This window comes from Ensifer adhaerens (assembly GCF_001270265.1).
Classification (GTDB): domain Bacteria; phylum Pseudomonadota; class Alphaproteobacteria; order Rhizobiales; family Rhizobiaceae; genus Ensifer; species Ensifer adhaerens_B.
Genome location: NZ_LGAP01000023.1, coordinates 57,672 through 109,897, shown reverse-complemented (window position 1 = coordinate 109,897; position 52,226 = coordinate 57,672). Strand labels below are relative to the sequence as shown.

The window sequence follows — 52,226 nt, the reverse complement described above, 5'->3', positions numbered from 1 at the left end:
GCGATATCCGCTCCCACTGCTCGTCCCGAAGGATCAGACGATCCAAAACACCCATGACTGCCTCCAAAAGACAGTCTTGAATCTGATTTGCTCACCCTTGGAAATCCCAAGAGTCCACACGACCTAGGGCGGAAACGGTCACGTCTTCCATGCCGCGCTCAATACGCCCAACATAAGAACGGTCGATGCTCGCCTCCAAAGTAAGCCTTTCCTGCGAAAGCCCTTTGCTGACGCGAAGCCTGCGCAGGTTCCATCCAATGGTTTGCCTGATAGGTCTTTGCCGATAAAGCTCGCGCATCTTTGCCGCCTGCAACAGGCCATAACGTGTCTAGGGCACAAGTTACCTGCCGAATTTCGAGCGATGAGTGTGGTGTTTTGAACCGGTCAACGTCGATGATCATGACCCCAAAATCCACCCCATCACAATCCGCCATAGTCTTTGCGGCTGCGTTACGCCCAGCCCCGCGCTGACGGCAGCAGGGGGAGAGTAAGCGGATTCGCGCGGCCCATTGTAATCAGCTCTGCCAGGAGGAACGCGGTCGTCGGGCCCAATGTGAAGCCCTGATGGCCGTGGCCAAAATGGAACCACAGGCCCTTATGCCGGGTCGGGCCGACGACAGGCAGCATGTCGGGCATGCAGGGGCGGGTACCCGACCATGGCGTAGCTTCGATGGGCTCGCGCAGCGCAAAAAGCTCGCGCGCAGCGTTGGTCGCGTGCCGAATTTGTCGCAATGCCGGCGCTGCTCCCGGCGGCGCCATATGCGCCCCGGTCAAAACCCGCCATCCTGCGTTCATCGGCGCAACCAGCGTGGAATTGTCGACATCCAGCATTGAGACGCGGGGCCCGTCTTGGCCTGAAAAATGCCTGTGATATCCGCGCTTGAACACCATGGGTATGCGATAGCCGAACGTTTTCGCGAGCGTCGGCGACCATGGCCCCAAGGCAACCACCGCGTTTTCAGCGCTGACGACGCCATCCTCAGACAACACGCGCCAACCGGCACCATTCTGCTGCAAGGTCATGGCGTCGCCGCGGGCCAGCGTACCACCGCGCGCCACGAAGAGAGCGGCGTAGCGCGCAACCAGCTCGCCTGGGTCACGGCAGGTCCAGGGTGAGGTCCAATGGACGGCACCCGCGAGCCGACGTTGCAGCGCGGGTTCGCTTGCCGCAAGTTCGTCCGCGTCAAGCACATCTGACGGCACGCCGTAGACACGCTTCAGCCGCTCCGCAGCCGCGGCAGCCGCTTCGAAATTCGCGGGCGTACGATAGACAGCGCGCCACCCCCGCCGGACGATCAGTTCGCCAGCGCCGGCGGGTTCGATGAAGCGCGCGTGATCGTCGCTCGCACGCAGCGCGAGCTGTGAATAGTTCGCAATGGTTCTCGCGTAAGGCGCAGCCGCCGATTGCGTGAAATAGCGCCAGAGCGGCCCCGCCAGGCGTGGCAGATCGAAAAGCCGCCAATCGACGTCGTTGCCGCGCTTTAGCACCACTCTAGCGATCTCGCTCACGGTGCGGGGGAAGGCATAGGGTTCGACGGCCTCAGTCTGGATGATGCCGGCGTTGCCATAGCTTGTTTCCCGCCCCGGTGCTTCGCGATCCAGCAGCACCACCTGGTGCCCGTTCTCCTGCAATGCAAGCGCGGTTGAGACGCCGACCATGCCGGCGCCGAGGACAATGGAGGTAGTCATTGTTGGGTTCCGTTGTGGAGTTGGTCAGAAAGTCAGGCGTGAACTGTAGCCGACCACGAATTGGATGAAGCGCGAGACGTCGACCATGTCGTCGCCCTTGTAGCGGATCGTGTAACCGTCGGTGCGCTCGACGCCCTTGAGATAGGAGAGATACTCGGCCGGCAGGCGATTTCGGAACACGATCTCCAGCGTCGGATTTTCCAACTTGAACGGTTTGGCTGCGCCGGCTCTCGCCAGCGCCGCCTTGACGCCCTCACGAATCCGACGATGCGCGACCGCCGGCGTCAGCGAGATCGCCGATTGTGTGTTGTAAACCTGCTTGACCGGCACCGTCACGATATCGCCGATGCGCGCCCTGATCTCGTCCAAGGCGATGTTGTCGCCCGAGGCGAGCAGTACCGGGACGTCGAAATGCCCGGCAATGGCGGCGTTGATGCCGGCCTCCGGCATGACGACACCGTTGATTCGCACCTCGGCGAAGGCCGTGCCGCCGATCGTGTGCGATAGCACGCCACCCGAATGGCTTGCTCCGGCGTGGTAGCCGAGAAGCATCGCACCAACGAAGGAACCGAGCTCGACACCCTGCATCATCATTAGCGGCCGCGGCCAGCTGCGCACGACCTGCACATAGTCGGGCAGACGGTCAATCAGGATGCTCTCGCCATTTCCGTGGGAATCGCTGAGGATAACCTCCTCCACACCTTCCTCGTGTGCAGCCTCGCACGCGTGAACCACGGTGTCTGTCATCCAGCGGCGCGCGTTTTCGTATTCGAAACCTTCCGGCATCAGCTGGTCGCGGCTTACGACCCCAACGATTCCCTCGATATCCGCGGAAATGTAGATGCGCATTCCTGCCTCCCTGGTCAGCCGCACGATGGCGCGAATGATGCATTTGACTTTCCGACGATAAACATAGTTTTATGATTAGAAAATATCTTTCTTGGTTGATGAGAGGCAAAAATGAAACTGTTTATTGCGGGGCTGGACACCGAAACCAACACCTTTTCGCCGATGCAGACGGGCCTTGAGGCCTTCCGGGAAAACCTGATCGCCTATGGCGATGCCACCAGCAGGTCGCTCAACTGCTGCTCGTCGCAGATGTCTGTCTGGCGCAATGCCGCTGAAGAAGAAGCCTGGGACGTGGTGGAGAGCCTCTGCGCCGTGGCTGAGCCCGGCGGCAAGACCACGCGGGCGGTCTATGAGAGCTTCCGCGCCACCATCCTCGGCGACCTCAAGGCGGCCATGCCGGTCGACGCCGTCATGCTTGCCCTGCACGGCGCATGCGTCGCCGAGGGCTATGACGATGTCGAGGGGGATCTGCTCGAGCTTGTGCGCGGAATGGTCGGGCCGAATGTCCCGGTTGCTGCCGAGCTCGATCTGCATTGCCACATCACCGATCGCATGCTCTCCAACGCCACCATGATCGCCACCTACAAGGAGTATCCGCACACCGACATCGAAGAGGTTGCCAGCCAATTGTTCCGGTTGATGAAGCGGACGCTGGCGGGCGAAGTGCGGCCGGTGATGGGCGTCTATGACTGCCGGATGATCAACACCTTCCACCCGCATCGCGCTCCGTTGCGCGGCATTGTCGACCGCATGAAAGCGATCGAGGGGCAGGAGGGCATTCTCTCGGTCTCTTTCGGTCACGGTTTCCCCTGGGGAGACGTCGAAGATGTCGGCGCCAAGATGCTCGTCGTTACCGACAACGATACAGGGAAGGCGGCACGCACCGCGGAGGCCTTTGGCAGAGAGATATTTGATGCGCGTGAGGAAATGCGCGGCACCTATCTCAGTATCGATGCCGCACTGGATCGGGCCGTCAAGGCGAAGGGCGGACCGATTGTGCTGGCCGATGTCTCCGACAATGCCGGCGGTGGGGCGCCTGGAGACTCGACCTTCATCCTGCGCCGCATCATCGAGCGCGGCATCGAAGACGTGGCGACATGCCTCTACTGGGATCCGATTGCGGTGCGCTTGTGCCGCGAGGCGGGAGAAGGGGCGACGCTGGCGCTCAGGATCGGCGGCAAGGTCGGGCCGGCCTCCGGCGACCCTCTGGACCTGACCGTGAAGATCAGACGCATTGCCTCCGGCATTACCCAGCGCTTCGGGCCGACGCCGCTCGGTATTGGCGACGCGGTATGGGTTACGGCAGGCGGCGTCGACATTGTGCTGAACACCGTGCGCACACAAACTTTCCACCCGGAATGTATGACGGCGCTGGGCTTGAACCCGACGCAGAGGAAGATTGTCGTGGTAAAATCGAGCAACCACTTCCGCGCCGGCTTCGAACCCATCGCCAGCGAAATCCTCTATGTCGGCGGCCCCGGCGCCTTGCAACCCAGCTTCGAGGATCTGCCCTTCACCAAACTGAAGCTTCCCTATTGGCCGAAGGTCGCCGACCCGTTCGCGCAGTAGGACGGATGCCATTTGGCTCGGCTCAACGCGGCGAAGATTCGGCAGCCATTCGCTGCCGTCGTTGCCAGCAAGGATGATCGGGGGCGTGCCGATGCAGGCAAGGGCGTCGCTCGGCGAGTATGGGATTGCTTTTCGAGCGATGTTGATTTCGGCCACGTATTATAGGAAATGGTTTTCCTATCATACCAATCGGATTCTGCCGCGTCGCGGGCTGAGCCGAGAGCGGCAGGCGGTCGTGACGGCTGCAGGCAAATTGGAGACGCCAACGATGACCGATGCGAAATCCAGCCTCGGCGATATCCTGAAGGAGATTCGCAACCGCAATCGCTGGACGTTGGCAGAGGTGAGTTCCATGACGGGGCTTGCGGTCTCGACCCTTTCCAAGGTCGAAAACAACCAGATGCAGCTCACCTACGACCGGTTGATCCAGCTGGCCCAAGGCCTCAAGGTCGACATCGTCGAGCTTTTCGGGACCACGGCGGGTGCTGAGGACGCCCCCAGTATGCTGGGGCGCCGCACTTACACCAGATCTGGCGAGGGGCGAGAGATCATCACGCAAAACTACGACTATCTCTATGTTTGTACGGAGATTTCGAAGAAGTCGATGGTTCCAATCGTGGCGGTGGCGCGCGCTCGCACACTCGAGGAGTTTGGGCCGCTTATCCGGCACAAGGGCGAGGAGTTCTTCTACGTTGTCGAAGGGGAACTCGAACTTCATACCGAGATCTATGCGCCCTTGCGGCTCAAAAAGGGCGATTCCTGCTACTTCGATGCCATGATGGGGCACGCCTATCTCAGCGTGAGCGAAGAACCTGCGCAAATCCTTTGCGTTTGCTCGACCCCGGAAACCGAATTGATCTCCACCTTGTCGACCGCACAGACGACCAAGCTCAAAAGCTGACAAAACTATAAAATAAGTACGATAAGAAAAAAATATTGCACTTAGGAAAATCGTTTCCTACTCTAGTGCTGCGGTTGGTGCCGGGAGGGCATCGTGCGCCGCAGTTCTGGGGAGGACTACGAGATGAACGCTTCCAAGTGGAAATCGATTGGCGTCGCCTTGCTTCTGGCATCAACGCCTCTTTCCGGCGCCATCGCTGCGCAGGACGTGCTGGTGCTGGCGCGAGCGGAAGATCCGCCAACCGCCGATCCTGGAGTTGAAATTAGCAACAGCGGCTACACACTGATTTACGCTGCCTATGAAAGGCTCGTTGCCTACAAGGGCGGCTCAACGGAGGTCGGGCCCGAACTGGCTGAAAGCTGGACCGCCGACGACGCCGGCCTCGTGTGGACCTTCAAGCTCGCCAGCGGCCACAAGTTCGATGACGGCGCACCGGTCGACGCCGCTGCCGTCAAATTCAGCTTCGATCGATTGATGAAGCTGAAGGCGGGTCCCTCGGACGCGTTTCCGGTGCTCAAGGAGGTCGAGGTCGTCGATCCGCAGACGGTGAGGTTCCATCTGACGGCGCCATTTGCGCGCTTCATCTCGACACTCGCCGTCTCCGGTGCGGCCATCATCAATCCCAAGGTGATGGAGCACGAGAAGGACGGCGACATGGCGAAGGCCTGGCTTGCGGAGCACTCCGCAGGTAGCGGTCCCTACCGTATCGCCTCCTGGGAGCGCAACCAGAGCATCGTACTCGACCGCAACGAGCACTACGCGGGCACAATGCCGGCGCTGAAACAAATCGTCATCCGCATCGTCGGCGACGTCTCGGCCCGCCGTCTTCAACTGACCAATGGTGATGCCGACATCATCGAACAGATCCCGCTCGATCAGGCGGAGGCGCTGCAGAAGGACGCCTCCGTCGTGGTCGAAAGCAATCCCAGCATGTATGTGAACTACATCTACATGAACAACCGCCAGCCGCCGCTGGATGACGCCAAGGTTCGCCAGGCGATTTCCTATGCAGTCGACTATCAAGGCATCATCGACGGTATCATGCTCGGCCAGGCCAAACAGATGCGCGGCGCGGTGCCTAGCGGTATGTGGGGGCACGACCTGCAGGGTTTCCAGTACACATACGATGTCGAGAAGGCCAAGGCCCTGCTCGCCGACTCCGGCAAGAGCGACATCCGCCTGACCTACACCTTCTCCCAGGCCGATCCCGCCTGGGAGCCGGTCGGGCTTGCGCTGCAGGCGTCTCTTGCGGAAATCGGCATCAAGCTCGATCTGCAGGCGGTCGCCGACACGACCAAACGCGAACTGGTGGCCAACGGCAAGTTCGATATGGCTCCCGGTGCCTGGACGCCTGATTTTGCCGACCCCTACATGTTCATGAACTATTGGTTCGACGCCGACAAAATGGGTGGTCCGGGCAACCGCTCCTTCTACGGCAACACCAAGGTGACCGCGCTCGTGAAAGAGGCGGGATCCATCGTTGACGAGGAGAAGCGCAAGGAACTCTATGTCGAAGCGCAGAAGCTCTCGACGCAGGACGCGCCCTATCTCTACATCATGGAAAAGAACGACATCTTCGCCCGCCGCGCCGTCGTGCAAGGCTATGTCTACAATCCCATGCTGATCCAGGTCTACAACTTCGGAACGATGTCGAAAACGGAATGAGAGAGCCGGATCAGACCGATCCTGTGGCCTTAATGGGCCTCATTCCACGGAACACCTGCCGCCGGCCTCAACGGCTGTGGCGGCAGGGTTTCATCGTTTCCCAAGCAAGGTCAGGGTTCTCCTGCCGGAAGGGCTGACGTCCATGGCAATCACCCGCATCATCATCCCGCGTCTGGTTCTTTTGCTTTTCGTGGTGTTAGGCGTCGCTGTCATCACTTTCTCGATCTCTCATCTCATACCGGGAGATCCAGCGCGCATGATCGCGGGCGACCGGGCGAGCGCCGAAACGCTTGAAAACGTCAGGCGCAGTCTGGGTCTTGATCGACCGGTCGTCGAACAGTTCACCATCTATATCGGCAATCTGCTGCAGGGCGATCTGGGGACATCTCTGCGTACCAATCGCCCGGTCGCCGGCGATATCCGCACCTTCCTGCCGGCAACGCTGGAGCTTGGAGCAGTCGCGCTCTTCATCGCGATCTGTCTGGGTGTGCCGCTTGGCGTGCTGTCGGCGGTCTATAAGGACGGTCCGATCGACCAGATTGCGCGCACGGTCTCTGTGTGCGGCATCTCGATGCCGGTGTTCTGGTTCGGTCTTATCCTGATCTATTTCTTCTACGCCAAGTTCCAGATACTGCCCGGCAGCGGGCGTCTGGCCATGGGCATCGTTGCGCCTGAACGCATCACCGGGTTCCTGTTGATCGACTCTCTGCTGCAAGGCCGCTTCGATGCCTTCCGCAGCGCCGTCTACCACATCATCCTGCCGGGCTTTGTGCTGGCCTTCGCCAATATGGGCGTGATCACGCGCCAGATTCGCGCCTCGATGCTGGATGTCCTGCAGGAAGATTACATTCGCACCGCGCGCGCCAGTGGCCTGCGCAAGGGCATGATCATCTTCAACTATGCGCTCAGAAACGCGTTGATCCCTTCTATCACCCTGTTGGGACTGGCACTTGGCGATCTCCTCTATGGCGCGGTACTGACCGAGACGATCTTCGCCTGGCCCGGCATGGGCACCTACGTCGTTACGTCCATTCAGACGCTCGATTTTCCCGCCATCATGGGTTTCACGATCGTCGCTTCCATTGGGTATGTGCTGATCAATCTTCTGGTCGATCTCGCCTACATGCTCGCCGACCCGCAGATCAGGGAGGTCTGACCATGTCCGCCGTCGTGCCGAGTGAACCTGCCGCGGCGAGCCCCGCGATGCGCAGGGCCAAGTCAATATCAGAGCGGCTGCGTTACCTCTGGTACCTCAGCCGCCGAAGCCCGCTGACCTTGGTCGGCGCTGCCGTCATTCTGCTCGTTCTCATCATGATCATCGCCGCACCGGTGATCGCGCCATACAACCCCGACAAGGTCTCCCTGACGGCGCGCCTGTTACCACCCAGCGCCGCCCATTGGTTCGGTACCGACGAGGTTGGCCGCGACCTGTTCTCGCGCGTGATCTATGGGGCAAGGGCGTCCTGCGGCGCCGCCTTCATGATTGTCCTGATTTCGATGTCGGTTGGGGTGCTGATCGGTTGTTTTTCCGGCGTGGTCGGCGGACGGGTCGACACCGCCATCATGCGGCTCATGGACGTCGTCCTTGCTTTGCCGGCGCTCGTGTTGGCCATGGCGCTGGCCGCCGCCCTTGGACCGAGCCTGTTCAACTCCATGCTGGCCGTGGCGATCGTGCGTATTCCCGCCTATGTGCGCCTGGCACGAGGTCAAACGCTTTCCTTGCGCGAGCAGGTTTTCGTGAAGGCGTCGCGCACCTTCGGCGCCTCGCCGTTCTATATTCTCCGCTGGCATATCCTGCCAAACGCCATGTCGCCGATCATCGTGCAGGCGACGCTCGATCTTGGCGGCGTTGTGTTGATCGCAGCCGCCCTCAGCTTCATCGGCCTCGGTGCTCAGCCGCCCACCTCCGAATGGGGCGCGCTCGTCAGCAGCGGCCGCAGCTACATGCTCGATCAGTGGTGGTATGCGACTTTCCCAGGTCTCGCCATTCTGATCACGGCCATGGGATGCAATCTCGTTGGCGACGGCATTCGCGATATGCTCGACCCGCGCTTGAGGGACAGATGATGACTGGTACGGCAGAGTTACGCGGCCAGGCGCTGGCCATTCACAATCTGTCACTGGAGTTTCCCACCTTCAGCGGCGCGGTCAAGGCGCTCGACAACGTGTCGATCAATGTCGGAAAGGCCGAGATCGTCGGGATCGTCGGCGAGTCCGGCTGCGGCAAATCGGTGACGACCATGGCCGCGACTGGGCTGCTGCCCAGGGGGCGCTACAGGATCACCGGCGGCTCGGTTAGGCTCTTTAACCATAACACCCTCGCCATGGACGAGAGTCAGCTGCAGGATGTGCGCGGCAAGATGGTCTCGACCATCTTTCAGGAACCGATGAACGCGCTCAACCCGACGATCCGCATTGGCAAGCAACTGACTGACGTCATCATGCGTCACGAGGAGGCAAGCTTGCCGGATGCCAGGCGCATTGCTCGGGATATTCTTGCCGACATGCTGATCGGCGAGCCGGAGCGAGTCATGAAGCTCTACCCTTTCGAACTCTCCGGCGGCATGCGACAGCGGGTTTTGATCGCGATGGCATTCTCCTGCAATCCCGGCCTCATCATCGCCGACGAGCCGACGACTGCCCTCGATGTCACGGTCCAGGCCGTGATACTGCGGCTTATTCAGAACCGCGCCCGCCGGACCGGGACGTCGGTGGTCTTCATTTCGCACAACGTCGCCGTCGTGTCGCAGCTCTGCGATCGACTTTACGTGATGTATGCCGGAAGGATCGTGGAGCATGGCGCAACCCGAACAGTTCTCGATGCGCCGCTGCATCCCTATACCCAGGCGCTGCTGCGCTGCCTGCCGGAACGGGTGGCGCCGAAGCAGGAGCTCGAAGCGATCACCGGCGCGGTACCGACCCTAATGCACCCGCCTGCCGGCTGCTATTTCCAGCCACGATGCAAGGAACCGGTTGATCTCTGTCGATCCCGGTCTCCGCAGCTGGCGGGGTCCGATGGCCGAGAGGTAGCGTGCTGGCGGCGTGGTGTCGCACCCGAAACATCAGAGCAGGGGAGCCGGCAATGACCGAAGGCGTTGACACGATAGCCCGGCCTGTTCTGGAGGTTTCCGATCTCAATGTCCGCTTCCCGGCATCCCGCGACTGGCTCGGTCGCCCCACCTCGCATGTCCACGCCGTCAACGGCGTCACCCTTCAGGTTCGCGGCGGTGGAAGCCTCGGCATTGTCGGCGAGTCCGGTTGCGGCAAGAGCACGCTCGCCCAGGCGATCATCGGGCTTGCGCCCTACGAGAAGGGCAGGGTGGCGATCGACGGCGAGGATTTGCAGGCAGCACAGGGAAGGCAGAAACGCGAACTGCGGCAGAAGATGCAGATCGTTTTCCAGGATCCGCAATCCTCGCTCGATCGCCGCCTGCCGGTCTGGCGGCTGATCAGCGAACCGCTGCACATTCGCGGCGGGCACAGCAATGCCGAACTGCATGCGAAGGCGGGGCAACTGGCCGTTGCCGTCGGGTTGAGGCCGGAACATCTGGATCGTCTGCCCCACGAATTTTCAGGCGGCCAGCGCCAGCGCATCGCAATCGCCCGCGCCATCAGCACGGATCCCGATCTCATGGTGTTGGACGAGCCGACATCGGCGCTCGATGTGTCGGTGCAGGCGCAGATCGTCAACCTGCTTTTGAAGTTGCAGCGGGAGCGGGGGCTAACGTACCTCTTGATTTCGCACGATGTCGCGCTGGTGCGCCATTTCTGCGACGATGTCGCTGTGATGTATCTCGGCCAGATCGTTGAATCAGGTCCGGCCGACGAGGTTCTTGGCAATCCTCGGCACCCATACACCCAAACGCTTCTGGCCTCAGCTCCGAGTTTCGCAAGTCCCTTGCCGACCATTGCCGAGGTGCGGATGGGGGAGCTTCCAAACAACCGCAAACTGCCCGCCGGTTGCTTCTACAAGGAACGGTGCGGCAAGGCCGCTGCTGGCTGTGAGGCACCGCAGGTTCTCCAGCGCCTCAGCGATGGCGCGCGCCACGCGAGATGTCATCTGGCGCAGGGTTAAGGCGCAGACGAGCGCTATAGGTGCGCTCCGCCTTCCGTCGGCATGATATTTCCGACTGTGCAAATTTGGAGCTGTTCGCTGCGCTCGGGCGAAGCGCGACCCACCGCTTGCCGATAGCCTTCGGTGGTAGCGGCCGCAGTCAAAAAGGGTGGGCTCGACGCGTGACTGCACCGCTGCCGCACCAACCGGCTCGGTTCCGCAGAGGGCGGATGTGCCGCCCTCTGCCCCTTTTGACGTGTCAACGTTTGTGATGGACGCTTTGCAGGCCATAGACCGGTGAATGAATACCTTCCATGCGTGCCTTCAGTTGCAGCGACAGATACTGCGAATAATGGCGCGACTGGTGCAGGTTGCCGCCGTGGAACCACAGTGCCTCCTGTTGCGTCGGCTTCCACATGTTGCGCTGTTCGCCTTCCCAGGGGCCGGGATCCTTCGGCGTATCGGAGCCGAGGCCCCAGACTTTGCCGACCCTGTCGGCGGTGTCCTGGTCGATGAGATCTGCGACCCAGCCGTTCATCGAACCGTAGCCCGTCGCATAGACGATGACGTCGGCCAGGATTTCCTTGCCGTCAGACAGTTTTACGGAGGTTTCGGTGATTTCCTCCACCTGTCCCGCGGCAAGCTTCACCTTGCCATCGATGATCAGCTGCGAAGCGCCGATATCGATGTAGTACCCGGATCCGCGGCGCAGGTACTTCATGAACAGACCTGAACCATCCGCCCCCCAATCCAGCTGGAAGCCGACTTTCTCCAGCGCCGCGTAGAAGTTGGCGTCGCGTTCGCGCATCTTGTCGTAAAGCGGGATCTGGAACTCGTGCATGATCCGATAGGGGAGCGAGGCGAAGATGAGGTCCGCCTTGCCCGTCGTCACGCCATTCGCCAGCGCCTGTTCGGAATAGAGCCCGCCGAGGCCGATATCCATCAGCGTGTCGGACTTGACGATATGGGTCGTCGAGCGCTGGATCATCGTGACGTCGACGCCCGCCTCGAAAAGCGCGGCGCAGATGTCATGGGCCGAATTGTTCGAACCGATCACGACAACCTTCTTGCCCTTGTAGCCATCCGGCCCCGGGTGCTGCGAGGAATGATGCTGCTCACCCTTGAAGCGCTCGCGGCCCTTGAAATCCGGAATGTTCGGCTTGCCGGACATGCCTGTTGCAAAGACGAGTTGCTTCGGCCGCAGCAGCACTTCCTCACCGTTGCGGTCGACCACGATCGCCCATTCCTTCGTGGCTTCGTCCCATTTTGCCGATTTGGCGGTGGAGCGTGTCCAGTAGTTCAGCTCCATCACCTTCGTATAGAATTCCAGCCAATCACCGATCTTGTCCTTCGGCGTGAAGACCGGCCAGTTCTTCGGGAAATCGATGTAGGGCAGGTGATCGTACCAGACGGGGTCGTGCAGACAGAGCGACTTATAGCGCTTGCGCCAGCTGTCGCCTGGCCGATCGTTCTTTTCGAGGATGATGGTGGGCACGCCCAACTGGCGAAGCCGAGCGCCAAGCGCAATGCCGCCCTGTCCGCCGCCGATGATCACCACATAGGGCTGCGTTTCATAGCCTAGGGTGCGCTCCTCATGCTCGCGCTCCTCTTTCCAGGTTTTCGCACCGACATTCTGACCGTGCTTGGCGCCGAGCGGGCGGGTAAAGCCGGACTTCTCCTCGTGGCCCTTAAGTTCGGCCAACGCCGTCAGCAGAGTCCAGATAAGGCCGTTCTTGATGCGCACAAGGCCATAGCCGCGCCCTGTCGCTGTCTCGAAAGAGATCCAGCTTTCGAGCACGCCATCCGCCTCGATCGCTTCCTCGCCGGCGGCGACGCGCCAATTGGAGGGCTTTGCGGAGGCGAGCTGTGCATGAAGCATGTCGCGCACCTGATCCCGGCCCTCGACCGTCTTGATGTTCCAGGTGAAGGCGACGAGGTCGCGCCAGTAGCATTCCTCGGCGAAGAGGTTGACCGCATCATCGATACGGCCGGTTTCGAGTGCGCCGCCGAGGGCATCAAGCAGCGCATGGACGCGGGTGGTGGGGGTCTTCTCGAGCATCGTTTCTCCTCCTGCTCTTTGATGGAAAACGGGACGGCTCCTCAACCGTCCCGCAACGCGGACCGGCCTAACGCTTGAGGTCGATCAGAATTTTCAAATGGGTGCCGGCGGGATCGAGTAGCTTGTCGAACCCTGCCGAGACCGCCTCGTCGAGCGAGACATATTTGGTGACGATCCGCCGAGCCGGAATCTGGCCGCTGGCGATCAAGCGCGCCACACGCGGCCAGTAATGGGTCGGGTAGGCCCAGGAGCCGCGAATATCGATGTCCTTGAAGGTCACGTCGAACCAGTTCAGCGGGTTTTCACCGGGATGAAGGCCGGTCTGTACGACGACACCCTGCTTGCGCACGGCGCCTGCGCAACTCTTGAGCGCATGTTCGTTGCCGACGCATTCGATAGCGACGTCGCAGCCGACGCCGCCTTCGGTCTCGGCTTGCACAACGTCGCTGACCTTCTCCATCTTTGGATTGATCGTGCGGGCTTCGCCTAGTGCCTCTTTCGCCAGCGACAGCCGCGTTTCGTTGAGATCGGAGAGGAAGATCTTCGACGCGCCTGCGGCTCGCGCGGCCATGGCGACGAGGATGCCGATCGGTCCCGCGCCGGTGACCAGCACACTGTTGCCGGCGGTGACGCCGCCGCGGTCGCAGGCGTAAACGGCGACTGCGGTCGGTTCTATCAGCGCGGCTTCCTCGTCGGACAGCGCATCTGGAATGGGTTGGACATTGTAGTCGTTGAGAAGGGCGGCCTCCGCCATCCCCCCGGAATGCCAGGAGAGGCCTGCAAGTGCGAGGTTGGCGCTCAGGTGAAACAGACCGCGATCGGCATAATAGTCGCCGCGGCGCGGCATGATCAGCGGCTGGATCGAGACCCGGTCGCCCTGCTTCACATGGCGGACCCCTTGGCCGACCGCCTTCACGACGCCGCCGAATTCATGACCGAGGATCTGTGGTCCATGGGCGCCCGTGAAGGGATGCGGCTCCTTCGGAATGAAGATCGGGCCATAGGCGTATTCATGCAGATCGGTTCCGCAGATGCCGCAGAAGCGATTTTCCACCAGCACCTCGCCCGGTCCGGGCGCAGGCGGGGCCTCGACATCGTCAATGCGCAGATCCTTGGCGGCGTGAAAGCGCAGAGCTTTCATTGTGTTTCCTCCTGTTGTTCTTGCGCAGGAGGTTCAGCAAACGGCATGCCAGATCGCGATGTTGCCTATTTGTGGCGTAATATCAATGATTTAAAATAAACGCAGCCGTAAGCCTCGGGGAATGCAACAGTTGCTCCGCAACAGGTGTTGCAGGCGTTGCGTCAGTTGAGCCGCTTCAGGCGACGGTGGATGGTCGAGCGGTTGACGCCGAGCTTCCTCGCAAGTGCCGAGACGTTGTCGCCGCAGTCTCGCAGCGCCTGACGCAGTGCATCATCCTCGCCAGGCAGCGAACGGACGGCGGCGGAGAAGAGATGTTCCGGCAGGCACTCGGTATCGATGAGGCCCCCTTCGGAAAGCGCGGCGGCCACCCGCAAGACGTTGGAAAGCTCGCGCAGATTTCCCGGCCATTGATGCGCCAGCAATACCGCCCGCGCAGCCTTGTCGATGCGGTAGGACTCGTTGTTCTCCTTCTCGATGCGAGCGAGCAACTGGTCGATCAGCCAGCCGAGATCCTGACGCTCACGCAATGCGGGGAGGCAGAGCGTCGCGGCGTTCAGACGGTAATAAAGGTCTTGTCGGAAACGGCCCTCCTTCACCAGTTCCGCCAGATCGCGGTGGGAGGCAGAGACCACGCGCAGGCGGATCGGGCGGGCCTTCAGTGCGCCAACGGCCTGCACCTCATTTTCCGAAAGCACGCGCAGCAAGCGGCTTTGCAGCGTGAGCGGCATGTCGCCAATCTCGTCGAGGAAAAGGGTGCCGCCGTCCGCCTCCTCGATCAAGCCGCGCTTGCCTTTTTGGCTTGCGCCGGTGAAGGCACCGGGCGCGTAACCGAAGAGTTCGGATTCAATGAGATGCTCCGGGATCGCCGCGCAATTGACGGCGACGAATTTGCCGTTGTCGCCGCAGCTGTCATGGATCGCCCGAGCAAGGTATTCCTTGCCGCTGCCCGTTTCGCCCTGGATTAAGATCGGAATGCGATGGGTGGCAAGCTTGGCAGCGCGCGCCTGCATCCCTTCCATTGCAGCGTCGCCGCAGCTCAGATCGCGTAAGGCTCGCGGCAGTCGCAGTTCCGCTTCGGCAGGCGTGCGGATGCTGACGACTGGCGCGATCGCACTTGCAAAGAGGACCAGGCCGCTCTTGGCCCGGAGCAGACGTTCGCCGTTCGGCCGGCCGCGCATGAAGTTGGGCAGATCGTCTACGCCGATATCAAATACCTCGGAGATAGACAGGCTAAGGAAATCACGTGTCCGCAGGCCTTGCATATTCATTGAACGGGCGAGCGCTCCGAAACCGCCATGGGTCATGCCGGTGATGCGCCCGCTGCCGTCCAGAGCGATGGCGGCGTCCGGGTCGACATCTAGGAATTCCGGGGACCTGGCGAGTCGCAGTACCCAATCATTGCGGGTACGGGTCATGAGGTTGGCGAGCTCGATCCGACGCGCGGTGGCGGACACGAGATGCAGCGCCAGTTGCTGGCTCGCCTTGGCCGATGGCGATCGGAGCTGGGATATGTCGAGCACGGCGGTGAGGTCACCGAGCGTGTCGAAGACGGGAGCTGCCGTACAGGTCAGCCCGATATGGCTGGTGTCGAAATGATCGTCCTGATGAATGATGACCGGCTCCCCGGAGACGATGCATGCCCCTACAGCGCAGGTGCCTGCGCGGCTCTCTGACCATTCCGAGCCGAGATAGAGCCCGGCCTTGCGCAACTGGTTGTCGAAGGTCGGGTCCCCCATGAAATCTACCGTGACGCCGCGCGCATCTGACAACAGCAAAACATAGTTCTGCTCGGCGACTTGGTTGAACAGCCCCTCGAGGCCGGAGCGGCCGATGCGGATCAGTTCTTCGGCTTGCTCGCGATGCTCGCGCAACTTCTGTCCCGGAACAATATAGGCTTCCTGCGCGATCGCGGGATCCAGCTTGTAGTCGTTGAGGCAGCGAAGCCAGGACCGGACGACGGGTTCATCTCGCGGGCTCGCTCCCCCCGAGGCAACACGCTCTATCTCACGTATATGCGATAGCGGCGTCGACATTGATCGTCCTCCCAAACGGGAGGCTGACACACTCTCGTTGGCAACGTCAAGTTAACGAGGGCGTGACTTGATGCCGGCAACCGGTAATGAGGACTGGCCGTGGGATTTTCGTTCCGAGCAACATTTCGAACTCGGCGATGAAAGCCTGCGCCTTACCCTGACGGTGGAGAACCGCTCCGAGCGGCCGATGCCTGCCGGCATGGGCTGGCATCCCTATTTCACCTCGCGCGATGCCATCGTTTCCGATGCGCGTCACCTCTGGTCGCATCGTCCGGACTATCTGCCGGACGGTACCCGTGACGAGGATCCGACTGCCGTTTTTCGGCGCGCTTGCCATGTGGCGCCAAGGGTATGGCTCGGCCATCGTTTTTCCTCCTGCCTTGCTGCAGCTTGCAAGTGTCGCCTCGCCACCGAAAACGGTCAACTCTCACTTTGCACAACCCATCGTCTATCGATTGACTGTCCGAGCAGGTTGGACACCCCGAATTGGGGCGTACCATCGCTCCTCGGCTGGCATTTCGTGGCGTGGGTCCGCCGTGCTCGGCACATCAAATGCAACAGCAGCAAGCCTTTCCACCAAAGCTGTTGGCGCTTGTGAAGTGGCTGCCGCATTACTTCTTTCCCTGGAACTCGATCTTCGCCGCTTCGGCCGTGGCCTATTGGGCCTGGGTGATCCCGCCGATGGAGACAATGCAGGCGCTGGGCATCCGTTGGATCGCCTGGCTCTATACGATCAACGCTGTTTGTGTTCTCGTCTTCTACGGCGCCTTCGAGCTGCATCTCTATGTGCTGAAGCGGCAGCAAAACCGCTTCAAGTATAACGGCAAGTTCCCCGCCGACCAGAAAAGCAAGGCCTTCTGGTTCGAAAGCCAGAACGTCGACAACATCCTGCGCACGTTTCTGTCAGGAGTGACAATCTGGACCGCGATCGAGGTCCTGATGCTGTGGGCCTACGCCAACGGCTATGCCCCTTGGCTGACCCTCGCGGAAAACCCCTGGACGCTGGCGCTGGTCGCACTCGCCGTCCCGGTCATCCACGAATTTCACTTCTTCTGTGTTCATCGGCTGATCCACACGCCGCTCCTCTACAAATGGGTGCATTCCGTCCATCACAATTCGGTCAATCCCTCGCCCTGGTCGTCGCTTTCGATGCACCCTGTCGAGCACCTGCTCTACTTCGCGACGGCGTTCTACCACCTCGTCCTGCCATCCAACCCGATCATCATGCTCTACCAGCTCCACTATGCCGGTTTTGGTGCGATCCCTGGCCATGTGGGCTTCGACAAGGTCGAGGTCGGCGAAGACAGGCTGGTCGATAGCCACGCTTACGCGCACTACCTGCACCACAAGTATTTCGAGGTGAACTATGGCGATGCCCTGATCCCGCTCGATCGCTGGTTCGGCACCTGGCACGACGGTTCTCCCGAGGGCGAATCCAGGATGCAGGAGCGGTATCGCAAGCGAAAGGAAAAACTCGCAGCCCGCAAGGCACGCAACGCAATCGGGGAGGCCGCCGAATGAGCAACCTTATGACCTGGGTTTCAGCCTGCAAAATCGATGACATCGAACAGGAAGGGGCGCTGCGCTTCGACCATGCTGGCCGCACCTACGCGATTTATCGCGGCCCGGATGACAGCGTCTACTGCACGGCCGGCCTCTGCACGCATGAGGCGATCCATCTTGCCGAAGGCCTGGTCATGGACTTCGAGGTGGAATGTCCCAAGCATTCCGGCGCCTTCGACTATCGCACCGGCGAGGCCCTGCGGCTTCCCGCCTGCGAGAACCTGAGAACCTATCCGGCCGAAGTGATCGACGGAGAAGTGCGCGTGGCCCTCGGCTAGAGGAACCCGCTACCGAACAGGCCCGTGGGGCCTCCGGAATGCGATCGGGTGATCCGGCACCCATTGGGAGGATGAGATGAAATCCATGTGCCTGGCAGCCGTTCTGGCCGCCTTGATGGGAAGTGCTGCGTCGGCGGAGACGATCGGCGTCTCGATGCAGAGCTTCGATAACAACTTCCAGACCTTGCTGCGCCAGGGGCTTGACGCGAGAGCTTCTGAGGTCAGCGGCGTCAGTCTTCAGATCGAAGATGCGCAGACCGACATTTCCAAGCAGCGCAGTCAGGTGGACAATTTCATCGCGTCGGGTGTGGACGCGATCATCATGACGCTGGCCGATACGTCGGCTGCTCCGGGCATCAGCGAGGCGGCGCAAAAAGCCGGCATTCCGCTCGTCTATCTCAATCTCCAGCCCGACAATGTCGACAGGCTACCGGAAAAGCAGGCCTATGTCGGCTCGAAGGAGACCGACTCCGGCAGATTGGGTGCCGAGGCCGCCTGTGAGCTCCTGAAGGCAAAAGGAAAGGCGAGCGATGCCCAGGTCTACATCCTAATGGGGGATCTGGCGCATCAGGCTTCGCGAGATCGCACGTCGTCGGTGAAGGAGACGCTGGCGGCGGGCGATTGCAAGGGCGTGACGATCGCAGATGAACAATCCGCCGCCTGGACACGCACCAATGCGATGGATCTGACCACGAACTGGATCACCGCCGGCCGCCCCATCGACGTTATCTTCGCCAACAATGACGAGATGGCAATCGGCGCAATACAGGCGTTGAAAGCGGCCGGCATATCGATGGACGACGTGATCGTCGTCGGTATCGACGCGACCCAGGACGGCCTGGCGGCCATGGCTGCGGGCGACCTCGATGTGACGGTATTCCAGAACGCCAAGGGCCAGTCGGCGAGCGCCGTGGACGCCGCCGCGGCGCTGGCTCAGGGCAAGAGCATCGAGAAGGCAGTCTGGGTACCCTTCGAGCTCGTTACGCCCAAGAACATGGCCGAATACGCCCATCAGAACTGATCCTTCCGCGACCGGCGCATCGGTTTTACGTGGCGCCGGTCCATTTTCAGACGGAGACTAGGCATGGGCGGTATCGTCATTATCGGGGCCGGAGAATGCGGCACCCGCGCGGCCTTTGCGTTGCGCAAAGCGGGCATTTCCGACGCCATTACGCTGGTTGGGTCGGAGCCTTATCTGCCCTATGAGCGCCCGCCCTTGTCGAAGCCGGTGGACGGTGCTGTGCAGTTGAAGCCGATCTGCGGGGCGCAAGCGCTTGAGGCTTCTGCCATCGACTACCTTCAGGGCGTGTCGGCATCGCGGCTCGAGACGGAGAGTCGGACCGTGACCCTAACCGACGGGCGGGTGCTCACCTATGAAAAACTGCTTCTGGCGGCGGGCGCGCGCACGAGACGGCTGACCTGCCGCGGTGCAGAACACGCGCTTGCCTTCCGCACCTATGCGGATGCGGCTGCAATCTTCTCACACGCGGAAGCCGGCAAAAGCGTTGCGATTGTGGGCGGCGGTCTGATCGGGATGGAACTCGCGGCCGTCCTCCGCAGCAAGCGCGTTGCCGTAAACATCATTGAAGCGGCGCCGACGCCGCTCGGCCGCGCTGTTCCGCCACGTTTTGCCGCAAGGCTCCATGCCAGACACGTGGACGAGGGCGTGCAGTTTTATCTTGGCCGAGGCATTGCCGAAATTACCGATGACGCCGTTTATCTTGCAGACAGCGGTCTGGTCCTTGCCGACTTGGTCGTCGCAGCGATCGGTGTCCAACCGGACATGGCACTCGCCGAAGCGGCAGGTCTTGCCACGGGCAATGGGGTCCTGGTGGACCATTTTCTTCGCACCAGCAATCCGGACATATTCGCAGCCGGAGACTGCGCGGCGATTTCCCTGTCGTGCGGCGGTCATATCCGTTTCGAAAGTTGGCGGAATGCGCGCAGCCAGGCCGAAACTGCGGCCCGCAATATGGCAGGCGGCAACGACGCGTTTGTGGCTCTTCCCTGGTTCTGGTCCGATCAGTACGATTTGGGCCTGCAGGTTGCAGGGTTGCCGCAGCCGGCTCATCAGTCCGTGGTGCGCTGCCTGGCAGATGGCGAGCTCGAATTCTATCTCGACGGCGGCCGGCTCGTCGCTGCGGCAGGACTGGGCGTCGGCAACGCGATTGCCAAGGATATCAAGCTCGCCGAGATGTTGATCGCCGCCGGCGTCGACGTCGATGCGGCGGCGTTGGGCGACCCCGATGTCAATCTGAAGACGCTTTTGAAAAGCGCGCGAGCCGCCTGACCAAGCCGGGATCGCGTTTCAGAATTTGGGGAGGGGCAATGCAATCACTTTTGGTGTTTCAATCTCTTTGGGCGATGGAACTGCGCAGCAGCAGGCGCCCGGAATTCACCATCGAGGAGAATGTGGAGCGGATCGCTCGAGCAGGTTTCGATGGGGTCAGCGCACATTGGCATGATCGAGCCTATGTGCAACGGCTCCACGCCTTGCTTGGCCAATCCGGCCTTCAGGCCGAAGGCCAATGTTTTCCGAAGACGATCGACGATCTGAAACCCGTTCTCGAGAATGCCGCCGAGTTCGGCGTTCATCACATCTGCCTGCAACCGGACGTTCGTCCCCGTCGAATTGAAGACTGCCTGCCGCTGCTCGAAGGCTGGCGACGGTTGGGAGAGGACGCGAAGATACCGGTCTTGATCGAGACGCATCGCGATCGGATGACCGCCGACCTTTTCTTCACCCTGGATCTCCTTGATCGGCTCCCGGATCTGAGGCTTTTGGGAGATCTGTCCCATTTCCTCGTCGGGCGCGAATTTGCCTGGCCTATCTCCGATGAAGATCACCGGCTGATCGAAAGAATTCTCGATTGCTCCTGGGCGTTCCACGGAAGAGTAGCGTCGCGAGAGCAGGTTCAAATAGAGATCGCCTATCCGCACCACCGGCCCTGGGTCGATCTTTTCCTCGGTTGGTGGGAGTTTGGTTTTCGCAGTTGGCAAAGGCGGGCGGGGGCGAATGACAACCTCGCCTTCGTTTGCGAACTCGGCCCCAAGCCCTACGCGATAACCGACCGCTTCGGGGAAGACACCACCGACCGTTGGGCAGAATCGCTGGCGCTGAAGCAATATGCGCGCGACTTGTGGTCCAAGCTGTCTACAGAACATCGTCCCACTTAAATATCGGAGAATTTTCCATGGATGTACGCGCCGCCGTCGCCGTTCAGGCCGGCAAGCCGCTGGAAGTGATGACCGTTCAGCTCGAAGGCCCGCGGGCCGGCGAGGTGCTGATCGAGGTCAAGGCCACCGGCATCTGCCACACCGACGATTTCACGCTGTCCGGCGCCGACCCGGAAGGTCTGTTCCCGGCGATCCTCGGCCATGAGGGCGCCGGCGTCGTCGTTGATGTCGGCCCGGGCGTCACCTCGGTGAAGAAGGGCGACCACGTCATTCCGCTCTATACGCCCGAATGCCGCTCCTGCCCGTCGTGCCTGTCGCGCAAGACCAACCTGTGCACGGCGATCCGCGCGACCCAGGGCCAGGGGCTGATGCCGGACGGCACCTCGCGCTTTTCGATCGGCAAGGACAAGATCCATCACTACATGGGCTGCTCGACCTTCGCCAATTACACCGTGCTGCCGGAGATTGCCGTCGCCAAGGTCAATCCGGACGCGCCGTTCGACAAGATCTGCTATATCGGCTGCGGCGTCACTACCGGCATCGGCGCGGTGATCAACACCGCCAAGGTCGAGATCGGCGCCACCGCGATCGTCTTCGGCCTCGGCGGCATCGGCCTCAACGTCATCCAGGGGCTCAGGCTGGCCGGTGCCGACATGATCATCGGCGTCGACCTCAACAACGACAAGAAGGCCTGGGGCGAACGCTTCGGCATGACCCACTTCGTCAATCCGAAGGAAGTGGGCGACGACATCGTCGCCTATCTCGTCAACATGACGAAACGTGGTGCCGACCAGATCGGCGGCGCCGACTACACCTTCGACTGCACCGGCAACACCAAGGTGATGCGCCAGGCGCTCGAAGCCTCGCATCGCGGCTGGGGCAAGTCGGTGGTTATCGGCGTTGCCGGCGCCGGCCAGGAGATCGCCACCCGGCCGTTCCAGCTCGTCACCGGCCGCAGTTGGATGGGCACCGCCTTTGGCGGCGCCCGCGGCCGCACCGACGTGCCGAAGATCGTCGACTGGTACCTGGAGGGCAAGATCGAGATCGATCCGATGATCACCCACACCATGGCGCTCGAAGACATCAACACGGGCTTCGAGCTGATGCATTCCGGCGAGAGCATTCGTTCGGTCGTGATCTACTGACGAGATGACGTCTCAGTCGTGATTATGTTGCGTAAAAAGGACAGACCTCCACCTGTCCTTACGCCGGGCTCCCGCCCGGAAAGCGGCGGTCGCATCTGCGGCCGCCGCATTACAATTCGGCCGTCGAAATCGCCTCATTTCAAAACAGGCGGCATGCGGCTCTGAAACGCCTCGAACACAAGGTGCTCGATCATTGGATAAAGGCCGTGGCTGTTCGTGTTTTGTGTGTTCATGCCGAACTGCGACTTGCGCGCTTGAATGCCAGCCAACACGCAGCATCTGCGCGAGGAGTTACGAGGGACTTCCGCGACAAAAGAGCCAGCCGGCATAATCATCATCATGGGCTGTCGGAAATTGTCGATCTGCGCCGTCCTTGGGTCAGGATCACCATGACGAGCAAGCTGTAACTCCCCACTCTGCTGCGTGCCCAATGGCTGAGGACAGCCCATCGCGGTCGTCACGGTCAGCTCGATCTTCTGGTTGCATTAATGTACACATCAACGGGCACTGTCGACGTTGGTGATTTGACACTTTCACACAAGAGCTTCCCGAAACGCATCGGTCATGGCGCGAATGATCATGTAGGCTGACAGCGCTCCCGGGTCGATGTGACCGACTGAGCGTGTGCCGAGTTTGGCTGAACGGCCACGCTTGCTTTCGAGGGTCGCAGTATGTTCCGCACCGGCCTTGGCCGCATCACGCGCTGCAGTCAGCACCGCCAGCTCGTCTCCACCCGATCGGGCGGCTTTGACGGCCGCTTCGGCCGCAGGTAGCCAGGCGTCGATCATCGTCTTGTCGCCAAGCTTGGCGCCGCCGCGGGCGAGGATGCCATCGCTCATACCTTTGATCCAAGCGGCCATCGCCGCGCCGTCCAAGTTAAGCCGGTCGGCCACCGCACTGCCTGCGCCGCGCAAGGCGCTGGCGTAGAGCGGGCCGGAGGAGGCACCTACGGCGGTGAGAAACGCGTGCGCCATCCGCTCGCAGGTCGCGGCGATCACCTCCTCATCGGGACGGGCTTCGAGTTTTTGGCGGACGGCGGTCCAGCCGATATCCATGGTGATGCCGTGGTCGCCGTCACCTAGAACGCCGTCGAGCTGGGAGAGGTGATCCTTCTCGATGCGGATCGTGTCGGCGACGGCCTGCATCATGCCGACGAACGTTTCTGGCGTTACCTTGCCGGATGTCGCGAGGCTCGCTCGGTCGATGACGATCTCCTTCCTGGCAGCCTGCACCTTGCGTTCCGATCGCTGGGTCGTGGGCGCTGCGATCTCGGCCTGGCCAACGATCAGCGCGGGCGTGCGGCAGGGATGGTCGAGCAGGCGGCCGAGACGGTCGTCGAGCTTGAGCAAGGTGACTGAGGCACCGGCCATTTCGAGCGAGGTCGCGAATTCGCCGACCCAGTTGGCATGGATCTCGATGCCCCTGGCGCCAAGGATCTGTCGGACGCGGCGATATATGACGAAAAGTTCGAGCTGGGTCGTCGCACCGAGGCCGTTGACCAGCGCAGCTACCCGGTCGCTCTTACCGAGGTTGAGCTCCGTGAGGATAGGCTCCATCAACAGGTCGGTCACAGTATCGGCGGTCGCCAGCTTGTCGCGGCGCATGCCTGGCTCGCCATGGATACCCATGCCGATTTCCATGTCCTCTGGACCGATCTCGAAATTCGGCGCGCCGGTCTGCGGCAGCGAGCAGGCGCCGAGCGCGACACCCATCGAGCGGCAATTGTCGTTGGCAAGCGCGGCGGCGGCATGAACGCTGTCAAGATCCTCACCGAGGTCGGCGGCAGCACCTGCACATTTGAAGACGAAGAAATCGCCGGCCACGCCGCGCCGTTCGTTGCGCCGATCATAGGGAGCGGAGGCAATATCATCGGTGACGGCGAAATGTTTCACCGGCGTGCCTTCAGCCTGAAGTTCCTCGGCGGCCATGCTGAAGTTCAGCACGTCGCCGGTATAATTTCCGTAGAGGAACAGCACGCCGGCGCTACCATCGGCGGCGCGTCCAGCATCGAGGATATGTTCGGGGGAGGGAGAGGCGAAGACATTGCCGACCGCTGCCGCATCGGCTAGGCCCCGGCCGACATAGCCGGCAAAGGCTGGCTCGTGGCCTGATCCGCCGCCGATGACGATACCGACCTTGCCGTCGCGCGGACCATGCCGCGCAACGACCGCACGACCGGTGGGCCCTTCCACCACCAGCAGGTCGGCATGGGCGCCGACGAAGCCCTCGATGAATTCCGGGATAATGTCCTCGGGCGCGTTTATCAGCTTCTTGGTCTTCTGGGTCATGGTTGTCTCGCTCGGGATCCTATCAAGTTGCGCGATGTTCAATGACTGCCTGGAACAAGCCGTTTGGCGGCCGCAACGGTGCGGCCGAGCCATTCATGCTCGGTACGGCGCGTCGCTTCCATATCCGACGTCTGAGACAGCCAGTGTTCGAGGATGCAGCTCATGCTGTCGGGGCAATGGCTGAGGCAATCGAGGATTTCAGGAATCTCCGCGCGGCCATCGCCGAGTGGCGTACCGTGGATGCGGAAACCAACGCCATAGGGGTCTGGCGTGATCTGGTAATCCTTGAGATGCAGGTTGATGGCATAGGGGGCCAGCATTTTCACCGTCGCCATAGGCCACTCGCCGGCGCAGATGGAATTTGCGACATCGAGGCAGACACCGAGAGCATCGTCAGCCACCGCGTCGAGCAGTTCGACCATACGAGGCGAGGGGTAGTTGAAGTGGTTCTCGATTGCAAATCGAAGACCTGCCTTCTTGCCGTCAGGCAGCAGTTCGCGAATCTGGGCGGCGAGTTCCGATACCGGAATCAGCGCATCTTCCGCGTCGAGCGCCACGCGCAGGATCTTCGAACCGATGCGCTCGCCGATCGGGATATAGCGCGCGAGCTCGGCCGCGTCGAAGGACTGGGTGCCGAGTTCCAGCGCCATGCCGTAGCTATCGGCGCGGGCCTTCAGCGCAAGATGTTCGTCGGGCGTCAGGCGGTCGAGCGGAAGATTGTCGGCATATTGGACCAGTTTCAGACCGTGCGAATGTGCGATCTCCAGAACCTCCATTGCCGTCATGGGGCTGGAGGGTTGCAGCTCCTTGATGCCGATCGACCAGCGGAACGCGTAGCTACCCAATCCGAGTTTCATTTCATTCTCCTGCAGGGGAACGTGGCGCCCGCTGTGGGCGCCACGTGGGGATCAATGGATCAGTGAACCGCCGTTGACATCGACTTCGGAGCCGGTGACGTAGGCCGACAGGTCGGAGGCGAGGAACAGTGCGCAACCCGCGACGTCATCCGCCGTGCCCGCACGGCCCATCGGGATGCCGGCCTTGATCTCCTCCAGCTTGTCCGGCGTCAGCATGCCGCCGGTGATGTCGGTTGCGATGAAGCCCGGGCAGATGGCGTTGACGCGAATATTATCGGGCGCGAGCTCGCGAGCCATGGCCTTGGTGAGGCCAAGAACACCGGCCTTTGCCGCGGAATAGTGCGGGCCGCCGAAGATGCCGCCGCCCCGTTGGGCCGAGACGGAGGAGAGGTTGACGATCTTGCCGGTCTTGCGGCCGCGCATATGCGGGATCACCGCCTGGCTGCAGTAGAGCGTGCCGCGAAGGTTGACGTCGAGAACGGCGTCGTAGTTCTTCGGCGCGATGTCCATGATCTTCAGCGGCTGGGTAATGCCGGCATTGTTGATCAGGATGTCGATCTGGCCCCACTTGACGATGAGGGCGTCGACGACCGTCTTGACGCCTCCGAGGTTGGTGACGTCGCAGGCCATACCGATATGCTGCGGGCCGAGATCGGCTGCGGCTTCCTTGGCGGTGACTTCGTCGAGGTCAAGGATTGCGACGGTAGCGCCGTGTTCGGCAAAGAGCTTAGCTGTGGCCTTGCCGAGGCCGCGCTTCGATGCGGCGCCGGTGACGACTGCGAATTTGCCCTCAAGCAGAGTGGTTGCCATTGAATTCTCCTTTTGTCTGGATGTCCGTCGCCTTGGGCGAGGACGGATTGAATTGAGGTTCGTTGACCGGGTCAGAGCCAGCCGCGGATCTGAGAGATCATCGCGGCGGTGGAGATGCCGTAGCGGTCGTGCAGCGTCGGCAGCGCGCCGGCATCGAGGAACTGGTCGGGCAGGCCGATCATTCGGAACGCCGGTGTCACGCCGTTGGTGAGCAGCGTTGATGCCACCGCCTCGCCGAGGCCGCCGACGCGGGTGTGGTTCTCCGCCGTGACGACGAGGCGGTTGCCCTTTCCGGCTTCGGCAAGAATCGTCCCCGCATCGAGCGGCTTGATCGTCGGGCAGTGGAGTACGGCGACCGAGACGCCGTCCTTCTCGAGTTCCACGGCCGCATCCAGGGCACGCATGGTCATGAAACCGGATGCGATCACCAGCGCATCCTTGCCGTCCCGCAACAGCTTGGCCTTGCCGAGTTCGAACTTGTAGTCCGGGCAATGCTTGCGGATCACAGATGGCACCTTGCCGCGCAGGAGACGCATGTAGACGGGGCCGTCATGCGCGATGATTGCGGGCACGGCCTCAGTGACGTCGATCGCGTCGCAAGGATCGACGATCGTCAAGTTCGGAAGGCCGCGGAAGATCGCGAGGTCCTCCGTCGCCTGATGGCTCGGGCCATAGCCGGTCGTCAGCCCCGGTAGAGCGCAGACGATCTTGACCGGCAGATTTTCCTCGGCGATCGCCATGGCGATGAAGTCGTAGGCGCGGCGCGAGGCAAAGACGGCATAGGTCGTGGCGAAGGGAATGAAGCCCTCGCGCGCCATCCCGGCAGCGGCCGAGATCATCACCTGCTCGGCCATGCCCATCTGGTAGAAGCGCTCGGGGAGGGCCTCGGCGAAGACGTGGAGGTCGGTGTATTTCGCGAGATCCGCGGTCAGGCCGACGATACGGTCGTTGCTGCGCGCCTGCTCGACCAGCGCATGGCCGAAAGGTGCCGATACCGTGTCATAACCCTCGGCTGCCAGCGAGGCGATCATTGCCGAGGTCTTGCCGCCTTCGCCTGGCTTGAGGCTGCGCGGTTCCCACTTGCGGTGCGGATCGTAGTTTCTTTTCGCGGTCATTGTCTGTTCCTTCAGGCCGGGCGGTTGGCGTCGAGCACGGCAAGCGCCTCCTGCCATTCATCGGCTTCCACGCGGACGAAATGGGTGATCTCGCGGGCTTCGAGGAAGGGAACGCCCTTGCACATCAGCGTGTCGCAGATGATGACGCGTGGCTTGGCCTCATCGAGATTGCGGGCGGCATCGAACGCGGCGACGAGCGCGTCGATGTCGTTGCCGTCGACCCGCTGCGTATGCCAGCCGAAGGCGGCCCATTTGTCGCAGAGGGGCTCGGCGCTCAGCATCTGGGTCGATTTGCCGTCGGCTTGCTGATCGTTAAAATCGACGACGCAGATGAGGTTGGAAAGCTTGTGGTGGGCGGCGGACATCGCTGCTTCCCAGGTCGAGCCCTCCCCAAGCTCGCCGTCCGACATGAGATTGTAGACGAATGCCGGGTTCTTCTTCGCCTTGAGACCGAGCGCCATGCCGACGGCGATGCCGAGGCCCTGGCCGAGGGAGCCGCCGGTAATCTCCATGCCGGGCGTATAGGCGGCCATGCCGGACATCGGCAGACGGCTGTCATCGGCGCCGTATGTTTCCAGTTCCTGCTCGGGCAGGATGCCTGCCTCGATCAGGGCGGAATAGAGCGCAATGGCATAATGGCCGATGGACAGCAGGAACCGGTCGCGGCCCTCCCATTCCGGGTCTTCAGCGCGATAGTTCAGCGCGTGGAAATAGGAAACGGCGAGGACGTCGGCGACGCCGAGCGCCTGGCCGACATAGCCTTGTCCCTGAACTTCGCCCATCCGCACCGCCTTGCGGCGGATTTCCCAGGCGCGGCGCGGCAGGCTCATGTTCGGCAGATGGGTGGCGGTGGTCCCGCTCATCGGTTCTTCTCCTTTGTAGCCGTTACGAATGGCGTCATGCGCGGGCACGACAAGGACCATCCGGCGATCCGGGGATCGTCGACGGGGTGGACAGACGTGTTCGAAGTGCGCCGGTTATGGTCCGGCATCAGGAGCGGCGCGACGGTCGTAACCGCCGCGCCGCCGGGTCAGTAGATCGTCAGCGCCGGAACGTAGCTCACCAGTGCCAACACGATCATCGAGACCAGGAAGAATGGCCAGAGCTCGCGGGTGGTGGCGCCGAGCGATGTCTTGGCCACCGATGCCGATATGAAGAGCGTCGTGCCGATCGGTGGCGTGTAGAGCCCGATGCCGAGATTGAGCACCATGATCAACCCGAGCTGAACCGGATCGAGACCGATCGAGGCTGCGAGCGGCACGAAAATCGGACCGAGAAGCAGGATCGCCGGCGGCAGGTCGAGAGGCATTCCGACCAGCAGCAACAGGATGTTCATCGAAAGAATGATCAGGATCGGGTTCTGGATCGTGACGCCGATCCATTCGGCAAAGCGTTCCGGCACCTGGTCGAACGTCAGGATCCAGCCGCAGACGGCGCTGCCGATGATGACCAGCATGACCACGCCGGTGGCGATGCCTGCCTCGATCATGTTGTCCTGAAAGCGCCTCCACGTGATGTCGCGGTAGAAAAAGACACTCATGAAGAGGGCATAGACGACTGCGAGAACGGCGATTTCGGTTGGCGTGGCGATACCGAACCGCAGTCCGAGCAGAATCAGAACCGGCAGGAGCAGCGCAGGACTGGATAAGAAGGCCAGGCGGCCAAGTTCCCGCATCGTGGCGGAACGCTCGGGCGCCGCGAAGCCGCGACGGCGGGCGATCCAGTTGCAGGTGAGCAGAAGCCCGCCTGCAAGCAGCATGCCGGGGAGGAGGCCCGCCGTAAACAGGTCCGCAATCGAGGTGCCGCTGACCAACGAATAGAGGATGAGCGGGATCGAGGGCGGAATGAGGATGTCGATGACTGCCGACGTCGAGTTGTTGGCGGCACACAGAGCGGCAGGATAGCCTTGCCTCTTCTGCCAGGGGATCAGGACGGAGCCCAACGCACTTGCGTTGGCAACCGCGGAACCCGACACGCCGCCAAAGACCACGGAGGCGACGACGGTCGTCGCCAGAGGGCCGCCGCGCCAGCGCTCCATGACCTTCGAAGCAAATGTGAGAAGCTCCGTACCCAGCTTGCCGCCAAGCATCAGCGTGCCGGCGAGCATGAAGAAGGGCATGGCCAGCATCGGAAAGGATTGGGTCTGCTGGTAGAGCTGTTGGGCCACGATGCTCAGTGGCAGGCCGCCGAAGAAATAGATCGCGGCGGCGGACGAGATGATGAGCGCATGACCAACCGGGACGGCCAGTATCATCAGCACGCAGAAGATAATGATCATGGCAAGGCTCATCATTGGCCTGTCTCCTCGGGGGTGGGGACGGGCATAGCCTCGGGTCCGATGATTGCGACACGGATGACCAGCGCGACCGTTGCAATGATGACGGCCGCCGACCCGCCGGCGAGTGCGTAGTAGCTGTAGCTTGCCGGCATGTTGAGAACCGGGCTCACGTCGATCCACGAAATGTCGGCGACGTCCAGGGTCACGCAGACCATAACGGCATGGCCGATAATGACAATCGTCTGGGCGACGATCCGGAAGACCTGCTCGACGCGGCGGCCGAGCATCTCGGGCAGCATTTCCACGGCCATGTGGCCGCCATGCTGAACAGCAAGCGCTACCCCTGCCATGATGAAGAAGGGGAATACCCGCTCTGGCAGTTCCTGAGCGAAGGAGAAGCCACCGCCCAGCGCATAGCGGGCGACGACATTGCTAAACAGCAGGACCAGAAGGACACAGCCGGTGACCAGAACGATGCCACGTGCAACGATTGACACGATGCGGTCGAGGCCGTCGGCGAGGCGCAGCATGGGCGTTTTTGGATGACCGGTGACCATGGCAAAGTCACCCAGAAGTTCCCTTGGGGCATCGTCGGGTTCGATCATGATCAGGCGTTCGCTGCTGCGATCAGGTTGGTCACGAACTCGCCGAACGGCTTGGCCTTCCATATCTCGGCGACCGGTTCGGAAGCCTTTCGGAAGTCTTCCTTGTCGACTTCGTTGATCTTCAGGTTCGCGTTGGCCTTGAAGGTCTCGAGATGTTTGGTTTCGGCGTCCTTGATGAGGCCTCGCTGCATCTGGGTCGCGCCATCGGCGGCTTCCTGGATTGCCGCCTTCTGCACATCGTTGAACTGCGCCCAGCGGATCTGCGAGATCAGGAAGGGTGAGACCTCCCACTTGTGGCCCGACATCGAGATGAAGGGGTTCACTTCATAGAGTTTGGAGCTGGCGATGTTGGTCAGCGGGTTTTCCTGACCGTCGACAACGCCCTGCTGCAGGGCGATATAGAGCTCGCCAAAGCTGATCTGCTCGGTATTGGCGCCAAGCGTCTTGAAGATGTCGATCGTCATCGGGTCCGGCGGCGTGCGAATGGTCAGGCCGGCCAGATCGGCAACCTTGTTGATCGGACGCTTCGAATTGGTGATCTGGCGGATACCGTTATCCCACCAGCCGATGGGGACCATATTGACGGCTGCAAACCGCTCGGCGAGCGCCTTCCCGATATCGCCTTCGAGCACTTTGAAAGCTGCATCGCTGGTGTCGAACAGGAAAGGCAGGCCGAGTGCGGCAACTTCCGGCACGAGGGCGGCACAGGAACCTTGGCTATTCACGGTCATATCGACAGCGCCGGTCCGAAGGCTGGTCAGCAGCGACTGCTCGTTGCCGAGCTGTTCGGCGCCGGCGACGCGCACCGCATATTCGCCCCCAGTCTTCTCGGCGACCAGGCGGGCAAATTCGTCTGCGGCCGCGCCGCGCGGATTGCCGGGGGCGGCGTTGTGACCGAGCGTCATGGTGACGGCTGCTTGCGCGCCACGCGGGAAGCTCAAGATCACAGGAGTTGCGAGAAGGGCAGTAGTTCCGGCCAGAAAGCCGCGGCGGTTGAGTGTCAGCGTCATCGTTTAAAATCCTCCCTGTTCGATGATGTTGAAACGGTAAGGGGTCGATTGCGCGCTGCTTCGTGGTCAGCGCTAAGGCTCATGCCAGCAATTGATACGGGGAACAGGTGGCGTGGTGGCGCGGCGATACCGCGTGGCACGGCAAGATCACGCAAGAGTGCGCGGCGTCATTGCTCGATAAGAGCATCCTGAAATCCTCCCCAACGGATAGGCGCTGGATATCGTGAATTCCGAGCACCACGCCTGTATCAGAAGGCGCGGTATCTTCCTCCGACCGAACCTTCTTGCGACGATATTTGTTTGGAGAGGTCGTTAGGTCAAACGCTAAATGAGGCCTTATTCGTGAATAGGATTCATGTTGTGCATGTGTCCGTATCGAGATCGGTTCTCAGTTTGCGTTGAGCGAACCGGCAAGTCGGACGCAGCCTATTGGTATTTCGATCGCATGAGCTCGTCCAAAATCCAGTTCTGGAATGCCTTGATCTTTGGGACGTTCTGCTTGGCTTTCAGCATGGACATACTATGGCATCCGATCATCTCGCGGGCACTTTCGAACAAAGGGACAAGGCGGCCGGTCTGAAGCTCTCGTTCGACAAGCAGATGGCTTTCAAGACAGATGCCCTGACCATCAACCGCCGCGCTGATGGCCATGAACGAACGATCGAAACGCGGTCCTCTATCGAAATCCAAAGGAATATCGCCGTGCCGCTTTGACCAGCCGCGCCAACTCAGCAGGTTGACTTCAGAGTGAATGAGCGTGTGGTGGCGGAGGTCGGCTGGTTCTTGCAGCGGGTGTGGGGCGTGCGCGATCACATCGGGCGAGCAGAAAGGCATGATTGCCTCCTCCGGAAGCGGCAGGGTTACAACGCCGCGTGTGGGCAATACGCTGCCGTAGCGGATATCGACATCCACGAGGCCGGCATTGAGATCGACGGGGTCCGCCGACGCATAGAGGCGCACGTCAATGCTGCCGTGTTGCGCGCTAAAGCGGGCGAGGCGAGGCATGAGCCATTGCGCCGCGAAACTCGGAACGGTGTGAACCGTCAAAATGTCGGATTTGCCATGCCGCTCGATGTCGCGGGTCGCAGCCTCTATCGTGCTAAAGGATTCTGAAACGCTCTGGAAATAGCTCTGACCGGCGTCAGTAAGGGCAATGGTCCGAGTGTTGCGGTGAAATAGGCTGACGCCGACTTCCTGTTCGAGAAACCGGATCTGATGACTGATGGCGCTGGCCGTCACGTGCAATTCATTCGCCGCTGCGGCGAAGGAGCCGCGACGGGCCGCTGCCTCGAACGCCTGCAGCGACTTCAAAGAAGGCATCTTCCTCATTCTGTCCCCCCATTTGCGAAGCTCGGCCGCTGAAATCGCACTGCGTATTTCTGGTACTTGGCTGAATTGAATTCAACAATCGGAAAACCGAATTCGTTTGAAGATTTGTAAGCCGCTTCCTAGTCTCTTGTGGACTGACAGTCTGTGCGCAGGAGCTTCACATACCAGGGGAGGTGGCAGAACGGTTTCCAGGCCGATCTGCCGGGAAGGACATTCGCGTTCTTATCGCAACCTACCATGATGATGTTCCCCGAACAGGCTGAGCGGCTTACTTCGAGGAATTCCGATATGAACATCGCCTTCATTGGCCTTGGTTCCATGGGTACGCCCATGGCCCGCAACCTGATTTCGGCCGGCTTCTCACTTGCCGGTTTTGACACCAATCCAAGGGCCTTGAGCGTGTTCGCTGGCAATGGTGGCAAGCCTGCATCGACAGCGGCGGCGGCGGCGGCAGGTGCCGACATAGCCCTTCTCATGGTCGTCAACGCTTTACAGGCGGAACAGGTTTTGTTCGACGACGGAGTGCTCGATGCACTTGCCCCTGGGGGCATCGTGGTGCTGATGGCAACCTGCCCACCTGGCGCAGTGCAGGCGATCGCCACGCGTGTCAAAAAGACGGGGCGGTCTTTCGTCGACGCGCCGGTGTCGGGAGGTGTTGCGGGCGCCGAAGCGGCGACGTTGAGTATCATGGTCGGTGCCTCCAATGCGGATTTCGAGCGCAGTTCCCCAGTGCTGCGTGCACTTGGCGACAAGCTTTTCCATGTGGGGACCGAGGCCGGGCAGGGCGCCGCCGTGAAGGTTGTCAACCAATTGCTCTGCGGCGTTCACATTGCGGTTGCCGCCGAGGGCCTCGCCCTTGCCAGTAGGGTCGGTATCGACCCAAAAGTCATTCTCGAAATCCTGGGTGGATCCTCGGCCTCGAGCTGGATGTTGAAGGATCGGGGCCCTCGCATGTTGCAGGACGACCCGGTCGTCACGAGCGCCATAGATATCTTTGTCAAGGATCTCGGTCTTGTTCTGGAAGCGGGCCGGGAGGCCAAGGCAGCGCTTCCGCTAGCCGCCGCCGCCTACCAGATGTTTCTTGCGACCAGCGGTCGAGGCGACGGTGCGATCGACGACAGCCAGGTCATTCGTTCCTACGAGTTACTGAACCGTGGCGTCTGATGGCGGTTCATAAATCCTTTGATCGCGGAAAGGGCAACGGGCCTGCCTCGACGGAAGGTCCATCCCCAGCCCGTAGTCGCTTGGACATCGGGAAGTCATGCGGGACCTCGGGTTTGAACAGCTTCTGGCGGCTAATTGGGCACGACCGAGAAGTTTGCAATGCGTTTTGCGCATGGGTGGCCTGATGCATTGTCGATGTTCCCTAGACGGGCATGCTCTTATATTCCTGACATCAAACGACGCTGGAGCCAAACGCGGTTGCTGACGTCAAACGGACCTCAGGAAAGGGGATCACATGAACGTCGCACGCTCTTTCAACGCATGGCGTAAATACCGTCAAACCGTTGCCGAACTCGGCCGCATGACCAGTCGCGAACTGAACGACCTCGGTATTGCTCGCGCCGACATCCGCAGCGTTGCGCGGGCCGCTTCCTCGCTCTGATTGCGAGATCAGCAAGTTTTGAAACGCCCGCCTCGAGCGGGCGTTTTTCGTTGTAAGACGGATAAACTTCCACCTTCGATGGAGGGAGGTCCCGCACCCGACTAGGGTCGCGTCAACACACTGACGCGTCTGCACGTGATAGTCTCGTACTCCGGCAAACGCATCGACCGACACCGCGTGGATCCCACACGCGTACCGGATGAACATTCCTTTAGAAGCGACAGCGTGATCAAATGGGCGTCCACTGCCGCCACAACTTCCTTGCTCAGCATCAAGTTGTTCTTTTCCTGGGGCCAGACATCACGGAACGACGCGACACTCGCCTTCGCCGTATCCAGCACGAGCTTTTCGGGAAGTCTGGCCTTGGCGGCCAGATAGGAGAGCTCCTCGAGCGTCAATTCAGCCATAACGCTGGTGCGGGCATATTTTAGAGCTGCCGTCGCGCCGGGCAGATAGCCGCTACCAATCGCGCTTTGGTAGGTTCGAGGTCACGAAAAAGAGACAGCGTTCGCCTCTCGGCCCCCGGATAGGGATCGTCAGGCCGTGGGGGCCAATGTCGTAGCAACGCGCTTCGCTGAACAATCGGGATGCCCGTGCTGACCGCCGATCGAGCGAGGACCAGTCCACCGGGAGGAAACCATACCGGACGATGTCAATCACCGGGTCTATGTCGAAGTAGCACCTGTCGAGGTATGTCTCCGTCCACCCAACTGGATAGGTCGTGCAGTGAAAGGGGTACAAGCCCGAGCTTCCCCCGCTGCAAACCACGAGGAATGCCATGTGCGACAGACCGTAGCGCACGCAAAGTTTTTCCAACGTTGGTTGAAGGTCCTCGGGGTGCTTCACTGCCTTTAGCGCCCTCAAGGAGAATGACAGTCTACGGTGGTCGACCACCGGGGGAACGCGTCGGTTCGCGGCCATGCGCTGTGTACCGATTTCTGTCGGACGTTGGACTGCATACTAAAGGCCGTGCATTAGCGGCGAAATTGTAGGAATCGACAATCCAGCGCGCGGTCCTCCTCAATGTCGGAGCGTCGTGACGCAGAATCAGCGACCAATGAAGAAATAAATGTGTGGCAGGAACTGAAGCCGGCATCTCGATCGCGTCGCTGCAGTTATCGCTTCCGCCGGTCAATGCCGAGGGCTCGTCCTCCGCGGATTCCACTCGGCAAGCGAGGGCTTGGCCGTCTGATCTCCCTTGGAGCGAATACTTCCCGGTCCGCTTGTGATCTCCCTCGGGCGGTCCTGGGACAAGCAGAACTTGCCGAAGGGTGTCAATTTCTTGATTTCTACCGAGGTCACCGATCGGCATTGTTTACTTGCCTCATGGAGATCGTGTGATGACGAAAGCACTTGTTACGGGGGCGACCCGCACCCCTGGGCGCGTGATCGCGACCATGCTCGCAAAGGAGGGCTGGGAGGTCCATGCCCTCGGTCGCGATCGAGTTGCGCTTGAGGAGCTACGTGGTGACCACGGCATTGTTCCCATGGCAATGGACTTGACCGATCGCGACTATGTGCGTTCCGTCGCCGAAGGGATGGAACCGGAAATCGTCGTCCATGCGGCACTTCGCTGGCCCGCTGAAACCCAATTTCTCCAGCTAACGGAAGCGGACATCGACATGGCTCTCGAAGTCAATTTGTCCGCGACGCTGCATGTCACTCGTGCTGTTTTGCCTTCGATGATTGCCCGTGGGCGGGGGGCCCTCGTGATGGTTTCTCCAGATTTCGACCACGCGGCAAGTGCGGTCGAAAAGACCGCCGCTGCTGCAATCGACGGTCTTGTGCGCTCTCTTTCCGATGAGCTTGCGGGGACCGGCGTTTCCGTCCGCCGCCTATCCTTGGGCAAGCCGCCCTTCGACAAATTGGGAATAGAGGCGCTTTCGCTGTTAACGGCCTCTGGCCTCCAGTCGAAGACGCTGCCGTTCTCCTCTGAACCTAACGAACGACAGGGATAAAGAAATGAAACGTAACGGAGGACAGCTGCTCGTCGAATGCCTCTTGGCGCTTGGTGCGACAAAGAGCTTTGGCGTCCCCGGCGAAAGTTATCTCGCTGTGCTTGATGCGCTGCACGATACGGCCGGGCGTCTCGACTATATCCTGTGCCGAAACGAAGGCGGTGCCGCTTTCATGGCGGCTGCCTATGGCAAGCTGACCCGCCAACCTGGCCTCTGCTTCGTAACTCGCGGCCCCGGCGCCACCAATGCCTCAATCGGCGTGCATACGGCCACGCAGGATTCGTCGCCGATGATCCTCTTCGTCGGTCAGGTCGGGACGGACATGAAGGGTCGCGAAGCCTTTCAGGAAGTCGATTACAAGGCGGTCTTTGGCACCATGGCCAAATGGGCAGTCGAGATCGACCAGGTCGAGCGTATTCCCGAGATTGTCTCCCGCGCCTGGACACTTGCGGTGTCGGGCCGTCCTGGTCCGGTCGTGATCGCACTGCCGGAAGACATGCTGACATCTCTTACCGATGCCACCCCGCTTTCTGGCCCAGTCGAGATTGCGGAGCCCGCGCCATCGATTGCCGCTATGGACCGTCTGCGTGAGATGCTGGTGAACTCTGCGCGCCCCGTAATCCTCTATGGCGGCTGCAACTGGCTGGAAGGCTCGATGATCGCGGTCCAGCGCTTCGCTGAAGCATCCGATATCCCCGTCGTCTCCGTCTTTCGCTACCAAGACCAGTACGACAATGCGTCGCCGACCTTCTGCGGTGAGGCGGGCGTCGGGATGGTTGCTTCCGTCAAGGAAATGCTCAAGGCCGCCGATGTCATCGTAGCGATAAACAATCGGTTTGGGGAGAATTCGACGGATGGTTACACCCTCTTCGACCTTCCCCAACCGAAGCAGCAGATCATCCATATCCATGGCTCGGACCTGGAGATTGGGAAGGTCTACCGGCCAGCGCTCGGTATCCAGGCCGGGCCGAACGCTTTCGCCCAGGCGTTGGGCGCACTCGAACCAGTGAAGGGCCGCTGGGCCGAATGGCGCGCCAGGGGGCGGGCTGCCTATGAGAAGGGTTTCGATCTTCCCGATATGCCGTCGCCGGTTGATATGGGAAAGGTCACCGCGTTTCTGAACGATGTGCTGCCCGACGATGTCATTCTTACCAATGGTGCGGGAAACTTTACCGTCTGGCCAAACAAGTTCTTCAAATTCGGTCCGAAGGCACGCTTGCTCGCCCCGCAATCAGGCGCGATGGGCTATGGCGTTCCGGCAGCCGTTGCAGCCAAGGTTGCACATCCTGGCCGTACGGTAGTTTGCTTTGCCGGGGACGGTGATTTTCAGATGAACTGCCAGGAACTGGCAACGGCGCTTCAGCATGAGGCGCAGCCGATTATCCTGCTGCTCAACAATGGCATCTACGGTACGATACGTGCCCATCAGGAGCGCAACTATCCCGCGCGAGTATCCGGCACGACAATGATCAATCCGGATTTCGTGGCGCTCGCGAAGTCCTACGGTTTCCATGCGGAACGCGTGGAGACCACCGTTGACTTCGCCGCGGCCTTCGAACGCGCGCAGGCCTCGGGGACCGGCGCGTTGCTTGACCTCAATATTTCTCCGGAAGCGCTGACGCCGCGTCAGACGCTGAGCCAGATGCGAGAAGCAGCCCTTTCTGCAAAGGAAACCGCATGACACAGCGTCACGAAATTCGCCTTGGCGCCGATATCGGCGGCACTTTTACCGACATCGCACTCGAAGTCAGGGGGAAGCTCTTCTCCACGAAAGTGCTGACCAATTATTCAGCACCTGAACAGGCGATCCTCGACGGAATCGAGATTGTTTGTCGAGATGCGAGCATCGCGCCAAAAGATATCGACATCGTCATCCACGGCACGACGCTGGCAACAAACGCGCTGATCGAACGCCGGGGTGCGAAGACCGCTCTCGTCACAACCGAAGGGTTCCGCGACGTCATCGAGATGCGCACGGAAAACCGCTTCGAGCAGTATGATCTCAGCCTCGTGCTCCCTTCACCCCTTATCCCGCGCGAAGACCGTTTCCCGGTCAAGGGTCGGATCGATGCACAGGGCAGGGAGCTCCAGCCCCTCGACGAGCGGACCCTCGAAGCATTGGCGGAAGTGATCGGTGAGCGCGGATTCGGCGCTGTCGCCATTGGCTTCATTCATTCCTACATGAACCCGGCGCATGAGGAGCGCGCCCGCGAAATCCTGTCGGAAAAGCTCTCGATCCCGATTTCGATCTCGGCGGAAGTCTCGCCGCAGATGCGCGAATTTGAACGCTTCAACACCGTTTGTGCCAATGCCTACGTGCGGCCGCAGATGGCCGACTATCTCTCGCGTCTTCAAGTGCGTCTGAAAGAAATGGGCGCCAATTGCCCAGTCTTCATGATCCATTCCGGAGGCGGCTTGATCTCGGTCGAGACAGCATCGGAGTTTCCCGTGCGCCTGGTGGAATCGGGGCCGGCAGGAGGTGCGATCTTTGCAGCCGATATCGCGCGTCGCTTCAGTCTCGATCGCGTGGTGTCCTACGACATGGGCGGCACAACGGCGAAGATCTGCCTGATCGAGGACTACCAGCCACACTCAGCACGCACATTTGAAGTCGCCCGTACTTATCGCTTCTGCAAGGGCTCGGGCATGCCGATCTCCATTCCGGTCATCGAGATGATCGAGATCGGCGCGGGCGGCGGTTCGATTGCCTGGGTCGATGCTATGGGCCGAATTCAGGCGGGCCCGGAATCGGCAGCCTCAGAGCCGGGACCGGCGTGCTACCAGCGCGGCGGCGAGCGCCCTGCCATCACCGACGCAGACCTCGTGCTCGGCAAACTCGACCCCGACAATTTCGCGGGCGGCAAGATCAAACTGTCGGTCGATAGCGCCATGGCAGCAATTACCCGGGACGTCGGCGACAGGCTTAGGCTCACCCCGCAGGCGGCCGCCTTCGGTATCGTCGAGGTCGTGGACGAGAACATGGCCAATGCCGCCCGCGTTCATGCCGTCGAGAACGGCAAGAACATCTCGGAAAACATCATGATCGCGTTTGGCGGTGCCGCGCCGCTGCATGCCGCCCGACTTTGCGAGAAGCTTGGTGTTGATCAGTGCCTTATCCCGCAAGGTGCGGGTGTGGGCTCAGCAATCGGTTTCCTCAAGGCGCCTTTCGGCTACGAGGCCCTCGCTTCCAAAATCATGGGTCTGTCGAAGTTCGATGCCGGCATCATCAATGCCATGCTCGACGATCTGAAAACAACGGCTGAAGGCTTCGTGCGCGCTGGAACCGACGGTGAGATCGTTCGCGAAATCACTGCCTTCATGCGCTATGCCGGCCAAGGCTGGGAGATCCCGGTGGCACTGCCCGATCGTGCGTTCGCCGACGGCGACAGGACAATGATGGAAAACGCCTTCAAGGAGCGTTATGCGCAGTTCTTCGGCCGCGCGGTCGAAGGCCCTGAGATCGAATTCGTCACCTGGTCGGTCAAGGCACAGGACGTTCGCCCCGAGGGTGAAAGGCTTGCCCTGAAGACGGAAGGTGCTCGGGTGAGCGTTCCCTCCATCCGCGCCGTCTTCGATCCTGCCTCTGGCAGGACCTTGGAAACGGCGATCGTTCCGCGTCACGCGCTGTCGTCTGGTGACCGCGTAACCGGTCCAGCCGTCATCGTCGAGCGGGAAACCTCGACTATCGTCACGTCGCCTTTCGATGCCGTCATTCAGGCCGATGGCACCATTCTCCTCGTGCGCAAAGGTTTCTGATTATGAGCGATATCAATGAAATCCGCATGCAGGTAATGTGGAACCGCCTGATCTCGGTCGTAGAAGAACAGGCGCTGACGCTACTGCGGACTGCCTTTTCCACCTCCGTTCGCGAGGCAGGTGACCTTTCAGCTGGCGTCTACAATGCCAAGGGCGAGATGCTCGCTCAGGCGGTGACCGGTACACCCGGCCACGTCAACACCATGGCGGAAGCGGTTCTGCATTTCATCGCCGAAATCCCGCGCGAGGACATGTATCCCGGCGACACTTATGTGACAAACGACCCCTGGAAGGGCACCGGACACCTGCACGATATCACGATGGTGTCGCCTTCGTTCAAGGGTGAGGAACTGATCGGCTTCTTCGCCTGCACGGCGCATGTGGTCGATGTCGGCGGTCGGGGGTTTGGGGCTGACGGCAAGTCGGTCTACGAGGAAGGCATCCAGATTCCGATCATGAAATTCGCCGAACGGGGCGTCGTGAACAAGGACCTCTTGAAAATTCTACGCCTCAATGTGCGCGAGCCCAATCAGGTGATTGGTGATTTCTTCTCACTCGCCGCCTGCAACGACGTCGGTCACAAGCGGCTGATCGAGATGCTGGACGAGGTCGGCTATGACAACCTCGACACACTCGGCAATTTCATTCTGTCGCGCACGCATGTTGCAACGATGGAGCGCATCGCTGGCCTACCCAAGGGCGCGTGGTCGAATGAGATGCTCACCGACGGGTACGACGAGCCGATTAAACTCGCGGCCGAAGTGTCCATCACGAATAGCGGTGTAAACGTTGACTTCGCCGGTTCGGGTGCGATGAGCCGCTGGGGCATCAATGTGCCGCTGATCTATACCAAGGCTTATGCCTGCTATGCGCTGAAGTGCGTGGTGGCACCGGATATCCCGAACAACGCAGCGTCGCTTGCCGTGTTCAACGTGTCGTCGCCGACCAACATCCTCAATGCCGAGCGCCCGGCTCCAGTCTCGGTGCGCCACGTCATCGGCCATATGGTCCCGGATCTCGTGCTCGGCGCGCTCGCCAAGGCGCTGCCCGGCAAGATTCTAGCAGAAGGCGCGGCGGCGCTCTGGAACATCCACATTTCCGTTCGTCCCGTTGCCGGCGGAACCGGTAGGCGTGCGGAAGTGCTGATGTTCAACTCTGGCGGTATGGGCGCGCGCCCAGGCCTCGACGGGCTCTCCTCGACTGCCTTCCCTTCTGGGGTCCACACCATGCCGATCGAGGCAACCGAGCACACCGGTCCTATCGTCGTCTGGCGAAAGGAACTCCGACCCAATTCGGGTGGTGCGGGCAAGTATCGCGGCGGCCTTGGCCAAGTCATCGAAATTGCGCCGGCCGAAGGCCACGAGTTTGATTTTTCCGCGATGTTTGACCGCATCGCGACGCCACCGCGCGGTCGTGACGGGGGCGAGGACGGCGCGCCGGGTTCGGCGAGGCTCGATGACGGCACAAAGCTGCGTCCCAAGGGATGGCAGCATGTGCCGGCGGGTCGAAGGCTGGTGTTGGAATTGCCCGGTGGCGGCGGGTTCGGCAGTCCGGCTGAACGCTCGTCCGAAGCTAAAGCCGAAGACCTGTCCAAGGGTTATGTGACGGAGAAGAAGTAATGAGCCTTATTGCAAGTCGGCTTTCGGCCGTCAAACCCTCCGCGTCCATGGCCGTGTCGCAGGCAGCCAAAGATCTCGCGGCCACGGGGGTAGACGTGATCGATCTCGGTCTCGGTGAACCCGATTTCCCGGCGCCCGCTCATGTCACCGAGGCGGCTTTCAATGCCGCTCGGAAGGAGCGAATGCTCTATACTGCCTCGCTCGGCACTCCGGATCTGCGCAAGGCGATCGCGGCAAAGTTCAAGCGAGAGAACGGCCTCGATTACGCAACTGACGAGATTGCGGTCGCCAACGGCGCCAAACAGATCATCTTCAACGCGCTGATGGCGACGTTGGAGGAGGGTGACGAAGCGATCCTGCCGGCACCCTACTTTGTCTCCTATCCGGAGATGGTGAAGCTCTTTGGCGGCGTACCAGTTACGCCTGCCTGCCCGGCCGAGAACGGTTTTCGTCTGACGCCTGAGGTGCTGGAGGCGGCGCTGACCAAAAAGACGCGTTGGCTTTTCCTCAACATGCCCGGCAACCCCTCCGGCGCTGTTTACACGAAAGCACAGTTGAAAGCACTCGGCGCGGTTCTCGCCAAATATCCGAAGGTCATGATCCTATCGGACGAGATCTACGAGCACATCATTTTCGACGGCCGCGAATTTGTCTCCTTTGGTGCAGCCTGCCCGGACCTGCGTGATCGCTCGCTGATCGTGAATGGGATGTCGAAGGCTTATGCCATGACTGGTTGGCGCGTCGGCTATGCTGCAGGCCCCAAAGATTTGATCAAGGCGATGGCGACGATCCAGAGCCAGTCCTGCACCTCCGTTTCGGCGCCGGCGCAGATCGCGGCGAAGGCTGCGCTGGAGGGCTCACAGGATTGCGTGGTCGAGTTCCGCGCTGCCTTCGAAGACCGCCGCGACCTTGTCGTCGACGGCATCGCAAGGATCAACGCGCTCAGCCTCGATCCACCGGAAGGTGCGTTCTACGCCTATATCGGCTGTGCGGCGCTGATTGGTGCCAGGACTCCTGCCGGCGAGCCGTTGGCCGATGATGTTGCCGTGGCGAAGTATCTTCTCGAAGAGGCCCATGTCGCAGCCGTTCCCGGAACGGCTTATGGTCTTTCGCCCTTCTTCCGCATTTCTACCGCGACCTCGGAAGAGGTCCTTTCCGAGGCAGTGAAGCGCATCGGCGCGGCCATCGCCAAACTCGAGATCTGATTGGAAGGAAGAATGCCCAAACTTTACAAAACCATTCTGATCACGGGTGCAGCTGGCCGGCTGGGGACTGAGCTGCGCCGCGGATTGGCACCATTGGCCGAAACGTTGCGCTTGGCCGATATCACGGAAATCAAGAATGTGCAGCCGAACGAAGAGGCGATGGTCTTCGACCTAGCCGACGAGGCCGCTGTATTGAAAGCCATCGACGGCGCCGATGCGATTGTACACTTCGGCGGCGTGCCCTTGGAACGGCCCTGGCAGGACATCCTCGATTCCAATATCCGAGGCAGCTATCATATCTACGAGGGCGCACGTAAGCATGGCGTCAAGCGCGTCGTCTATGCCTCGTCGGTGCACGCGATCGGGTATCACACGCTCGAAGCCCATATCGATACGGACGCACCTGTCCGTCCGGACAGTCTCTATGGCGTTTCCAAGTGTTTCGTGGAGGCTCTTAGCCGCTTCTACTGGGACAAATTCGGGATCGAAAGCGCGTGCCTGCGCATCTTTTCTTCGTTTCCGGAACCAGCAGATCGCCGCATGCTTTGGTCCTGGTTATCCTTCGATGATTGCGTCCGCCTCGTGGTAGCAAGCCTTACGGCGCCGCGCGTCGGTCATACAATCAGCTTTGGCATTTCTGACAATGCCGTCAAACCCGTGGACAACTCCCAAGCCGGGCATCTCGGCTACGTCCCACAGGACAACACGGAACGGTTCCGCCCCAAGGTCGAGGCGGAAAAGCCGCCGCTCGATCCGAAAGCGCCCTCCACCATCCATCTTGGCGGATGGTTTGTTGATATCGGCCATCCCGATGATGAGGCATCCAAATGAAAGACCAGTATGACGTCGTCATCGTCGGCGGCGCGGTAATCGGTTCCGCCGTCGCTTACTATCTTTCGGCCAACCCCGATTTTGACGGCAGCATTCTCGTCGTCGAAAAGGACCCTACCTATCTGAAGGCGGCGACCTCGCTGTCGTCTTCCTCTATCCGCACGCAGTTTTCTAACCCGATCAATGTGAAGATCAGCCAATATGGCTCGGACGTCATCCGCAACTTCGGCGAAATGATGCAGGTCGGCGACGACAAACCCGATCTCAGCTTTCATTCAGGCGGTTACCTGTTCTTGGCGAGCACTCCCGACCAGGTCCAGATTCTCAAGGAAAACCATGACGCGCAGGTCGCGTGCGGCGCTGATGTCGTTTTGTGGACCCGAGACGAACTAGCCAATGCGTTTCCGCACTTAAACGTCGCCGATCTGGAACTCGCCTCCTACGGCCGCTCGGGTGAAGGCTGGTTCAATAATACCGGGCTGATGTACGGCTTCAAGAACAAGGCGCGTTCCCTGGGTGTCGACTATGTCACCGACGAAGTCGTTGCTATCGGCCGGGAAGGCAACGCCGTGAAATCTGTAACGCTGAAGTCGGGCGCGCTCATCACGGCCGGAACGATTGTCAACGCATCCGGTCCGCGCGCGGCACTGACTGCCCGTATGGCCGGCCTCGACATTCCAGTTGAACCGCGCAAGCGGACGCTTTTCGTCTTCGACTGCGCGCAGTCTCCGGAAGGTACTGCCAACGTCAATCAGGGGAGGTTGCCGCTAATGATCGACCCGTCCGGCGTTTTCTGTCGCCCCGAGGGACGCTTCTTTCTGACAGGTTGTCCGCCGGTGGAAGATCCCGCGACCGATTGGGATGATTTCGAGCCGCGCTACGAAGAATTCGAAGACATCATCTGGCCAGCGCTGGCCGAGCGCTCGCCCAAGTTCGAGGCGATCAAGGTCGTCAATCAGTGGGCGGGTCACTATGACTTCAATACGCTGGACCACAACTTGATTGTTGGGCGTCATCCCGAAGTCAGCAACTTTGTCTTCGCCAACGGTTTTTCCGGTCACGGCCTTCAGCAAGGCCCGGCAACCGGGCGGGGTGTCTCCGAGCTCATCATCTATGGCGAGTACCGCACTCTGGATCTGTCAGAAGTCGGATTCGAGCGCATCGTCGCCAATCGCCCTTTCCTCGAAAAGGCGGTAATCTGAAACCGTGCGCGGTGACGTTCCAAGGATCGTCACCGCGACAGTCCCCAAGTCCTGTCGCTTCGGAGAGAAAATTGGTTGGACAGCACACGCGTCTTCCGCCGCTAAACGCACTGCGAGCCTTCTGGGCGGTTATGCGACAGGGTAGCTTCCGAAGTGCGGCCGACGAACTCCTTGTAACGCCGCAGGCTGTTAGTCAGCAGATTAAACTGCTTGAGGATATTCTCCACGTTCCGCTTTTTGAACGAAAGGCGAGGGTAATCGAGCCGACAGAACAGGCCATCGTCCTTTCGCATTTCATCGAGGCCGGTTTCAACGAATTTACCGAGGGTATCCGGCGGGTTACCAATTCGACCTATCGTAACCGCATCAACATCAATGTCAGCCCTTACTTCGCAACCCGCTATTTGATGGGGCGGTTGGAACGATTCCGGGAGCTGATGCCTGGGGCGGATATCCGGATGACGACAATGGTCAACATCCGAGACTTCGCTGCCGATGAAGTCGATGTGTGTATTCAGTGGGGGTTTGGTAACTGGAAGGACTATGATTGCCAGTTGCTGATCCGAGATCCAAAAGTGATCTGCTGCGCACCGGAGCTTGCTGCGCGGCTCAAAGAGCCAAGAGACCTGACAGAATTTACGCTGCTACATCCTGTTATGGCACGCAACCTTTGGGGGAAAGTCCTTCGGCATTTGGGACTTGAAGCCCACGAAGTCGCCGGCGAGATCGAGTTCCAAGACGCCGCTACGATGCGTCGAGGGGCGATTTCTGGGCTGGGAGTCGGTCTGGTGTCAAGGTTGGACGCCCTTTCGGATATAAACGCCGGCCGGCTAGTCGCGCCACTTGGCGTGGATCGGCTCCAGGACATGAACGAAAACGATATTCCCGGCTTCTATCTCGTCGTCCCGCGGGCGCACAAGCGGGTCAAGATCATCTCGACATTTTGCGACTGGATTTGTTCCGAGGACTGGTCTTTCCGCCACGAGTTCGACTGAACCGCGCAGGCTGCAGCGGCGTAGAAAGGAAAACTTGTCTATCGCCGTTGTTTCTTGGTTTGGGCCAGCCCGCAAGTGATGCAGGCTTTACGTGGCCGGCAAGGGCAGTCAGTCGCCCATAGCTGAACCTACAAATCGAACAAAAATTGTCACCCCGATTGCCCAACAAAACAGGCAATCGGGCGGGCCAACTATAATCGATCGCGAGCCAACGCGGTTGCTCGAATAACCAAGGGCCACGTGGCTTAACCAGAGGGAATGTCGATGAAATCTATTTCCAAGCTTCTCACTTCAGCGGCTTTCGTATCCGCAATGCTTGTTTCCAGCGCTTACGCTGCCGAGACGATCAAGATCGGTGTCGCAGGTCCGATGACAGGCGCCAACGCCACCTTTGGCGAACAGGTCTGGACAGGCGTCTCGGCCTACATCCAGAACGTCAACAATGCCGGTGGCCTCGACGGCAAGCAGATCGAGTTGGTGAAGGGAGACGATGCGTGCGAGCCGAAGCAGGCTGTTGCGGTTGCAAATCGTTTTGTCGATCAGGATAAGGTGCAGGCCGTTGTCGGCCACTTCTGCTCGTCCAGCACGATTCCTGCTTCTGAAATCTACAGCGACGCCGGCATCCTGACGGTGACCCCGTCCTCCACCAATCCGATCGTCACCGACCGCGGTTTCGACACGATGTTTCGCACATGTGGTCGTGATGACCAGCAGGCAGTGGTGGCCGGATCATTTATCCTTGACACTCTGAAGTTCGACAAGATCGCGCTGATCCACGACAAGGATACATATGGCCAGGGGTTGGTCGACGCGCTGAAGAAGACGCTCTCCGACCGCGGGGTCACGCCGGTGCTCTATGAAGGCCTGACACGCGGCGAACGCGACTTCAATGCTCTGGTCACGAAGATCAAGAGCACCGGCGCTCAGGCGGTCTATTTCGGCGGCCTCATTCCCGAAGCTGGTCCTCTGATCCGCCAAATCCACGAGCAGGGCCTGGACGTTGCCTTCATCAGCGGCGATGCCCTGGCTCAGGCAGAGATCGTTACCGCCTCTGGCGGCCCTCAGAACCTCAAGGGTGTCTACTACTCGTCCGCCGCAGATCCAAAGGACGACCCCGCGGCGGCGGATGCGCTCACCGACCTCAAGAGCAAGAACGTCGCTCCCGACAACTACACATTGTTTGGATATGCGAGTGCCCAGGCCATCGTCGCTGCGTTGCAGGGAACTAAGGAAGGGACCATCGACGACCAAGTAAAGTGGCTACGCGCCAATAATGTCAAATCGGCCGTTGGCAATCTCGCTTGGAACGAAAAGGGCGACGTGAAGGACTTCAAGTTCGTCTTCTACGCTTTCGATGACAAGGGCAATCCGGTTCGCAATCAGTAAACCGCGCCCCTAAGGGGACCGGTCGGTGCGCGCGCCGTCCGGCCCCCTCCACCAATCGAAAAAAATAGAGGGGTTTGCCATGGATATCTTCATCTTGGCGCAGCAATTGATAAATGGGATCACGCTCGGCACGATCTACGGCTTGATCGCCGTCGGGTACACCATGGTCTACGGTGTGATCCGTATGATCAATTTCGCTCATGGCGACGTTTACATGGTTTCCGCCTATGTCGCCGCGATTACCCTTGCTGTTCTCGCCTCCTTTGGCGTCCAGTCCGTTCCATTCGCGCTGATTTCCATCCTGGTTATCACGTGCCTCATCACCGCCGTCTATGGCTGGGCGATCGAACGTGTCGCATACCGGCCGCTGCGCGGATCGACCAAACTCGCACCACTGATTTCAGCAATCGGCATCTCGTTGATGCTGCAAAGCTACGTCCAGATCTCGCAGGGTGCTCGTGATCAGGGCGTGCCGATACTGATCAGCGGGTCATTCCGCTTTGGCAACGACACGCATTTCGCACAGATCACGTACATGCAGACGGTCATCCTTTTCGCCTCGCTGATCGCCATGGGCATTCTGACCTACGTGATCAACTACACGCGCATCGGCCGCGAATGCCGAGCGACCCAGCAGAACATCCGCTTCTCCGCGATTCTCGGCGTCAATACCGATCGGATCATCTCCACCGTCTTCGTCATCGGCGCCGCAACGGCCGCAGTCGGCGGCACGCTCGTCACGTTCAACTACGGCTCGTTCAATTTCTTTATTGGCTTCGTCATGGGCATCAAGGCCTTCACCGCAGCCGTGCTTGGGGGCATCGGGTCACTGCCTGGCGCTGTCCTCGGCGGTGTGCTGCTCGGTCTCACCGAAGCACTGTTCGCCGGCTATGTCAGCACGGACTACAAGGATGTTTTCGCCTTTGCGCTGCTCATTCTCCTCCTGTTCTTCCGCCCGCACGGCCTGCTCGGTCGGCCGGAAATCCAGAAAGTGTGAGGAGAGACGAAATGGAAACAAATCGCCTCCCAGCGCTCTTCAAGCAAGCGCTTCTCACGTTTACCGTCTCGCTCATCCTGTTCGGTCCCATTTCCGGGCTTGTTCTGGAGGGTTTTTCCTTCCGAAATGAACTGACCCGCGCCGTCTTGCTCGCGGCTTTAGTCACCGCCGGCCGCGTCGGACTTTCGTTGGTCGGGATGACCAGTATCGGCAAAAAAATCACTGCCAAGATCGGTGGCAACGCCGCAGGCGTAACGGTTATGACGGGTACTGAGAAATCCCCTGTGCTGATCCTCACGTTGCTGTTCATCGCCGGCCTCAGCTTGCCCCTCTTCGCCGACAAGTATTTTCTCGGCATCGCGATCCTCGCGCTTATTTACTGCCTGCTCGGACTCGGTTTGAACATTGTTGTTGGCCTCGCCGGCCTGCTCGACCTGGGTTTCGTCGCCTTCTATGCCGTCGGCGCCTACCTCCTAGCCCTTGGCGCACAGTATCTCGGCCTTGGCTTTTGGGGTGCGTTGGTGCTTGCCCCTCTGCTCGCAGGCTTCTGCGGCATGATCCTCGCATTCCCGGTGTTGAAAATGCACGGCGACTATCTCGCCATCGTCACGCTCGGTTTTGGCGAAATCATCCGCCTCGTGCTCAACAACTGGTTGGATTTCACCGGCGGACCGAACGGCGCACCTGTGCCGGCTCCTACCTTGCTCGGCATAGAATTTACCCGGACGGCCAAGCAGGGCGGCGTTCCTCTGCACGAATACTTCGCCATCCCCTACAGTGCCGACTACAAGTTCTGGTTCATCTACATCGTGCTTTTCCTGGTCGTCTGCCTGGTCATCTACGCGGTGGAGCGCCTGCGCGTTATGCCACTTGGCCGTATGTGGGAGGCATTGCGTGAGGACGAGATCGCGTGCCGTTCCCTGGGCGTGAATCACGTCTTCACCAAGCTGACCGCCTTCATGCTCGGCGCCTCGACTGGCGGACTGGCCGGTGTCTTCTTTGCCGTCCATCAGGGTTTCGTGAACCCGACGTCATTCACTTTCTTCGAGTCCGCTCTCATTCTCGCTATCGTTGTTCTCGGTGGCCTCGGCTCGACCGTCGGCGTCATCGCCGCGGCACTCGTGCTCACCATCCTGCCGGAACTCTTGCGCGACTTTGCCGAGTACCGCGTTCTGGTGTTCGGAGTGCTGATGGTCGTGATGATGATCTGGAAGCCGCGCGGCCTCGTGCGCGTCAAGCGCCCCGCCTTCTTCCCGAGCACAAAAGAGGAAAATCGGAACGTGCCGCTAGCGGTCAAAGCGGAGGCTGCCCAATGACCACACCTCTTCTCGATGTTCGCAATGTCACCATGCGCTTCGGCGGGATCGTCGCGAACCGCAATGTGAGCTTCTCTGTCGAGCGTGGCGAAGTAACGGCGCTGATCGGCCCGAACGGTGCTGGCAAGACCACGATGTTCAACTGCATCACGGGTTTTTACCGCGCGAGCGAAGGCGAGATCCTGCTCAACGGCCGGAAGGGCCCGCAAAACATCGGATCGTTGATGACGAGGCCTGTCACAGGGGGCTCGCACCTCGTCACGCGCGCCGGAATAGCCCGTACATTCCAGAACATCCGCCTGTTCAAGGAAATGTCGGTGGTCGAGAACCTGCTTGTCGCCCAGCACCGCGTGACCGCCAATAATCTCATCAGCGGCGTGTTGCGCACTCCAGGCTTTCTCCGGGCCGAACGCGAGGCGGTCGACCTGGCCTACTATTGGCTTCGAGAAATGAACCTTGTCGACGACGCCAATCGGCTTGCCGGCGAGTTGCCCTACGGACGCCAACGGCGCCTCGAAATCGCGCGCGCTATGTGCACCGACCCCGAACTCATCTGCCTCGACGAACCGGCGGCCGGCCTCAATCCGTCAGAAACGCGTGAGCTTTCGGCGGTGATTCAGTCGCTCTGTAGCGAGCACGGCCGGACTGTGCTTGTCATCGAACACGACATGGGCCTCGTCATGCGCATTTCTCAACACATCGTCGTGCTCGACCATGGCGAGGTGATTTCAGATGGAACTTCCGAGCATGTGGCGAACGACCCGGCCGTTGTCGCCGCCTATCTCGGGGTCAGCGAAGAAGAGGTGAGCGCATGAACCCGCTACTAGAGTTTTCCGGCGTCCACGCCCATTACGGCCCCGTAGAGGCGCTAAAAAATGTGAACGTGCACATTTCCAAGGGCGAGATCGTCAGTCTGATCGGCGCTAACGGCGCCGGTAAGACCACCCTGCTGGCCTCAATCTTTGGCGCACCGCGGGCCTCGGCGGGAAAGATTCTGCACAACGGCCAGGACATTTCCCGTTTGGCGACGAACCATATCTCCCGTCGCGGCATAGCGCTCGTGCCTGAAGGCCGGCAGATCTATCACGAGATGAGCGTTGAAGAGAACATGATGATGGGCACAACGCCCATCGGCATGGATCATTTCGATGACGACCGAGCGACCATGTTTGAGCTCTTCCCGCGTCTCAAGGAGCGCCGCAATCAGACCGCCGGGACCATGTCTGGCGGCGAACAGCAGATGCTCGCTATCGCGCGCGCCATGATGGCCCGCCCGGAGCTCATTCTCTTTGATGAGCCCTCGCTCGGCCTTGCCCCGCTCGTCGTTAAGCGAGTCTTCGAGGTGCTGGGCGAAATCGCTGCCATGGGCAAGACAATCTTCCTCGTCGAGCAGAACGCCAACCACGCGCTGAAGCTCTCGCAGCGTGCCTATGTAATGGTCAACGGCCGCATCCATCTCTCCGGGGAAAGCGCCGCGCTTCTCGACAATGAAGACGTCCGCAAAGCCTATCTCGGCATGCATTGAACGGATACATCATGCTGCACAAAAACTTCATCGCCGGCGAATGGGTAGCCGGTGACGCTTCGGCGAATATCAACCCTTCCAACGTCAACGAAGTCGTCGGTGAGTATGCGCGCGCGAGCGCCGACGACACGAAAAACGCCATCGCTGCTGCCAGGGCAGCGTTGCCCGCCTGGTCGCGATCGCCAATCCTCGCGCGTCATGCGCTCCTCAAAAAGACCGGCGACGAGATTCTGGCCCGAAAGGAAGAGCTCGGTCGCCTGTTGGCGCGCGAGGAAGGCAAGACCTTGCCGGAAGCGATCGGCGAAGTGGCACGAGCTGGTCAGATTTTCGATTTCTTCGCAGGCGAGGTGCTGCGCCTTTCAGGTGAGACGCTGCCTTCCGTGCGGGCGAATGTTGGTGTGGAAATCACCCGTGAGCCGGTCGGCGTCGTCGGCGTCATTACACCCTGGAACTTCCCGATTGCAATTCCTGCCTGGAAGATCGCCCCGGCGCTCGCCTACGGCAACACCGTGGTCCTGAAACCCGCCGACCTCGTGCCCGGCTCGGCTTGGGCACTGGTCGACATCCTGCACCGCGCCGGTGCGCCCGCCGGCGTCGTCAACCTCACCATGGGACGCGGCAGTGTTGTCGGCCAGACAATGCTCGACAGCCCTGACGTCAATGCCATTACCTTCACAGGATCCGTCGGTACCGGGAAGCGCGTCGCCTTCGCCTCCGTAGAGCATAACCGCAAGTTCCAACTTGAAATGGGTGGCAAAAATCCCTTTGTCGTGCTGGATGACGCCGACCTATCCGTGGCTGTCGAGGCGGCCGCCAATTCATCATTCTTTTCGACCGGCCAGCGCTGCACGGCCTCCTCACGTCTGATCGTCACTGAAGGCATCCACGACCGTTTTGTGGCTGCGCTGACGGAGCGCCTGAAGAACCTTGTCATTGACGATGCATTGAAGAGCGGCACCCATATCGGCCCCGTCGTCGACGAAAGCCAACTGAAGCAAGATGTCGACTATATTGGAATAGGCCACTCCGAAGGTGCGAAACTCGCCTTCGGAGGCGCGCGGCTGGAGCGGGCAACACCCGGCTTCTACCTTCAGCCCGCTCTCTTCACCGAAGCGACGAACGAGATGCGCATCGCCCGTGAGGAAATCTTCGGACCCGTCGCCGCGGTCATCCGCGTAAAGGACTACGATGAGGCGCTGGCCGTTGCCAACGACACCAACTTCGGCCTTTCCTCCGGTATTGCCACGACAAGCCTCAAGTATGCCACCCATTTCAAGCGCAACTCGGAGGCCGGCATGGTCATGGTGAACCTGCCGACCGCCGGCGTCGACTTCCATGTACCTTTCGGCGGACGCAAGGGTTCATCCTACGGACCACGCGAACAGGGCCGTTACGCCGCGGAGTTCTACACAACC

At 60.7% G+C, this 52,226-nt stretch carries 45 protein-coding genes and 2 pseudogenes (1 of these 47 only partly in view); 30 read left to right on the top strand and 17 right to left on the bottom strand.

What is annotated here, in order from left to right; genetic code table 11:
• Positions 1–124: 124 nt before the first annotated feature.
• From AC244_RS35685 to AC244_RS25540, 3 genes and pseudogenes are all read right to left on the bottom strand, one after another.
• Positions 125–298: pseudogene (locus AC244_RS35685) on the bottom strand (helix-turn-helix domain-containing protein); the annotation flags it as partial.
• A gap of 152 nt (positions 299–450) precedes the next feature.
• Positions 451–1,689: an NAD(P)/FAD-dependent oxidoreductase gene (locus AC244_RS25545; protein ID WP_053251634.1), complete on the bottom strand. Its 1,239-nt coding sequence runs from the start codon at positions 1,687–1,689 to the stop codon at positions 451–453.
• A gap of 24 nt (positions 1,690–1,713) precedes the next feature.
• Positions 1,714–2,538, bottom strand: a complete 825-nt coding sequence (locus AC244_RS25540; protein ID WP_053251633.1) for a M55 family metallopeptidase — start codon at positions 2,536–2,538, stop codon at positions 1,714–1,716.
• 111 nt (positions 2,539–2,649) lie between these two features.
• On the opposite strand from AC244_RS25540, the gene AC244_RS25535 reads away from it, so the two are divergent.
• The 7 genes from AC244_RS25535 (at position 2,650) to AC244_RS25505 (ending at position 10,748) form a co-directional block, all read left to right on the top strand.
• On the top strand, positions 2,650–4,107 hold the full coding sequence (locus AC244_RS25535) for a M81 family metallopeptidase (protein ID WP_053251632.1): 1,458 nt from the start codon (positions 2,650–2,652) through the stop codon (positions 4,105–4,107).
• Positions 4,108–4,375: 268 nt separating this feature from the next.
• Positions 4,376–5,008, top strand: coding sequence for a helix-turn-helix domain-containing protein (locus AC244_RS25530; RefSeq protein WP_053251642.1), 633 nt, complete (start codon positions 4,376–4,378; stop codon positions 5,006–5,008).
• A 93-nt stretch (positions 5,009–5,101) separates the two neighbouring features.
• Positions 5,102–6,673: an ABC transporter substrate-binding protein gene (locus AC244_RS25525; protein ID WP_234717031.1), complete on the top strand. Its 1,572-nt coding sequence runs from the start codon at positions 5,102–5,104 to the stop codon at positions 6,671–6,673.
• Positions 6,674–6,815: 142 nt separating this feature from the next.
• Positions 6,816–7,829: an ABC transporter permease gene (locus tag AC244_RS25520; protein ID WP_053251630.1), complete on the top strand. Its 1,014-nt coding sequence runs from the start codon at positions 6,816–6,818 to the stop codon at positions 7,827–7,829.
• 2 nt (positions 7,830–7,831) lie between these two features.
• Positions 7,832–8,740: a D,D-dipeptide ABC transporter permease gene (ddpC, locus tag AC244_RS25515; protein ID WP_053251629.1), complete on the top strand. Its 909-nt coding sequence runs from the start codon at positions 7,832–7,834 to the stop codon at positions 8,738–8,740.
• Complete coding sequence (locus AC244_RS25510; RefSeq protein ID WP_152976099.1) at positions 8,737–9,759, top strand: ABC transporter ATP-binding protein; 1,023 nt, start codon at positions 8,737–8,739, stop codon at positions 9,757–9,759. The genes ddpC and AC244_RS25510 overlap by 4 nt, the downstream gene beginning before the upstream one ends.
• Positions 9,756–10,748 (top strand): oligopeptide/dipeptide ABC transporter ATP-binding protein, encoded by a 993-nt coding sequence (locus AC244_RS25505; RefSeq protein WP_053251628.1) that lies wholly within the window; start codon positions 9,756–9,758, stop codon positions 10,746–10,748. Before AC244_RS25510 ends, AC244_RS25505 begins: the two co-directional genes overlap by 4 nt.
• A 238-nt stretch (positions 10,749–10,986) precedes the next feature.
• Here AC244_RS25505 and AC244_RS25500 read toward each other — a convergent pair whose 3' ends face one another.
• From AC244_RS25500 to AC244_RS25490, 3 genes are all read right to left on the bottom strand, one after another.
• Positions 10,987–12,786, bottom strand: a complete 1,800-nt coding sequence (locus tag AC244_RS25500) for an NAD(P)/FAD-dependent oxidoreductase (RefSeq protein WP_053251627.1) — start codon at positions 12,784–12,786, stop codon at positions 10,987–10,989.
• Between the two features lie 67 nt (positions 12,787–12,853).
• The gene (locus AC244_RS25495) at positions 12,854–13,927 is read right to left on the bottom strand and encodes a 2,3-butanediol dehydrogenase (protein ID WP_053251626.1); all 1,074 of its coding nucleotides are present in this window, start codon (positions 13,925–13,927) and stop codon (positions 12,854–12,856) included.
• Positions 13,928–14,088: 161 nt separating this feature from the next.
• A complete protein-coding gene (locus AC244_RS25490; RefSeq protein ID WP_053251625.1) occupies positions 14,089–15,960 on the bottom strand; it encodes a sigma-54-dependent Fis family transcriptional regulator in 1,872 nt (623 codons plus the stop codon).
• 70 nt (positions 15,961–16,030) lie between these two features.
• Here AC244_RS25490 and AC244_RS37680 point away from each other — a divergent pair, with 70 nt between their 5' ends.
• From AC244_RS37680 to AC244_RS25455, 7 genes and pseudogenes are all read left to right on the top strand, one after another.
• On the top strand, positions 16,031–16,558 hold the full coding sequence (locus AC244_RS37680; protein ID WP_234717033.1) for a hypothetical protein: 528 nt from the start codon (positions 16,031–16,033) through the stop codon (positions 16,556–16,558).
• Positions 16,528–17,481 (top strand): annotated as a pseudogene (locus tag AC244_RS25480) (sterol desaturase family protein); the annotation flags it as partial. The gene AC244_RS37680 and the pseudogene AC244_RS25480, both read left to right, overlap by 31 nt.
• An 8-nt stretch (positions 17,482–17,489) precedes the next feature.
• Entirely contained in the window at positions 17,490–17,801 is a 312-nt protein-coding gene (locus AC244_RS25475) for a MocE family 2Fe-2S type ferredoxin (RefSeq protein ID WP_053251639.1), read from the top strand.
• A gap of 76 nt (positions 17,802–17,877) precedes the next feature.
• On the top strand, positions 17,878–18,822 hold the full coding sequence (locus AC244_RS25470) for a substrate-binding domain-containing protein (protein ID WP_053251623.1): 945 nt from the start codon (positions 17,878–17,880) through the stop codon (positions 18,820–18,822).
• Positions 18,823–18,885: 63 nt separating this feature from the next.
• The gene (locus tag AC244_RS25465) at positions 18,886–20,091 is read left to right on the top strand and encodes an NAD(P)/FAD-dependent oxidoreductase (protein WP_053251622.1); all 1,206 of its coding nucleotides are present in this window, start codon (positions 18,886–18,888) and stop codon (positions 20,089–20,091) included.
• 38 nt (positions 20,092–20,129) lie between these two features.
• On the top strand, positions 20,130–20,978 hold the full coding sequence (locus tag AC244_RS37835) for a sugar phosphate isomerase/epimerase family protein (RefSeq protein ID WP_082367115.1): 849 nt from the start codon (positions 20,130–20,132) through the stop codon (positions 20,976–20,978).
• Positions 20,979–20,995: 17 nt separating this feature from the next.
• Entirely contained in the window at positions 20,996–22,123 is a 1,128-nt protein-coding gene (locus AC244_RS25455) for an S-(hydroxymethyl)glutathione dehydrogenase/class III alcohol dehydrogenase (protein ID WP_053251620.1), read from the top strand.
• Between the two features lie 134 nt (positions 22,124–22,257).
• On the opposite strand, the gene AC244_RS36720 is transcribed toward AC244_RS25455, so the two are convergent.
• The 10 genes from AC244_RS36720 to gcvA form a co-directional block, all read right to left on the bottom strand.
• Entirely contained in the window at positions 22,258–22,584 is a 327-nt protein-coding gene (locus tag AC244_RS36720; RefSeq protein WP_152976098.1) for a hypothetical protein, read from the bottom strand.
• A 72-nt stretch (positions 22,585–22,656) separates the two neighbouring features.
• Positions 22,657–24,411: a dihydroxyacetone kinase subunit DhaL gene (dhaL, locus tag AC244_RS25450; protein WP_053251619.1), complete on the bottom strand. Its 1,755-nt coding sequence runs from the start codon at positions 24,409–24,411 to the stop codon at positions 22,657–22,659.
• A gap of 38 nt (positions 24,412–24,449) precedes the next feature.
• Positions 24,450–25,268, bottom strand: a complete 819-nt coding sequence (locus tag AC244_RS25445; protein ID WP_053251618.1) for a sugar phosphate isomerase/epimerase family protein — start codon at positions 25,266–25,268, stop codon at positions 24,450–24,452.
• A gap of 51 nt (positions 25,269–25,319) precedes the next feature.
• Positions 25,320–26,078: an SDR family NAD(P)-dependent oxidoreductase gene (locus tag AC244_RS25440; RefSeq protein WP_053251617.1), complete on the bottom strand. Its 759-nt coding sequence runs from the start codon at positions 26,076–26,078 to the stop codon at positions 25,320–25,322.
• Positions 26,079–26,149: 71 nt separating this feature from the next.
• Complete coding sequence (locus AC244_RS25435; RefSeq protein WP_053251616.1) at positions 26,150–27,193, bottom strand: transketolase family protein; 1,044 nt, start codon at positions 27,191–27,193, stop codon at positions 26,150–26,152.
• 11 nt (positions 27,194–27,204) lie between these two features.
• On the bottom strand, positions 27,205–28,056 hold the full coding sequence (locus tag AC244_RS25430) for a transketolase (protein WP_053251615.1): 852 nt from the start codon (positions 28,054–28,056) through the stop codon (positions 27,205–27,207).
• 167 nt (positions 28,057–28,223) lie between these two features.
• Complete coding sequence (locus AC244_RS25425; RefSeq protein WP_053251638.1) at positions 28,224–29,483, bottom strand: TRAP transporter large permease; 1,260 nt, start codon at positions 29,481–29,483, stop codon at positions 28,224–28,226.
• Positions 29,483–30,076: a TRAP transporter small permease gene (locus AC244_RS25420; RefSeq protein ID WP_161807898.1), complete on the bottom strand. Its 594-nt coding sequence runs from the start codon at positions 30,074–30,076 to the stop codon at positions 29,483–29,485. Before AC244_RS25420 ends, AC244_RS25425 begins: the two co-directional genes overlap by 1 nt.
• A 2-nt stretch (positions 30,077–30,078) precedes the next feature.
• Complete coding sequence (locus AC244_RS25415) at positions 30,079–31,086, bottom strand: TRAP transporter substrate-binding protein (RefSeq protein WP_053251614.1); 1,008 nt, start codon at positions 31,084–31,086, stop codon at positions 30,079–30,081.
• A gap of 426 nt (positions 31,087–31,512) precedes the next feature.
• On the bottom strand, positions 31,513–32,415 hold the full coding sequence (gcvA, locus tag AC244_RS25410; RefSeq protein ID WP_053251613.1) for a transcriptional regulator GcvA: 903 nt from the start codon (positions 32,413–32,415) through the stop codon (positions 31,513–31,515).
• A gap of 288 nt (positions 32,416–32,703) precedes the next feature.
• On the opposite strand from gcvA, the gene AC244_RS25405 reads away from it, so the two are divergent.
• Both AC244_RS25405 and AC244_RS35670 read left to right on the top strand, forming a co-directional pair.
• Entirely contained in the window at positions 32,704–33,579 is an 876-nt protein-coding gene (locus AC244_RS25405) for an NAD(P)-dependent oxidoreductase (protein ID WP_053251636.1), read from the top strand.
• Between the two features lie 295 nt (positions 33,580–33,874).
• The gene (locus AC244_RS35670) at positions 33,875–34,021 is read left to right on the top strand and encodes a DUF1127 domain-containing protein (RefSeq protein WP_082367109.1); all 147 of its coding nucleotides are present in this window, start codon (positions 33,875–33,877) and stop codon (positions 34,019–34,021) included.
• 459 nt (positions 34,022–34,480) lie between these two features.
• Here the strand turns inward: AC244_RS35670 and AC244_RS25395 are convergent, their stop codons facing one another.
• Positions 34,481–34,942 carry an autoinducer binding domain-containing protein gene (locus tag AC244_RS25395; RefSeq protein WP_268750781.1) on the bottom strand — a complete coding sequence of 154 codons (462 nt, stop codon included), beginning with the start codon at positions 34,940–34,942 and terminating at the stop codon, positions 34,481–34,483.
• 419 nt (positions 34,943–35,361) lie between these two features.
• On the opposite strand from AC244_RS25395, the gene AC244_RS25390 reads away from it, so the two are divergent.
• The 14 genes from AC244_RS25390 to AC244_RS25325 all read left to right on the top strand — a co-directional run.
• Complete coding sequence (locus AC244_RS25390; protein ID WP_053251611.1) at positions 35,362–35,979, top strand: SDR family oxidoreductase; 618 nt, start codon at positions 35,362–35,364, stop codon at positions 35,977–35,979.
• Between the two features lie 4 nt (positions 35,980–35,983).
• Positions 35,984–37,660: a thiamine pyrophosphate-dependent enzyme gene (locus tag AC244_RS25385; RefSeq protein WP_053251610.1), complete on the top strand. Its 1,677-nt coding sequence runs from the start codon at positions 35,984–35,986 to the stop codon at positions 37,658–37,660.
• Entirely contained in the window at positions 37,657–39,735 is a 2,079-nt protein-coding gene (locus AC244_RS25380) for a hydantoinase/oxoprolinase family protein (RefSeq protein WP_053251609.1), read from the top strand. The genes AC244_RS25385 and AC244_RS25380 overlap by 4 nt, the downstream gene beginning before the upstream one ends.
• A 2-nt stretch (positions 39,736–39,737) precedes the next feature.
• Positions 39,738–41,354 carry a hydantoinase B/oxoprolinase family protein gene (locus AC244_RS25375; protein ID WP_053251608.1) on the top strand — a complete coding sequence of 539 codons (1,617 nt, stop codon included), beginning with the start codon at positions 39,738–39,740 and terminating at the stop codon, positions 41,352–41,354.
• Positions 41,354–42,559, top strand: coding sequence for a pyridoxal phosphate-dependent aminotransferase (locus AC244_RS25370; protein WP_053251607.1), 1,206 nt, complete (start codon positions 41,354–41,356; stop codon positions 42,557–42,559). The genes AC244_RS25375 and AC244_RS25370 overlap by 1 nt, the downstream gene beginning before the upstream one ends.
• Before the next feature lie 12 nt (positions 42,560–42,571).
• On the top strand, positions 42,572–43,390 hold the full coding sequence (locus AC244_RS25365; RefSeq protein ID WP_053251606.1) for an NAD-dependent epimerase/dehydratase family protein: 819 nt from the start codon (positions 42,572–42,574) through the stop codon (positions 43,388–43,390).
• Positions 43,387–44,592: an NAD(P)/FAD-dependent oxidoreductase gene (locus AC244_RS25360; protein ID WP_053251605.1), complete on the top strand. Its 1,206-nt coding sequence runs from the start codon at positions 43,387–43,389 to the stop codon at positions 44,590–44,592. The genes AC244_RS25365 and AC244_RS25360 overlap by 4 nt, the downstream gene beginning before the upstream one ends.
• A 71-nt stretch (positions 44,593–44,663) precedes the next feature.
• The gene (locus tag AC244_RS25355) at positions 44,664–45,587 is read left to right on the top strand and encodes a LysR substrate-binding domain-containing protein (RefSeq protein WP_053251604.1); all 924 of its coding nucleotides are present in this window, start codon (positions 44,664–44,666) and stop codon (positions 45,585–45,587) included.
• A gap of 264 nt (positions 45,588–45,851) precedes the next feature.
• On the top strand, positions 45,852–46,973 hold the full coding sequence (locus tag AC244_RS25350; protein ID WP_152976097.1) for a branched-chain amino acid ABC transporter substrate-binding protein: 1,122 nt from the start codon (positions 45,852–45,854) through the stop codon (positions 46,971–46,973).
• Positions 46,974–47,052: 79 nt separating this feature from the next.
• Positions 47,053–47,970: an ABC transporter permease subunit gene (locus tag AC244_RS25345; protein WP_053251602.1), complete on the top strand. Its 918-nt coding sequence runs from the start codon at positions 47,053–47,055 to the stop codon at positions 47,968–47,970.
• 11 nt (positions 47,971–47,981) lie between these two features.
• Complete coding sequence (gene livM / locus AC244_RS25340) at positions 47,982–49,286, top strand: high-affinity branched-chain amino acid ABC transporter permease LivM (RefSeq protein ID WP_053251601.1); 1,305 nt, start codon at positions 47,982–47,984, stop codon at positions 49,284–49,286.
• The gene (locus AC244_RS25335; RefSeq protein ID WP_053251600.1) at positions 49,283–50,101 is read left to right on the top strand and encodes an ABC transporter ATP-binding protein; all 819 of its coding nucleotides are present in this window, start codon (positions 49,283–49,285) and stop codon (positions 50,099–50,101) included. The genes livM and AC244_RS25335 overlap by 4 nt, the downstream gene beginning before the upstream one ends.
• Positions 50,098–50,811, top strand: coding sequence for an ABC transporter ATP-binding protein (locus tag AC244_RS25330; RefSeq protein ID WP_053251599.1), 714 nt, complete (start codon positions 50,098–50,100; stop codon positions 50,809–50,811). Before AC244_RS25335 ends, AC244_RS25330 begins: the two co-directional genes overlap by 4 nt.
• An 11-nt stretch (positions 50,812–50,822) precedes the next feature.
• Positions 50,823–52,226, top strand: partial view of an aldehyde dehydrogenase family protein gene (locus AC244_RS25325; RefSeq protein WP_414735951.1) — the 5' portion only. The gene runs 27 nt beyond the window's last position; the window shows 1,404 of its 1,431 coding nt (coding positions 1–1,404); its start codon is at positions 50,823–50,825; its stop codon lies off the right edge, out of view.

Coding starts and splice junctions, on each gene's coding strand:
- AC244_RS25545 (WP_053251634.1), bottom strand. CDS start 1,689: ATGACTACCTCCATTGTCCTCGGCGCCGGCATGGTCGGCGTCTCAACC.
- AC244_RS25540 (WP_053251633.1), bottom strand. CDS start 2,538: ATGCGCATCTACATTTCCGCGGATATCGAGGGAATCGTTGGGGTCGTA.
- AC244_RS25535 (WP_053251632.1), top strand. CDS start 2,650: ATGAAACTGTTTATTGCGGGGCTGGACACCGAAACCAACACCTTTTCG.
- AC244_RS25530 (WP_053251642.1), top strand. CDS start 4,376: ATGACCGATGCGAAATCCAGCCTCGGCGATATCCTGAAGGAGATTCGC.
- AC244_RS25520 (WP_053251630.1), top strand. CDS start 6,816: ATGGCAATCACCCGCATCATCATCCCGCGTCTGGTTCTTTTGCTTTTC.
- ddpC (WP_053251629.1), top strand. CDS start 7,832: ATGTCCGCCGTCGTGCCGAGTGAACCTGCCGCGGCGAGCCCCGCGATG.
- AC244_RS25510 (WP_152976099.1), top strand. CDS start 8,737: ATGATGACTGGTACGGCAGAGTTACGCGGCCAGGCGCTGGCCATTCAC.
- AC244_RS25505 (WP_053251628.1), top strand. CDS start 9,756: ATGACCGAAGGCGTTGACACGATAGCCCGGCCTGTTCTGGAGGTTTCC.
- AC244_RS25500 (WP_053251627.1), bottom strand. CDS start 12,786: ATGCTCGAGAAGACCCCCACCACCCGCGTCCATGCGCTGCTTGATGCC.
- AC244_RS25495 (WP_053251626.1), bottom strand. CDS start 13,927: ATGAAAGCTCTGCGCTTTCACGCCGCCAAGGATCTGCGCATTGACGAT.
- AC244_RS25490 (WP_053251625.1), bottom strand. CDS start 15,960: ATGTCGACGCCGCTATCGCATATACGTGAGATAGAGCGTGTTGCCTCG.
- AC244_RS37680 (WP_234717033.1), top strand. CDS start 16,031: ATGCCGGCAACCGGTAATGAGGACTGGCCGTGGGATTTTCGTTCCGAG.
- AC244_RS25475 (WP_053251639.1), top strand. CDS start 17,490: ATGACCTGGGTTTCAGCCTGCAAAATCGATGACATCGAACAGGAAGGG.
- AC244_RS25470 (WP_053251623.1), top strand. CDS start 17,878: ATGAAATCCATGTGCCTGGCAGCCGTTCTGGCCGCCTTGATGGGAAGT.
- AC244_RS25465 (WP_053251622.1), top strand. CDS start 18,886: ATGGGCGGTATCGTCATTATCGGGGCCGGAGAATGCGGCACCCGCGCG.
- AC244_RS37835 (WP_082367115.1), top strand. CDS start 20,130: ATGCAATCACTTTTGGTGTTTCAATCTCTTTGGGCGATGGAACTGCGC.
- AC244_RS25455 (WP_053251620.1), top strand. CDS start 20,996: ATGGATGTACGCGCCGCCGTCGCCGTTCAGGCCGGCAAGCCGCTGGAA.
- dhaL (WP_053251619.1), bottom strand. CDS start 24,411: ATGACCCAGAAGACCAAGAAGCTGATAAACGCGCCCGAGGACATTATC.
- AC244_RS25445 (WP_053251618.1), bottom strand. CDS start 25,268: ATGAAACTCGGATTGGGTAGCTACGCGTTCCGCTGGTCGATCGGCATC.
- AC244_RS25440 (WP_053251617.1), bottom strand. CDS start 26,078: ATGGCAACCACTCTGCTTGAGGGCAAATTCGCAGTCGTCACCGGCGCC.
- AC244_RS25435 (WP_053251616.1), bottom strand. CDS start 27,193: ATGACCGCGAAAAGAAACTACGATCCGCACCGCAAGTGGGAACCGCGC.
- AC244_RS25430 (WP_053251615.1), bottom strand. CDS start 28,056: ATGAGCGGGACCACCGCCACCCATCTGCCGAACATGAGCCTGCCGCGC.
- AC244_RS25425 (WP_053251638.1), bottom strand. CDS start 29,483: ATGAGCCTTGCCATGATCATTATCTTCTGCGTGCTGATGATACTGGCC.
- AC244_RS25420 (WP_161807898.1), bottom strand. CDS start 30,076: ATGATCGAACCCGACGATGCCCCAAGGGAACTTCTGGGTGACTTTGCC.
- AC244_RS25415 (WP_053251614.1), bottom strand. CDS start 31,086: ATGACGCTGACACTCAACCGCCGCGGCTTTCTGGCCGGAACTACTGCC.
- gcvA (WP_053251613.1), bottom strand. CDS start 32,415: ATGAGGAAGATGCCTTCTTTGAAGTCGCTGCAGGCGTTCGAGGCAGCG.
- AC244_RS25405 (WP_053251636.1), top strand. CDS start 32,704: ATGAACATCGCCTTCATTGGCCTTGGTTCCATGGGTACGCCCATGGCC.
- AC244_RS35670 (WP_082367109.1), top strand. CDS start 33,875: ATGAACGTCGCACGCTCTTTCAACGCATGGCGTAAATACCGTCAAACC.
- AC244_RS25395 (WP_268750781.1), bottom strand. CDS start 34,942: ATGGCCGCGAACCGACGCGTTCCCCCGGTGGTCGACCACCGTAGACTG.
- AC244_RS25390 (WP_053251611.1), top strand. CDS start 35,362: ATGACGAAAGCACTTGTTACGGGGGCGACCCGCACCCCTGGGCGCGTG.
- AC244_RS25385 (WP_053251610.1), top strand. CDS start 35,984: ATGAAACGTAACGGAGGACAGCTGCTCGTCGAATGCCTCTTGGCGCTT.
- AC244_RS25380 (WP_053251609.1), top strand. CDS start 37,657: ATGACACAGCGTCACGAAATTCGCCTTGGCGCCGATATCGGCGGCACT.
- AC244_RS25375 (WP_053251608.1), top strand. CDS start 39,738: ATGAGCGATATCAATGAAATCCGCATGCAGGTAATGTGGAACCGCCTG.
- AC244_RS25370 (WP_053251607.1), top strand. CDS start 41,354: ATGAGCCTTATTGCAAGTCGGCTTTCGGCCGTCAAACCCTCCGCGTCC.
- AC244_RS25365 (WP_053251606.1), top strand. CDS start 42,572: ATGCCCAAACTTTACAAAACCATTCTGATCACGGGTGCAGCTGGCCGG.
- AC244_RS25360 (WP_053251605.1), top strand. CDS start 43,387: ATGAAAGACCAGTATGACGTCGTCATCGTCGGCGGCGCGGTAATCGGT.
- AC244_RS25350 (WP_152976097.1), top strand. CDS start 45,852: ATGAAATCTATTTCCAAGCTTCTCACTTCAGCGGCTTTCGTATCCGCA.
- AC244_RS25345 (WP_053251602.1), top strand. CDS start 47,053: ATGGATATCTTCATCTTGGCGCAGCAATTGATAAATGGGATCACGCTC.
- livM (WP_053251601.1), top strand. CDS start 47,982: ATGGAAACAAATCGCCTCCCAGCGCTCTTCAAGCAAGCGCTTCTCACG.
- AC244_RS25335 (WP_053251600.1), top strand. CDS start 49,283: ATGACCACACCTCTTCTCGATGTTCGCAATGTCACCATGCGCTTCGGC.
- AC244_RS25330 (WP_053251599.1), top strand. CDS start 50,098: ATGAACCCGCTACTAGAGTTTTCCGGCGTCCACGCCCATTACGGCCCC.